Origin of the sequence: Xanthobacter autotrophicus, from assembly GCF_005871085.1 — a bacterium.
Lineage (GTDB): Bacteria > Pseudomonadota > Alphaproteobacteria > Rhizobiales > Xanthobacteraceae > Xanthobacter > Xanthobacter autotrophicus.
In genome coordinates, this window is sequence record NZ_VAUP01000042.1 from 57,672 (window position 1) to 114,235 (window position 56,564).

Annotated in this window: 51 protein-coding genes, 1 tRNA gene and 1 pseudogene (1 of these 53 only partly in view); 25 read left to right on the forward strand and 28 right to left on the reverse strand. The window is 69.0% G+C overall.

Translation table 11 applies throughout. The features are described 5' to 3' along the window. The 4 genes in view from FBQ73_RS21950 to FBQ73_RS21965 are tightly spaced (at most 29 nt apart) and all read right to left on the reverse strand, a layout consistent with a single transcriptional unit that may run on beyond the window. A protein-coding gene (locus tag FBQ73_RS21950; protein WP_138401627.1) for a vWA domain-containing protein crosses the window boundary here: on the reverse strand, positions 1-460 show its beginning. The gene continues 572 nt to the left of window position 1, outside the view; 460 of the gene's 1,032 nt are visible here — the first part of the coding sequence; the start codon lies at positions 458-460; the stop codon falls past the left edge of the window. After that, positions 457-1,047, reverse strand: a complete 591-nt coding sequence (locus FBQ73_RS21955) for a DUF4381 domain-containing protein (RefSeq protein WP_138401628.1) — start codon at positions 1,045-1,047, stop codon at positions 457-459. The genes FBQ73_RS21950 and FBQ73_RS21955 overlap by 4 nt, the downstream gene beginning before the upstream one ends. Beyond that, positions 1,044-2,003, reverse strand: a complete 960-nt coding sequence (locus tag FBQ73_RS21960) for a DUF58 domain-containing protein (RefSeq protein ID WP_170219018.1) — start codon at positions 2,001-2,003, stop codon at positions 1,044-1,046. Before FBQ73_RS21960 ends, FBQ73_RS21955 begins: the two co-directional genes overlap by 4 nt. A 29-nt stretch (positions 2,004-2,032) precedes the next feature. After that, positions 2,033-2,953 carry an AAA family ATPase gene (locus FBQ73_RS21965; RefSeq protein ID WP_138401747.1) on the reverse strand — a complete coding sequence of 307 codons (921 nt, stop codon included), beginning with the start codon at positions 2,951-2,953 and terminating at the stop codon, positions 2,033-2,035. A 450-nt stretch (positions 2,954-3,403) separates the two neighbouring features. Here FBQ73_RS21965 and FBQ73_RS21970 point away from each other — a divergent pair, with 450 nt between their 5' ends. From FBQ73_RS21970 to FBQ73_RS21985, 4 genes are all read left to right on the forward strand, one after another. Then, positions 3,404-4,051 (forward strand): DUF938 domain-containing protein, encoded by a 648-nt coding sequence (locus tag FBQ73_RS21970; protein WP_246089902.1) that lies wholly within the window; start codon positions 3,404-3,406, stop codon positions 4,049-4,051. 111 nt (positions 4,052-4,162) lie between these two features. Next, a complete protein-coding gene (locus FBQ73_RS21975; RefSeq protein WP_138401631.1) occupies positions 4,163-5,242 on the forward strand; it encodes a flagellar motor protein MotA in 1,080 nt (359 codons plus the stop codon). A gap of 68 nt (positions 5,243-5,310) precedes the next feature. Next, a complete protein-coding gene (locus FBQ73_RS21980; RefSeq protein ID WP_138401632.1) occupies positions 5,311-6,333 on the forward strand; it encodes a peptidoglycan -binding protein in 1,023 nt (340 codons plus the stop codon). Between the two features lie 129 nt (positions 6,334-6,462). After that, a complete protein-coding gene (locus FBQ73_RS21985; protein ID WP_138401633.1) occupies positions 6,463-6,942 on the forward strand; it encodes a GNAT family N-acetyltransferase in 480 nt (159 codons plus the stop codon). Between the two features lie 101 nt (positions 6,943-7,043). On the opposite strand, the gene FBQ73_RS21990 is transcribed toward FBQ73_RS21985, so the two are convergent. Further along, positions 7,044-8,870, reverse strand: coding sequence for an ABC transporter transmembrane domain-containing protein (locus FBQ73_RS21990; RefSeq protein WP_392567249.1), 1,827 nt, complete (start codon positions 8,868-8,870; stop codon positions 7,044-7,046). A gap of 99 nt (positions 8,871-8,969) precedes the next feature. On the opposite strand from FBQ73_RS21990, the gene rpmE reads away from it, so the two are divergent. Further along, positions 8,970-9,194 carry a 50S ribosomal protein L31 gene (gene rpmE, locus FBQ73_RS21995; protein ID WP_012112862.1) on the forward strand — a complete coding sequence of 75 codons (225 nt, stop codon included), beginning with the start codon at positions 8,970-8,972 and terminating at the stop codon, positions 9,192-9,194. Between the two features lie 111 nt (positions 9,195-9,305). Here rpmE and FBQ73_RS22000 read toward each other — a convergent pair whose 3' ends face one another. Continuing rightward, a complete protein-coding gene (locus FBQ73_RS22000; RefSeq protein ID WP_170219019.1) occupies positions 9,306-9,668 on the reverse strand; it encodes a hypothetical protein in 363 nt (120 codons plus the stop codon). Positions 9,669-10,007: 339 nt separating this feature from the next. Beyond that, on the reverse strand, positions 10,008-10,190 hold the full coding sequence (locus FBQ73_RS22005) for a DUF1192 domain-containing protein (protein ID WP_246089904.1): 183 nt from the start codon (positions 10,188-10,190) through the stop codon (positions 10,008-10,010). 261 nt (positions 10,191-10,451) lie between these two features. Here FBQ73_RS22005 and FBQ73_RS22010 point away from each other — a divergent pair, with 261 nt between their 5' ends. After that, positions 10,452-11,477, forward strand: coding sequence for an NAD(P)H-quinone oxidoreductase (locus FBQ73_RS22010; protein ID WP_138401637.1), 1,026 nt, complete (start codon positions 10,452-10,454; stop codon positions 11,475-11,477). A gap of 69 nt (positions 11,478-11,546) precedes the next feature. On the opposite strand, the gene FBQ73_RS22015 is transcribed toward FBQ73_RS22010, so the two are convergent. After that, positions 11,547-11,798 carry a hypothetical protein gene (locus tag FBQ73_RS22015; protein WP_138401638.1) on the reverse strand — a complete coding sequence of 84 codons (252 nt, stop codon included), beginning with the start codon at positions 11,796-11,798 and terminating at the stop codon, positions 11,547-11,549. 264 nt (positions 11,799-12,062) lie between these two features. On the opposite strand from FBQ73_RS22015, the gene FBQ73_RS22020 reads away from it, so the two are divergent. Then, a complete protein-coding gene (locus FBQ73_RS22020; protein WP_210236864.1) occupies positions 12,063-13,502 on the forward strand; it encodes an MFS transporter in 1,440 nt (479 codons plus the stop codon). Here the strand turns inward: FBQ73_RS22020 and FBQ73_RS22025 are convergent. The 3 genes from FBQ73_RS22025 to FBQ73_RS22035 form a co-directional block, all read right to left on the reverse strand. After that, positions 13,496-14,260: an RlmE family RNA methyltransferase gene (locus FBQ73_RS22025; protein ID WP_138401639.1), complete on the reverse strand. Its 765-nt coding sequence runs from the start codon at positions 14,258-14,260 to the stop codon at positions 13,496-13,498. The two genes, FBQ73_RS22020 and FBQ73_RS22025, sit on opposite strands and share 7 nt — an antisense overlap. Continuing rightward, positions 14,257-15,561 (reverse strand): Ppx/GppA phosphatase family protein, encoded by a 1,305-nt coding sequence (locus FBQ73_RS22030; RefSeq protein WP_246089906.1) that lies wholly within the window; start codon positions 15,559-15,561, stop codon positions 14,257-14,259. Before FBQ73_RS22030 ends, FBQ73_RS22025 begins: the two co-directional genes overlap by 4 nt. Positions 15,562-15,708: 147 nt before the next feature. Then, positions 15,709-16,458 carry a transaldolase family protein gene (locus FBQ73_RS22035; protein WP_138401641.1) on the reverse strand — a complete coding sequence of 250 codons (750 nt, stop codon included), beginning with the start codon at positions 16,456-16,458 and terminating at the stop codon, positions 15,709-15,711. Positions 16,459-16,718: 260 nt separating this feature from the next. Between FBQ73_RS22035 and FBQ73_RS22040 the strand changes: the two genes are divergently transcribed. Further along, positions 16,719-17,084, forward strand: coding sequence for a hypothetical protein (locus FBQ73_RS22040; RefSeq protein WP_138401642.1), 366 nt, complete (start codon positions 16,719-16,721; stop codon positions 17,082-17,084). 7 nt (positions 17,085-17,091) lie between these two features. Here FBQ73_RS22040 and FBQ73_RS22045 read toward each other — a convergent pair whose 3' ends face one another. The 8 genes from FBQ73_RS22045 to FBQ73_RS22080 form a co-directional block, all read right to left on the reverse strand. Then, on the reverse strand, positions 17,092-17,565 hold the full coding sequence (locus tag FBQ73_RS22045) for a DUF2023 family protein (protein WP_246089909.1): 474 nt from the start codon (positions 17,563-17,565) through the stop codon (positions 17,092-17,094). After that, positions 17,544-18,026: a flavodoxin FldA gene (fldA, locus tag FBQ73_RS22050; protein ID WP_138401643.1), complete on the reverse strand. Its 483-nt coding sequence runs from the start codon at positions 18,024-18,026 to the stop codon at positions 17,544-17,546. Before fldA ends, FBQ73_RS22045 begins: the two co-directional genes overlap by 22 nt. A 495-nt stretch (positions 18,027-18,521) precedes the next feature. Further along, a complete protein-coding gene (gene gltS / locus FBQ73_RS22055) occupies positions 18,522-19,730 on the reverse strand; it encodes a sodium/glutamate symporter (RefSeq protein WP_138401644.1) in 1,209 nt (402 codons plus the stop codon). Positions 19,731-19,896: 166 nt separating this feature from the next. Then, the gene (locus FBQ73_RS22060; protein WP_138401645.1) at positions 19,897-21,360 is read right to left on the reverse strand and encodes a GntP family permease; all 1,464 of its coding nucleotides are present in this window, start codon (positions 21,358-21,360) and stop codon (positions 19,897-19,899) included. Positions 21,361-21,363: 3 nt separating this feature from the next. Beyond that, positions 21,364-22,389 (reverse strand): patatin-like phospholipase family protein, encoded by a 1,026-nt coding sequence (locus FBQ73_RS22065; RefSeq protein ID WP_138401646.1) that lies wholly within the window; start codon positions 22,387-22,389, stop codon positions 21,364-21,366. A 199-nt stretch (positions 22,390-22,588) separates the two neighbouring features. Then, on the reverse strand, positions 22,589-25,684 hold the full coding sequence (locus FBQ73_RS22070) for an efflux RND transporter permease subunit (protein ID WP_138401647.1): 3,096 nt from the start codon (positions 25,682-25,684) through the stop codon (positions 22,589-22,591). Beyond that, positions 25,681-26,805 carry an efflux RND transporter periplasmic adaptor subunit gene (locus FBQ73_RS22075; RefSeq protein WP_138401648.1) on the reverse strand — a complete coding sequence of 375 codons (1,125 nt, stop codon included), beginning with the start codon at positions 26,803-26,805 and terminating at the stop codon, positions 25,681-25,683. The genes FBQ73_RS22070 and FBQ73_RS22075 overlap by 4 nt, the downstream gene beginning before the upstream one ends. Positions 26,806-26,922: 117 nt before the next feature. Then, entirely contained in the window at positions 26,923-28,257 is a 1,335-nt protein-coding gene (locus FBQ73_RS22080; RefSeq protein ID WP_138401649.1) for a sugar porter family MFS transporter, read from the reverse strand. A gap of 158 nt (positions 28,258-28,415) precedes the next feature. Here FBQ73_RS22080 and FBQ73_RS22085 point away from each other — a divergent pair, with 158 nt between their 5' ends. The 4 genes from FBQ73_RS22085 (at position 28,416) to FBQ73_RS22100 (ending at position 33,216) form a co-directional block, all read left to right on the forward strand. After that, entirely contained in the window at positions 28,416-29,738 is a 1,323-nt protein-coding gene (locus FBQ73_RS22085; protein ID WP_138401650.1) for a DegT/DnrJ/EryC1/StrS family aminotransferase, read from the forward strand. Positions 29,739-29,860: 122 nt separating this feature from the next. Continuing rightward, positions 29,861-31,231 carry a sugar porter family MFS transporter gene (locus FBQ73_RS22090; protein ID WP_138401651.1) on the forward strand — a complete coding sequence of 457 codons (1,371 nt, stop codon included), beginning with the start codon at positions 29,861-29,863 and terminating at the stop codon, positions 31,229-31,231. Between the two features lie 13 nt (positions 31,232-31,244). Next, positions 31,245-31,577, forward strand: coding sequence for a hypothetical protein (locus FBQ73_RS22095; protein WP_138401652.1), 333 nt, complete (start codon positions 31,245-31,247; stop codon positions 31,575-31,577). After that, on the forward strand, positions 31,570-33,216 hold the full coding sequence (locus tag FBQ73_RS22100) for a GMC oxidoreductase (RefSeq protein WP_138401653.1): 1,647 nt from the start codon (positions 31,570-31,572) through the stop codon (positions 33,214-33,216). The genes FBQ73_RS22095 and FBQ73_RS22100 overlap by 8 nt, the downstream gene beginning before the upstream one ends. Before the next feature lie 36 nt (positions 33,217-33,252). Here the strand turns inward: FBQ73_RS22100 and FBQ73_RS22105 are convergent, their stop codons facing one another. From FBQ73_RS22105 to FBQ73_RS22115, 3 genes are all read right to left on the reverse strand, one after another. Beyond that, the gene (locus FBQ73_RS22105; RefSeq protein ID WP_138401654.1) at positions 33,253-34,080 is read right to left on the reverse strand and encodes a sulfite exporter TauE/SafE family protein; all 828 of its coding nucleotides are present in this window, start codon (positions 34,078-34,080) and stop codon (positions 33,253-33,255) included. Positions 34,081-34,134: 54 nt separating this feature from the next. After that, entirely contained in the window at positions 34,135-34,467 is a 333-nt protein-coding gene (locus FBQ73_RS22110) for a hypothetical protein (RefSeq protein WP_138401655.1), read from the reverse strand. Positions 34,468-34,621: 154 nt separating this feature from the next. Continuing rightward, positions 34,622-35,110: a VOC family protein gene (locus tag FBQ73_RS22115; protein ID WP_138401656.1), complete on the reverse strand. Its 489-nt coding sequence runs from the start codon at positions 35,108-35,110 to the stop codon at positions 34,622-34,624. 241 nt (positions 35,111-35,351) lie between these two features. Between FBQ73_RS22115 and FBQ73_RS22120 the strand changes: the two genes are divergently transcribed. Both FBQ73_RS22120 and FBQ73_RS22125 read left to right on the forward strand, forming a co-directional pair. Beyond that, on the forward strand, positions 35,352-36,476 hold the full coding sequence (locus FBQ73_RS22120) for an NAD(P)-dependent alcohol dehydrogenase (RefSeq protein WP_138401657.1): 1,125 nt from the start codon (positions 35,352-35,354) through the stop codon (positions 36,474-36,476). A 69-nt stretch (positions 36,477-36,545) separates the two neighbouring features. Beyond that, positions 36,546-38,180: a bifunctional aminoglycoside phosphotransferase/ATP-binding protein gene (locus FBQ73_RS22125; RefSeq protein WP_138401658.1), complete on the forward strand. Its 1,635-nt coding sequence runs from the start codon at positions 36,546-36,548 to the stop codon at positions 38,178-38,180. Here FBQ73_RS22125 and FBQ73_RS22130 read toward each other — a convergent pair. The 4 genes from FBQ73_RS22130 to FBQ73_RS22145 form a co-directional block, all read right to left on the reverse strand. Then, complete coding sequence (locus FBQ73_RS22130) at positions 38,134-38,535, reverse strand: hypothetical protein (protein ID WP_138401659.1); 402 nt, start codon at positions 38,533-38,535, stop codon at positions 38,134-38,136. The two genes, FBQ73_RS22125 and FBQ73_RS22130, sit on opposite strands and share 47 nt — an antisense overlap. A gap of 98 nt (positions 38,536-38,633) precedes the next feature. Then, entirely contained in the window at positions 38,634-39,686 is a 1,053-nt protein-coding gene (gene selD, locus FBQ73_RS22135; protein ID WP_138401660.1) for a selenide, water dikinase SelD, read from the reverse strand. 228 nt (positions 39,687-39,914) lie between these two features. Continuing rightward, the gene (locus tag FBQ73_RS22140; RefSeq protein ID WP_138401661.1) at positions 39,915-41,030 is read right to left on the reverse strand and encodes a transglutaminase-like domain-containing protein; all 1,116 of its coding nucleotides are present in this window, start codon (positions 41,028-41,030) and stop codon (positions 39,915-39,917) included. A 1-nt stretch (position 41,031) separates the two neighbouring features. Continuing rightward, the gene (locus FBQ73_RS22145; protein ID WP_138401662.1) at positions 41,032-41,958 is read right to left on the reverse strand and encodes a TlpA family protein disulfide reductase; all 927 of its coding nucleotides are present in this window, start codon (positions 41,956-41,958) and stop codon (positions 41,032-41,034) included. Positions 41,959-42,136: 178 nt separating this feature from the next. Here FBQ73_RS22145 and fdnG point away from each other — a divergent pair, with 178 nt between their 5' ends. The 10 genes and pseudogenes from fdnG (at position 42,137) to FBQ73_RS22195 (ending at position 53,827) form a co-directional block, all read left to right on the forward strand. Then, positions 42,137-45,223 (forward strand): formate dehydrogenase-N subunit alpha, encoded by a 3,087-nt coding sequence (fdnG, locus tag FBQ73_RS22150; RefSeq protein ID WP_138401663.1) that lies wholly within the window; start codon positions 42,137-42,139, stop codon positions 45,221-45,223. A gap of 17 nt (positions 45,224-45,240) precedes the next feature. Then, positions 45,241-46,212 (forward strand): formate dehydrogenase subunit beta, encoded by a 972-nt coding sequence (fdxH, locus tag FBQ73_RS22155; protein WP_138401664.1) that lies wholly within the window; start codon positions 45,241-45,243, stop codon positions 46,210-46,212. Further along, positions 46,209-46,916 carry a formate dehydrogenase subunit gamma gene (locus FBQ73_RS22160; protein ID WP_170219020.1) on the forward strand — a complete coding sequence of 236 codons (708 nt, stop codon included), beginning with the start codon at positions 46,209-46,211 and terminating at the stop codon, positions 46,914-46,916. The genes fdxH and FBQ73_RS22160 overlap by 4 nt, the downstream gene beginning before the upstream one ends. Positions 46,917-46,999: 83 nt before the next feature. Continuing rightward, positions 47,000-47,941: a formate dehydrogenase accessory protein FdhE gene (fdhE, locus tag FBQ73_RS22165; RefSeq protein WP_138401665.1), complete on the forward strand. Its 942-nt coding sequence runs from the start codon at positions 47,000-47,002 to the stop codon at positions 47,939-47,941. A gap of 10 nt (positions 47,942-47,951) precedes the next feature. After that, positions 47,952-49,394, forward strand: coding sequence for an L-seryl-tRNA(Sec) selenium transferase (gene selA, locus FBQ73_RS22170; RefSeq protein WP_138401666.1), 1,443 nt, complete (start codon positions 47,952-47,954; stop codon positions 49,392-49,394). A 640-nt stretch (positions 49,395-50,034) separates the two neighbouring features. After that, complete coding sequence (locus tag FBQ73_RS22175; RefSeq protein ID WP_138401751.1) at positions 50,035-50,763, forward strand: tetratricopeptide repeat protein; 729 nt, start codon at positions 50,035-50,037, stop codon at positions 50,761-50,763. A 1-nt stretch (position 50,764) separates the two neighbouring features. Further along, positions 50,765-52,675, forward strand: a pseudogene (gene selB, locus FBQ73_RS22180) (selenocysteine-specific translation elongation factor); the annotation flags it as partial. 93 nt (positions 52,676-52,768) lie between these two features. Next, positions 52,769-52,864, forward strand: a tRNA-Sec gene (locus FBQ73_RS22185). 29 nt (positions 52,865-52,893) lie between these two features. After that, complete coding sequence (locus tag FBQ73_RS22190; RefSeq protein WP_138401667.1) at positions 52,894-53,409, forward strand: hypothetical protein; 516 nt, start codon at positions 52,894-52,896, stop codon at positions 53,407-53,409. A gap of 34 nt (positions 53,410-53,443) precedes the next feature. Further along, a complete protein-coding gene (locus FBQ73_RS22195) occupies positions 53,444-53,827 on the forward strand; it encodes a hypothetical protein (RefSeq protein WP_246089911.1) in 384 nt (127 codons plus the stop codon). A gap of 55 nt (positions 53,828-53,882) precedes the next feature. On the opposite strand, the gene FBQ73_RS22200 is transcribed toward FBQ73_RS22195, so the two are convergent. After that, the gene (locus tag FBQ73_RS22200) at positions 53,883-54,584 is read right to left on the reverse strand and encodes a M15 family metallopeptidase (protein WP_246089913.1); all 702 of its coding nucleotides are present in this window, start codon (positions 54,582-54,584) and stop codon (positions 53,883-53,885) included. Positions 54,585-55,261: 677 nt separating this feature from the next. On the opposite strand from FBQ73_RS22200, the gene FBQ73_RS22205 reads away from it, so the two are divergent. Further along, complete coding sequence (locus FBQ73_RS22205; protein WP_138401668.1) at positions 55,262-56,014, forward strand: sulfite exporter TauE/SafE family protein; 753 nt, start codon at positions 55,262-55,264, stop codon at positions 56,012-56,014. A 72-nt stretch (positions 56,015-56,086) separates the two neighbouring features. On the opposite strand, the gene FBQ73_RS22210 is transcribed toward FBQ73_RS22205, so the two are convergent. Next, positions 56,087-56,557: a MarR family winged helix-turn-helix transcriptional regulator gene (locus FBQ73_RS22210; protein WP_246089915.1), complete on the reverse strand. Its 471-nt coding sequence runs from the start codon at positions 56,555-56,557 to the stop codon at positions 56,087-56,089. Positions 56,558-56,564: the final 7 nt, after the last annotated feature.

Here is a 56,564-nt window from a genome sequence, read left to right on the forward strand (position 1 = left end):
GCGTCAGCGGCGCCTGCACATAGGCCCGCGTGCTGAACAGGATGAGGCCGATGCGGTCGCCAGTGCGGCGGGCGATGAAGTCGTCCGCCACCCTTTTCACCACCTGGAGCCGGTTCGCCGGCACACCGGACTGGACCAGGTCCGGCGACGACATGGAGGCGGAGAGATCCACCGCCAGCATCATCTCGCGGCCTTCCACGGGGATGGCGATGGGTGTGCCCACATAGACCGGCCGCGCGGCGGCAATGACCAGAAGGGTCCAGATGAAGGCGAGCGCCGCCAGCCGCAGGCGGCTGAAGCGGGGACGGCCGTTGGCGACGAGGCCGGCGTGGGCCAGTTCCGCGAAGAACGGCAGGCGCAGGGCACCGGTCCGCCGCTCCGGCGCGCGCGGCAGCAGCAGGCGGACCAGGAACGGCAGCGGCAGCAGTGCCAGCACGAAGGGCCATTGCAGCGTAATCATGCGCGCGCCCTGATCCAGCGCCGCACGGCGGCGACAAAGGCCTTGGGCGCGATCCCGGCATCGGGGGCGGCGGCCGGCGGGTAATAGGGCGCGCGGGCGAGGAACGCGGCCTCGGCAACGCCGAAGCCGGCCTTGCCGGCCACCAGCACCCGCGCCCACGCTTCCCCGGTGAGGGCCGTGGCCTCATCCCCCGACTGGGCGCGCACGAGCCGGCGAAGCACGCCGGAGGCCGCGACGGCGATGGTCTGGGGATCGGGCAGGCCATCGCGGCCGCCGTCTTGGGCGCCCACCTGCGCCAGCGTCGCCTCGAACTCCTTCAAAGCCTTGTAGGCGAGGGTCTGCCGCCAGCGCCATTCGCGGATGGCGAGCACCACCCCCACCAGCAGGACCAGGCCGGCCAGCGCGTACCAACCGGGCGCGGGCGGCCAGAACGGCACGTCCGGAGGCAGATGGATATCCCGCAGAGTGGCCAGTGATTCCTCGAGGGACGGGGCGGGAGGGGCGTCGGGGATTTTCCCCCCCGGCGTCAGGAAATCCGGGGTCGAGAAATCCGGCACGGAGGGAGCGGTCGTGGTGGGAGAGGTCATGCCGAGGCACGCCCCAATACCCGCCGCCCCGCCGACTGGAACGGTCGCAGCCGTTCAGGATGCAGCACGTCCGCCGGATCGGTGCCGGTCTCAAGATCGAGGAAGGTCATGCCGCGTTCGCGGCAGATCCGCTCGACGCCGTCGTGGCGCGCGGCGAAGCGCTGGGCATAGGCGGCCCGAAGCGCCGCCCGCTCCGCATCGAGCCGCGCCACCGCCACCCCGTCAGTAACGGGATAGAGGCCGGGGTCGGGCATATGCGCCTCCAGCCGGTCGAACACGAACAGGCAGGTGACGTGGTTGTCCACCGCGAGCCGCTCCATCTCGCGCACCCCATGAGCGTCTAGATCGGCAAAGTCGGTGACGAGGAAAACGAGCGTGCCGGGCCGCGCCAGCGCACGGGTCCGCGCCAGGGCCTCCGCCAGCGCAGGGCCGGTCGCCTCGGGCCGCGCCGGCTCGGCGGTGGCATCTGCCACGGCGCGGACGAAGTTCAGGATGCGCCTGCGGCTGCGTTCCGGCTGGAAGGCGCCGACGCCGGAGGGCGCCAGCACGACGCCCCCGACCCGGTCACTGCCAGCGATGCCCACCCAGGCCAGAAGCGCCGCCGCCTTGGCCGCCAGCACCGATTTGAAGCTGCCGCGCGTGCCGAAGCGCATGGCGGCGCGCGCATCGACGAGGATCAGGACGGGGCGCTCGCGCTCCTCCTGGAACAGCTTGGTGTGGGTCCGCCCGGTGCGGGCGGTGACGCGCCAGTCGATGGTGCGCACGTCATCGCCGGGATGATAGGCACGCACCTCGTCGAATTCCATGCCGCGGCCGCGGAAGGACGAGCGGTGGCCGCCGAACTGGTGGGTCCGCACCTTGCCGCCGGGCGCAAAGCCGCCGCCCCCGCGCGGGCGCACCGCCAAGAGGTCCGGCAGGCGGGCAACGATGCCCTTCAACGGATCCTTTTCCGACATCTCCCGTTTCGACATGGCGGTCCGCGACCTCAGCCCACCGGCACCCGGGAGATGAGGAGGTCGATGAAATCGTCGCTCGTCACCCCGTCCGCCTCGGCCTCGAAGGTCATGAGCACCCGGTGGCGCAGCACCGGCTTCAGCACCGCCTGCACATCCTCCGGCACCACATAGTCGCGCTTGCGCCGCCAGGCATGGGCGCGGGCGCAGCGGTCGAGGGAGATGGTACCGCGCGGGCTCGCCCCGAAACTCACCAGCCCTTCCAGATCGGCACCGTAAAGCTCGGGATGACGGGTCGCCTGCACCATTTGAAGCAGGTATTCCTCCACCGGCTCAGCCATATGCACGGCCGCCACCGCGCGCCGGGCGGCGAACACCACCTCCTGCGGCAGGGGCGGGCCGAAGTCCGGTGCCACGCCCCGCGCCTCCCCGCGCACCAGGCGCAGGATCTCGCGCTCGGCGGCGATATCGGGGAAATCGATGCGCACGTGCAGCAGGAAGCGGTCGAGCTGGGCTTCGGGCAGCGGATAGGTGCCCTCCTGCTCGATGGGGTTCTGGGTGGCCATCACCATGAACAGGTCGTCGAGGCGGTAGGTCTTGCCGCCCACCGTCACCTGACGCTCGGCCATGGCCTCCAGCAGGGCCGACTGGACCTTGGCCGGGGCGCGGTTGATCTCGTCGGCGAGGATGAAATTGTGGAACAGCGGGCCCTTCTGGAACCGGAAGGTGCCGTCCTCGGGCCGATAGATGTCGGTGCCGGTGAGGTCGGAGGGCAGAAGGTCCGGCGTGAACTGGATGCGCTGGTCGCTGAGGTCGATGGCGCGGGCCAGAGCCTTGATGGCCTTGGTCTTGGCAAGGCCCGGCGCGCCCTCCACCAGAAGGTGGCCATCGGCCAGCACGGCGATGAGCAGCAATTCCACGAAGGCCGGCTGGCCAAGGATGCAGGCGTTCATGTAGGTGGCGAGATCATCGAACGCCCGGTCGAGCCCGGCACTCTCGTGAGCCCCGCCCCCAAGAGCACCGCCCCCAAGAGCCCCGGCCCCATGAGCACCGCCCGCCTGAGCGGCCCGCTCATGCGCAACCCGTTCTGGCCCGGCGCGATCCGACACGGGGGTCCGCGCCCGGCCAAAGGCGCCTTCCAGGAAACTGGCGTCACGGCTTGTCGTCATGAAAGAAGGGTTCCGGTCTCGCGCGAGGTTGCGTTCCTTATATCGCCGCGAACGCGTGATCGCACATTATCTCGCATTCATTTTTCGGCCAGCGGGGGCGCCCTGCGACGGATGGAGCCATGACGCACGGTTGAGCCCGGGGACCGCTCCCGCCAAGATGACGCCAACCCAGCTCCTATGGTCCAACCTTTGCCCTGGCGACCCGGGCCCCTGACACAGCGGAGAATTCCCCCCTTGCCCGATCCGTCCCCCGACGCGCGCCGCTCCGCCCCGGCGGTCGCGCGCAACCGCGAGCCCATCGCCGCCCAGCTTTTGCAACTTCTGCCGGCAACCGGGCTGGTGCTGGAAATCGCCAGCGGCACCGGCGAGCACGCGGTGTATTTCGCCCGCAGGATGCCCCACCTCACCTGGCAACCCTCCGACCCCTCCCCCGAGGCGCGGGCCTCCATCGCCGCCTGGACCGCGGCGGAAGGCCTTGCCAACGTGCGCCCGCCCCTCGCCCTGGATGCCGCTGCCACAAACTGGCCGGTGGACAAGGTGGACGCGGTGGTATGCGTCAACATGATCCACATCAGCCCGTGGGAGGCGACGGAAGGGCTCATGCGCGGCGCCGGTGCCCGCCTGCCGCCGGACGGCGTGCTGTTCGCCTATGGTGCGTTCCTGCAGGACGGCGTGCCCACCGCCCCCAGCAACGTGGCCTTCGACGCCGACCTTAAACGGCAGGACCCGCGCTTCGGACTGCGCCACCTTCGCGACGTGGCCGCCTGCGCGGCCAAGAACGGCCTCGCCCTCGCGCGGGTGGTCGAGATGCCGTCCAACAACCTGTCGCTGGTGTTCCGCAAGGTGATGGCGGTTTCACCGGGTACCGGCGCTGTGCCATAGTCGGGCACCGCGCGGCCTTGGGTGGATTGGGGTGAGCCAGACTCACCGCAATCTGCTATCAGGACCGGGCTGGATCTTCCGCTCGATGCCCCTTCCGCTCGAGGACCCTTCATGGCGCGCGTCGTCGATCCCTACATCAAGGTATCGTCCCCCCAGATCTTCCTGGTGCGGATGATCGTGTTCCTGGCCCTGTGCGCGGCGCTCGCCGCCGTGCTGCACCGGCAGATCGTCGCCGCCTTCCTCAACAATCCGGGCCTCAACGGCGTGATCTTCGGGGTGCTCGCCGTGGGCATCATCCTCGCCATCCGGCAGGTGGCGCGGCTTTTCCCCGAGGTGGAATGGGTGAATTCCTTCCGCCTCTCCGATCCGGGGCTGGCGGTGGCGCGCCCGCCCACCCTGCTGGCGCCCATGGCGGCGCTACTGGGCGACCGGGTGGGGCGCATGTCCATTTCCCAGGCCACCATGCGCTCGATCCTGGATTCCATCGGCACCCGCCTCGACGAAAGCCGGGACATGGGGCGCTATCTGACCGGCCTTCTGGTGTTCCTCGGCCTGCTCGGCACCTTCTGGGGCCTTCTGGAAACCGTCTCCTCCATCGGTACGGTCATCAGCTCGCTCCAGGTGGGGCCTGATGCCGGCTCCATCTTCGAGGACATGAAGACCGGCCTTGCCGCCCCCCTCGGCGGTATGGGCACGGCGTTCTCGTCCTCCCTGTTCGGCCTGTCGGGCTCGCTGGTGCTGGGCTTCCTCGATCTTCAGGCCGGCCAGGCGCAGACGCGCTTCTACACCGATCTGGAGGACTGGCTCTCCACCACCGTGCGCGACCTCGACGATGCGCCACGCGAGCCGCCCCGCGGCTTCGGTGCCGAGCGCGACCCGGCGCGCCTGTCCGCTTCGGCGCAGCCCGCGACCCCGCCCCTCGCCCTGCCGCCGCCGCAGCCGGCCTTCGACACCGCTCCGCTGGTCTCTGCCATGGGCCGGCTGGAGAAGACCATGACCGAGGCGGGGTCCCAGCGGGTCACCACCGCCATGTCCCAGCTCGCGGAAAGCCTTCAGGGCCTCGTCACCCACATGCGCTCGGAACAGGCGTTACTGAAGCAGATGATCGAGGCGCAGGGCGCCCAGCAGGAGGAGCTGAAGCGCCTCGTCCGCCGGCTGGAGGACGAGACCTCGGGCCGGAGCAGGCCATGAGCGGATACGGGGATCAGGGCATGAGCGGACGCGGCGATCGGGGCATGAGCGGAAACGGGAGCTGAGCCATGGCCCTGGGCAGACGCGGTCGCGACCGCCACATCGACTACTGGCCCGGCTTCGTGGACGCCTTGTCCACGCTGCTGCTGGTGTTCATCTTCCTGCTGTCGGTGTTCATGCTCACCCAGTTCTTCCTGACCCAGGAGATGTCGGGCAAGGACAATGTGATGCAGCGGCTGCAGGCGCAGATCCGCCAGCTCACCGAGCTGCTCTCGCTGGAGCGCGCCACCGGCCAGACCACGGACGGCGAGCTTGCCACCCTGCGCGCCTCGCTCGAGGCCACCGAAACCGAGCGCGACCGCCTCAAGGGCCAGCTTTCCGCCGCCCCGGTCCCCACCTCCGACGAAGGCCGCACCCGGGCGCTCGCCCGCGAGGTGGACCTCCAGAAGGACGTGGCAGCCCGCGCCATCGCCCAGATCGAGCTGCTCAACCAGCAGATTTCCGCCCTGCGCCGGCAGATGGCGGCGCTGGAAGAGGCCCTCAACGTCGCCGAGAAGCGCGACGCCGAAAGCCAGACCAAGATTACCGACCTCGGCCGCCGGCTCAACGTGGCGCTGGCCCAAAGGGTGCAGGAGCTGACCCGCTTCCGCTCGGAATTCTTCGGCCGCCTGCGCGACATCCTCGGCAACCGGCCGGACGTGCGCGTGGTGGGCGACCGCTTCGTGTTCCAGTCGGAAGTGTTTTTCGACCGCGGCTCCGCCACCCCCCGCCCCGAGGCGCTGGCCGAGCTGGACAAGCTGGCGGGTGCCATCCTCGAGCTGGAGAAATCCATTCCCCCCGACATCTCCTGGGCCCTGCGCATCGACGGGCATACCGACAACCGGCCCATCGCCACGCCCCAGTTCCCCTCCAACTGGGAACTGTCGGCAGCGCGGGCCATCGCGGTGGTTCAGTACCTCATCTCCAAGGGGGTGAGCCCGCAGCACCTGATCGCCGCCGGCTTCGGCGAATACCAGCCCATCGACACATCCGCCTCCGAGGACGCCCGCGCCCGCAACCGCCGCATTGAACTGAAGCTGACGGAACGGTGACCGACCTGCGCCATGGACGTTAAGCGCCCGGCAACCCGTCTGGCTCAGGCTGGATGCCCGGATTTGACGACGAAGAAGGTGGATCGGCACGAGCCGCCTCGTCGTCATGAGCCAAGGCGTGACATTCCCATGCCCTATACTCTCGCCCCCGCTTTGCCCGCCCATCGTCCCGCCATGGCGCAGCTGTGGGTGGAAAGCTGGGTGAAGACCCTGCCGGAGATCGATTTCGAGGCCCGCCGGCCATGGCTCGAAAGCCATCTCGATGACCTCGCCGCAGGCGGCGCGCTGATTCGGGTGGCGCTCGATGGGGAGGGTGCGGTGGCCGGGTTCGTGGTCATCCATCCCGGCACCGGGTATCTTGACCAGCTGGCCGTCGCCCCGCGCGTGTGGGGACAGGGCGCGGCCGAGGCGCTGATGGATGAGGCGCGGCGGATCTCCCCGGCCCTCGTCGCCCTCGACGTGAACCAGGACAATCCCCGCGCGGTGCGCTTCTACGAGAAGATGGGGCTCACCATCGTCGCCGAGGGCGAGAACCCCATGTCCGGCCGCCGCACCTTCCGCATGGAATGGCGCGGTGGCGATGCCGCTCAGGCGCCGCGCGGGCCTTAGACCAACGGCCTCGGTCTTTGACCGATGCCGAGAGGGTCACACTCATACGCCGCGCGGGCTTAGACCAACGGCCATTGAGTCAAGCTCAACAGCCGTTGGAATCAAGCCGCGTTGAACTGGAGCTGGGCGAGGCGGGCGTAGAGGCCACCCTTGGCCACCAGCTCGGCATGGGTGCCCTCGTCCACCACGCGGCCGGCCTCCATCACGAGGATGCGGTCGGCTTCCAGCACGGTGGCCAGGCGGTGGGCGATGACGAGCGTCGTGCGCCCCTCCATGGAGCGCTCCAGCGCGGTCTGCACCAGGGTCTCGCTTTCCGCATCCAGTGCGCTTGTCGCCTCATCCAGCAGCAGGATGGGCGCGGCGCGCAGGATGGCGCGGGCGATGACGATGCGCTGACGCTGGCCGCCGGAGAGCGTCACCCCCCGCTCGCCCACCAGGGTATCCCAGCCCTGCGGCAGGCGCGCCACGAACTCGTCCACCGCCGCGGCCTGGCCGGCGGCCTCCACCTCGGCATCGGTGGCGTCGGGCCGGCCCAGGCGGATGTTGGCGCGCACGGTGTCGGCGAAGATGGCAACCTCCTGCGGCACCAGCGCGATCTGCCGGCGCACATCCACCGGATCGGCGTAGCCGATGTCGATATCGTCCAGCAAGATGCGCCCCGCCTGCGGATCATAGAACCGCTCCAGCAGCTGGAACACCGTGCTCTTGCCGGCCCCCGATGGCCCCACCAGCGCCACCCGCTCGCCGGGCCGCACGGTGAAGGAGACGGCATGGAGGGCATTGTCGTCAGCTCGGGTCGGATAGGCGAAGGACACCTCGTCGAACCGGATCGCGCCGGACAGGCGCGCGGGCAGCGCCACCGGGCGGGCCGGGGTGCGCACCTGCGGCTCCACCCGCAGCAGCTCGCCGATGCGCTCGGCGGCGCCGGCGGCGGCGGAGACCTCGCCCCAGGTCTCGGACAGATTGCCCAGCGAGGCGGCGGCCAGCACCGCATAGAGCACGAACTGGCTGAGCGCCCCCGAACTCATGGTACCGCCGAGCACCGATTGGGCGCCCGCCCACAGCACCGCCACGATGCTGGCGGTGATGAGGAAGATGGCGACGCCGGTGAGCCAGGCCCGCGCCCGCGTCGCGTCCTGCGCGGCGGTGAAGGCCTCTTCCACCGCCCCGTCGAAGCGCGCCCGCGCGGCGCCCTCCGCGCTGGAGGATTGCAGCGCCCGCATGCCGTTGAGCGCCTCGGCGGCATAGGCCGAGGCGTCGGCCAGCGTATCTTGAGCGTGGCGGGTGCGCCGGCGCACCTTGCGGCCGGAGGCCACCAGCGGCAGCACGATGATAGGGATGGCCACCAGCACTAGCGCCGACAGGCGCGGGCTGGTCACCACCATCATGGCGATGCCGCCCACGCACAGCACCAGATTGCGCAAGGCGGTGGAGGCGGAGGCGCCCACCGCCGATTTCAGCTGGGTGGTATCCGCCGTGAGGCGCGAGGTCAGTTCACCGGACCGGGCGGTGTCGTAGAAGGCGCCGTCCAGCGTCACCAGACGGGCGAAGACTGCCGTGCGCAGGTCCGACACCACGCGCTCGCCGAGCGTGGTCACGAGGTAATAGCGAGCGGCGGAAGCGGCGGCGAGCACCGCCGCGACCGCCACCAGCACGGCGAAATAGCGATCCACCAGGGCGGCATGGTCGGCGGCGAAGCCGAAATCGATCATGCGCCGCACCGCCAGCGGCAGCGCCAGCGTCGCCAGCGCCGCCACCAGAATGGCGACCAGCGCCGCCGCCACCCGGCCGCGATAGCGCGACAGGTAGGGGGCAAGGCCCCTCAGCGGCTTCAGGTTGGCCTTCCGACGCCGCGAGGCTTCGCCGTTCGGCGCCTCGGGCTTAAGCGCGTCGTTGTTGGGGGCAGTTGAGGTGTCGGCTTGTGTCAAAGCATGCACTCGGTTATAGACCCGCCACTTCCGTCAGGAACCGAAATTGACGCTGCCGGACCCGGGAGGGCGTCGGCGTGGCGATAAAGGATTGAACCAATGAAGAGCGACATCCACCCCGATTACCACTTCATCAAGGTGGTGATGACGGACGGTTCCGAGTACACGACCCGGTCGACCTACGGCAAGGAGGGTGACACCCTTCAGCTCGACATCGACCCGCGCACCCATCCCGCGTGGACCGGCGGCACCCAGCAGCTGATGGACCGCGGCGGCCGCGTTTCCCGCTTCAAGAGCAAGTTCGGCGCCCTGCTCAAGGGCTGATCGGCACCCGCCGCCATATCCGGCCCTGCGTATTTGCGTCGCAGGGCCAGATGGTGCGGCTTTGCCGTTCTGGCGCAGGGGAAGCCTTTCGCCGTTCAGCTTATCGCATCATCAGTTGAAGCCGCGGGCGGTCGTGCCGCCGTCGCGGCTTTTTGCGTTGCGCGATGCGCTGGCGGTCGTCAGGGCCGCAGCGGCCTGAAGGCGCGCTGCGAGTGCGCCGCACAAGGTCGCGAGTTCCAGCGCCCCGATCCGGGCCGCCGCCGGCAGCCGTTCGACGAGCCCAGCCGGAAGGGCCAGATGAAGCCGCGCGGTTTCGCGACCGAAGGCCTCGGGCGCCATGTCGCCGTCGCCCAGCATGTCGAGCATCAGCAGCGCCGAAGACGCATCCAGCACGAGCCGGCGCAAGGCGTCGGCAGCAGATGGGTCGAGTTGGGTCGAGGACAGGCGCGCCTGCGCGGACGCTAGCGTCTCCATACCTCCGCTGAAGATGACGGCAGCAGCCGCCCCGTCCCGGTCCCGCACGTCGGCGCTCCTCACACAAGGGCGTGCATCAAGCGGAACGCGGGCACGCCCGTAAAGGGGCCGGGCGCCAAAAGCGCTGGGGATATCGGGCACCCCGCGCAAAGAAGAGCCGCCTTGCGGCGGCTCCGAAGTCTGACAGGGAGAGTTGCCAGGTACTTGGTCCAGGTACTCGGTCACATGTCCGGTCAGGTGTTGGGAGGAACGCTGCGGACAAGTGGAGTTTGGCAGGCAGGGATTAAGGCCGCCTTAACGCGTGGCCGCTAAAAACCCTGCCCCCTCCGGTCAGCATCCCTACAATTTGAAAGCGGCGTCAGCCGCGGCGCGGGAGGCGAGCTTGGCGGTGAGCGCCGTCTCCAGGCGCGCGATCTCCGCCTTGAGGTCGGCGATGCGCTGCTCGATCTCGTCCACCGACAGGCGTGAGATGTCCGCCGCAACCAGCGGCGCGCGCGGCGGGGGCAAAGCTTCGTCGTCCATTGGCATCTTGCGCGCCCCTCCCTATTGTCGCCTCGCGTGGCGGTGCGGACTTCAGGTCCGAACCGCCTTCTCCTATTTTGCCCGTCCCCGCTTCGGTTAAAAGGGGGTGCTCGCAAGAGCTGCCAACTCTTTGACGAAGGCGGATTTCACCAGCCGGATTGAGTCGGACCGGCCGGTTTCCCCTCTCGCGCCGTCGCCTCAAGACACTGCGCCTCAGGCGCCGCGCCGCAAGTCCTTTCGGAAGTCCTTTCGGAGCCGTTCATGTCGTCCGCTGCCCCCGTGTCCCCTCCCCCCTTGCCTGAAACCATGACCGCCATCCTCATCTCCGCGCCCGGCGGGCCGGAGGTGCTGGTGCCCGGCACGCGCCCGGTGCCCGCTCCCGCCCCCGGCGAACTGCTGGTGAAGGTGGAGGCGGCCGGCATCAACCGACCGGACGTGATGCAGCGCAAGGGCCTCTATCCGCCGCCCCCCGGCGCGTCCGACATTCCGGGCCTGGAGATCGCCGGCACGGTGGTGGCCCTCGGCGAAGGCGCGAGCCGCTTCAAGGTGGGCGACCGGGTGTGCGCCCTCGTCACCGGCGGCGGCTATGCGCAATATTGCACCACCCACGAGGCCACCGCCCTGCCCATCCCCGAGGGCCTGAGCGCCGCCGAGGCGGCGGCTCTGCCGGAAACCGCCTTCACCGTGTGGAGCAACATCTTCGAGCGCGGCCAGCTGAAGGCGGGCGAGACCCTGCTGCTGCATGGCGGGTCCAGCGGCATCGGCACCACGGCCATCCAGCTCGCCAAGGCCTTCGGCGCGCGGGTGGTGGTGACGGCGGGATCGGACGAGAAATGCGCCGCCTGTGTGACGCTGGGCGCGGATCTGGCGGTGAACTACCGCACCCAGGATTTTGTCGCCGAGGTGAAGAGCTTCACCGCCGGCAAGGGCGCCAACGTGATCCTGGACATGATCGGCGGCCCCTACATCCAGAAGAATTACGAGGCGGCAGCCATGGACGGCCGCATCGTGCAGATCGCCTTCCAGCAGGGCGCCAAGGCCGAGGTGGACTTCATGCGGCTCATGCTGAAGCGCCTCACCCACACCGGCTCCACCCTGCGCTCGCGCCCGGTGGATGAGAAGGCGGCGCTGGCCGCCGCCATCGTGGAAAAGGTGTTTCCGCTGATCGCCGCCGGCAAGTACCGACCAGTGATGGACGAGACCTTCCCGCTGGCCAATGCGGCCGACGCCCACGCCCGCATGGATGCGAGCGCGCATGTGGGCAAGATCGTGCTGACGGTGGACTGAAGGGGAGCCGCTTACGCACGGCACGCGAGTCGCCCTCCGGCTGGGCCGGAGGGGACACCGTTGCGCCGCTCAGGGCCGCCAATCGGCGGGCGGCACGCCGCTGCGCTGGATGGCTTCCAGCACCTGGCGCTGGCGACGATCCGTGCGCTTCATGTGCACGGCGATGACCGCATGGGCCGAGGGCACGAGGAACAGAAGCGGGAAGATCAGGCCGAGCAGGATGCACGGCACGATCATGATCAGGTTGATGAGGGCCGAAATCGGCTGTCCGTTCACCAGCAGGCCGAGCGGCGGAAGCAGAGCGGCGAGAATGTAGATCATGGTCGCGTCAGGCCCTCCTTAAAGGCCTCGGCATCCATATGGTGCGGCTCAGCGCCCCCGCAAGGCATCGTGATAAGACTGTCGGCATCGGTCGTTGACCGATGCCAGGTGAGTGACGCTCAGGCGCCGCGCGGGCTTGACCCAAGGTGCCTTGGGCCGAACGCTGGCCCTGCGGATGGTTGATCACGACCGACGAAGCCCCTATTCGGAACGCTGGACCCGACGCGCCGCCCAGCTCCGAGGCGCGACCCTACGGAAACACACATGCCGCGCCACGCGCTGCCGCCGCAGGTTCTCATCCCCCTCATCGTCGCCTGTGCCCTGTTCATGGAACAGGTGGACGCGACCGTCATCGCCACCTCCCTGCCCGCCATCGCCGCTGATCTCAAGGAAGACCCGGTGGCGCTCAAGCTGGCGCTCACCTCCTATCTGCTTTCGCTGGCCGTCTTCATTCCGGCGAGCGGCTGGGCGGCGGACCGCTATGGCGCGCGCACAGTGTTCCGTTCCGCCATCGTCATCTTCACCATCGGCTCGATCCTGTGCGGGCTCTCCACCTCGCTCACCGATTTCGTGCTCTACCGCATCGTCCAGGGCATGGGCGGGGCCATGATGGTGCCGGTGGGGCGCCTCGTCATCCTGCGGTCGGTGCCGAAGACGGAGCTGGTGTCGGCGCTGGCCTGGCTCACCATTCCCGCCCTACTCGGGCCAGTGTTCGGCCCGCCCCTGGGCGGCTTCATCACCACCTATTTCGACTGGCGGCTGATCTTCTTCATCAACGTGCCCATCGGGGTGCTGGGGGTATTCCTGGCCACCCGCTTCATCGAGAATGTGCGCGAAGAGGACGTACCGCCGCTGGACCTGAAGGGCCTCGTCCTGTCCGGCATCGGGCTTGCCGGCCTCGTCTTCGGCTTCGCCGTGCTGGGGCAGGAACTGGTACCGGTGTGGGCCGCCCTCGCCGTGGCCGGAATCGGCGCCGGCGCCCTGTGGCTCTATGTGCGCCATGCGCGGGTCACGCCCCATGCGGTGCTGGACCTGAACCTGCTGCGGCATTCCTCGTTCCGCGCCGGCGTGGTGGGCGGCTCGCTGTTCCGGGTGGGCATCGGCGCCCTGCCCTTCCTGCTGCCGCTGATGCTGCAGCTGTCGTTCGGCCTGTCGCCCTTCGCCTCAGGCATGCTTACCTTCGCCGCCTCGGCGGGGGCCCTCATCATGAAATTCACCGCCGCACCTTTGCTGCGGCGGCTCGGCTACAAGCGGGTGCTGCTTGCCAATGCCGTGCTTTCGGCCGGCTTCATCGCGGTGAACGCGGCCTTCACGCCGTTCACGCCCCATTGGATCATCGTGATGCTGCTGCTGGTGGGCGGCTTCCTGCGCTCGCTCCAGTTCACCGCGCTCAATGCGCTGAGCTACGCGGAAGTGGAGCCGCAGGAGATGAGCCGGGCCACCTCCTTCGCCAGCGTGGCGCAGCAGGTGTCGCTATCCTGCGGCGTGGCGCTGGCCGGTTTCGTGCTGGAGACCATGCGCGCCGACCGGGGCGAGATGGCGGTGACCCAGGGCGACTTCGCCGCCGCCTTCCTGGTGGTGGCGGTGGTGAGCCTCACGAGCCTCGCCTTTTTCGTCGGCCTGCCCCGGAATGCCGGTGCGGAACTCACCGGCCGCAAGCCGGACCTCGCCGACCCGCGCAGCGAGGTGGGGCCGGATCACTGATCGCGGGGCGCCTGCGCCTCGGGGGTCTCAGCCGCATCCGTCCCGGCGTCATCGGTCGCGGCCCGGTCCGCCTCGCCCCGGAAGCCGGTGGCCAGCACATACAGCTCGGCAGAATCGGCACGGCTGGCGGCCGGCTTCACATGGCGCACCTGAGTGAAGTCGCGCTTAAGGTCGGCCAGAAGGGTCGCTTCCATGCCGCCCTGGATCACCTTGGCGAGGAAGGTCCCGCCCGGCGCCAGCACCTGGCGGGCGAAATCCACCGCCAGTTCCACCAGGCCGACGATGCGCAGATGGTCGGTCTTCTTGTGGCCGGTGGCGTTGGCCGCCATGTCGGACATGACGAGGTCGGCCTGCCCGCCCAGCATGGCGATCAGCCGTTCCGGCGCGTCGGGGGTCAGAAAGTCCATCTGGGCGAATTCGACGCCGGGAATGGGCTCGATCTCCAGCAGGTCGATGGCGACGATCTTGCCGAGGCCTTCCTCAAGGCCGATCTTCTTGGCCGCCACCTGGCTCCAGCCGCCGGGGGCGGCGCCGAGGTCCACGATGCGCATGCCGCGCTTCAGCAGCCGGGCCTTCTCGTCCATCTCGATGAGCTTGAACGCGGCGCGCGAGCGCCAGCCCTCGCGCTTGGCGCGGGCGACGTAGGGATCGTTGAGCTGGCGCTGCAGCCATTTCTGGGAGGACGTGGTGCGGCCGCGCGATTTTTTCACGCGCACTTTCAAAGGCCGGCCGTCCGGCCCGCGGGGTGGGGTGGTCACGCGCGTGCGTCTCCGGAGGGGGTGCCGGCGGGGCGGTTGCGCCGCCAGGCGCCGTCAGCCCGCATCAACTGCACCAACATGCCCTCGCGCAAGCCCCGGTCCGCCACCCGCAGGCGATCGGCGGGGAAAACCCGGCGCACCGCCTCCATGATGGCGCAGCCAGCCAGCACCAGGTCGGCCCGCTGGGCACCGATGCAGGGATTGGCCACCCGCTCCTCGAAGGACATGCACATGAGGCGCTCCACCACCTCCTCGATGTGGCTGGCGCCGAGCCACGCACCGTCCACCCGGGTGCGGTCGTAGCGGTCGAGACCCAGATGAATGCCGGCCACCGTGGTCACGGTGCCGGAGGTGCCGAGCAGGTGCAGCCGGCCGGGCGCGCGCACGCCCCAGCTCTGGCGCACGCCGTCCAGCATGCCGCAGACCTCGTTGACCATGGCATGGAACACATCGGGCGAGACACGGACACCGCCATGCCGCTCGGACAGGGAGACCACGCCCACTGGCAGCGACACCCACGAGCGGATGCGGGCGCGCGGCGGCCCGTCATCCCCCGCCGAGCGCCGACCCAGCCACACCACCTCGGTGGAGCCGCCGCCGATGTCGAACAGCACGGCGCCGTCACAGCTGGGGTCCACCAGCGGCGCGCAGCCGGTGGCGGCGAGCCCCGCCTCGGTGCGACGGTCCACCACTTCCAGCTGGAGGCCGGTGCGCTCTTCCACCCGGGCGCAGAATTCGGCGCCGTTGTCGGCGGCGCGGCAGGCTTCGGTGGCGACGATGCGGGCCCGGGTGACGCCGCGCAGGTCCATCTTGGCGGCGCAGACCTCAAGGGCCGCCACGGCCCGGCTCATGGCCTCGTCGCACAAGCGGCCGGTGGCGGTCAGCCCCTCGCCGAGGCGGACGATGCGCGAAAATGCATCCACCACCCGGAAGCTGCGGGCCGTGGGACGCGCCACCAGAAGGCGGCAATTGTTGGTGCCGAGATCGATGGCGGCATAGACCGCGCTGGCATGGGCGGCAGCATAATACGGCGCGTGATTCGCGAACACCGGAGGGGCGAGGTCAGGGCTCGTCGACGCGGCGCAGGGCGGTGCCTGATCGGAAGAAGCAGATTGGCCGACGGTGGCCACCACGTCGGGAGCGGGAAACGGGCGGGACGAATCGCAGCCAGCAGCCGGATCAATGGCCGCAGCCGCAGGCCCCGTCGTCCCGCTACGTGCATCCGTTACGCCTTCCGTAACGGCACGCTCGCGGCAAGACTGCCCCGGACCCGCTACGGGCCCGTGCGTCTCGTCCCTCATGTCCATCCCCTCGCCGCAAGGCGGAAACATGCGCTCAGGCCTGCCGCTGGGTCAGCGGCCGGCTGCGCCTTGTTGCCAGTGTAACAGCGCGGGCGATGTGTGCAATGCCGGGGCCTGCCTCCAACGAAGGCAGTGCCCCGAAAAAGGTCACTCGGCGGCGGCGCGACCCTTCAGGTCCAGGGTGAGGCCGGCGGCCAGTGCATCGGCGCGGAAGGCTTTCACCGCGTCGAGGGACAGCTCGGCGGCGGTGCGCGAGCCCAGCGCCGGCAGCTTCTTCAGCACGTCGGCGGGGGCGGTGATGATGTGGCAGCCCAGTTCGTCCGCCTCGATCACGTTCCACACTTCGCGGGTGGAGGCCCAGATGACCTCCACATTGTTGGTGGCGTTGGCCAGAGCCACCGCCCGCGAGATGGCGGGCTTGTAGTCGATGCCGAGGTCGGCGAGGCGGCCGGCGAACACCGAGATGATGGACGGGGCGCCGCCGGCCAGCGCCTTCACGCCCTCTTCCACCTGGGGAACGTCGAAGATGGCGGTGAGGTTCACCTTCACCCCGTCATTCACCAGGTCCCGCACCAGGTCGTACAGCGTCTCGCCGCGGGTGGTGGAGACCGGGAGCTTGACGTGGACATGCTCGCCCCAGGTGGCGATGACGCGGGCCTGGGCGCGCATTTCCGGGATATCGTCGGAGAACACCTCGAACGAGATGTGGCGATCCGGCACGGCGGCGACGAGATCACGGGCATAGGCCTCGTAATCGGTCACGCCGGCCTTGCGCAGCAGGGACGGATTGGTGGTGAAGCCGGCGATGTGGGGCTGCTTGGCCATTTCCACGATCTGCGCCTTGTCGGCCCCGTCGGTGAACAGCTTCACCTTCAGGTCGCTGAGCTTCACGGACATGCTTTTACTCCCTTGATCCCGTTTCGGCCCGCATCCTAGTGCAGCGGCCGACGCCGCCGCAATGCAAGGCGGGCCGATAATCGCCGGCCCGTGCGGCAGCGCGATGACGCAGGCGCCGCCCCAACGGCCATGGGCATTAACCTTCCATTGACCATGTCGGAAGGTTGGCCCGCCCGGCAACTTCCGGGAAAGGGGCGTCTGGCATGCTGCCTTCCATCCGGGGTCCCGGGCTTCAGTTTGTCAGGCGTTGAGAGGCGGGGATGGTGGCAACCGACATGGTGGAGCGCATGGCGCGCGCGATGCACGCTTTCTCCCGGCAGCGCTATCCCCTGCTGGAGCCGTGGGACGAGCTTTCGCCCGAGCGGCGCGCCTATCAGCGCCAGCTTGCCACCCACGCCCTCCAGGCGCTCACCCCCCACGACGTGATCGAGATCACCTCGCGCGCCGCGCCCGAGATCGTCGCCATCCCGGTGGAACCCACCCCCTGGGCGCTCGCCGAACTGCAGGAAGCCGCCATCGCCGACAACGGCACCGCCATGGATGCCAGGCGCCGCTACCGCTCCTTCCTCGCCACCGCCTCCCTGCCGCTGGCCACCCGCTACGCCGAGAGCGAAGGCGCCCGCTGAGCCCGCCCTATTCCGCCGCGAGGGCGACCTCTTCCGGCTGGGCGCGCCCGGACCGGCCGAGGTAGCGCCGGCACTGCTGCTCCTTGTCGTAGCCGAGCAGGGTGCCGAGCATGAAATCCTCTTCCGCCGTCAGCGTGTTGAGCGGCCGGGTGACCACCGCCCGCGCCACCGCCACGAAGGCCGGGCGGCCGAAGAAGAGGTTCACCTTCACCGGGCTCACCTCCTGCACGAAATGGTCGATGCCGTGGCGCCCGAGCCGCGCCAGCACCAGCGGCAGCTCGGCGCGGCAGAGCGTCATCAGGAACAGGGCGCGCACGCCCCGCCCGTATTCGTAGACATGATGCTGGAACAGTCGCATCACCGGAGCGGCGCAGCCCTCCGCGACGGCGGCAGCCGGGGACGGAGGCCACAGGGCCTCCTCCGCGAGGGACGCATCCACCGGCACGTCCATGCCGGGGCCTAGAGCAGCTTGCTGAGCCATGCCGTCACCCGTTTGTCCGTCAGGCCGGATTGCGTATCGAGATCGAGGGCGAGGCCGACGAACTGGCCGTCCCGCTCCGCCGTGGAGCCCACATAGTCGTAGCCGGCGGTGTCGGTGAACCCGACCACTACCGCGCCGAGGTCCGTCACCTCGTCGTAGAGGATGCCGATGGCATCGACGAAGGAGGTGGGATAGCTCTCCTGGTCCCCGGTGCCGAACAGCGCCACCTTCCTGCCCTTCAGGTTGGCGCTGCGCAGCTTGTCGATGTTCTCTTCCCAGTCGGTCTGCAATGTTCCGTCGCCATAGGTGGGCGAGCCGAGGATGAGGAGATCGCTATTCTCGAAATCGGCCTTGGTCGCGGTCTTGATGTCCACCGAACGGCCCTGGCATTTCTTTGAAATCTTGGACGCGACCCCTTTCGTGGCTCCGCCATCGGAGCCGAAGATCACCGTGACAATCATGGACTTGTCTCTTTATGGAGTGATTCAAATCTGAAAACGGAATGCTGACTGGCATCGGCACCCCAACTTGCAAACAAATGCTAGCCATACGAATTTAGCTCAACAACAGAGGATATTCACGGATTGAATAATCGAAAAATTCAGCGTACCCATATGTTGTATTGAAAACGAACGATCGAGAATTATTACAAATCGATCTTCAGTTTCGATTTATTCTGATGTGAATGAGCGCAGTCTTTGAAGACCGCCCGGATCGGCGCCTGCAGCCCTCTTCGGCGCTGCATGCGCCGTCATGGCCGGGCTTGTCCCGGCCATCCACGCGGGAAGGCCAGGAGGGGCTTTCGGATGCCTTCCCAAGCGGTTCTGCGCGGATGCCCGGGAGCGGATGCCCGGGACAAGCCCGGGCATGACAGGCGCGAGCGCGGGTATGCCCTTCCGAATGTCCAAACGGCTATGAGGCGCGCGCTACCCCACCGCGTCCGGACGCGACCGCCCTCAGCGCAGCATGAAGCCGATGGCGAGGGCGTTGGCGATGTCGATGAAGAAGGCCGACACCAGCGGCAGGATGATGAAGGCGATGGGCGCCGGCCCGTGGGTGCGCGTCACCGCCGTCATATTGGCGATGGCGGTGGGCGTCGCCCCCAGGCTGATGCCGGTGAAGCCGGCCGCCAGCACCGCCGCCTGATAGTCGCGCCCCATGGCCGGGAACACCACGAAAAGGATGTAGAGCACCGCCACCAGCGTCTGCAGGCCGAGCACCACCGCCAGCGCCGGCCCGAGCCCGCCCAGCGTCCACAGCTGCATGCTCATGAGCGACATGGCGAGGAAGATCTTCAGCGACAGGTCGGAGATGAGCGCCAGCGCCGGGGTGCGCGCCGGCCACGCCATGCGCGGCATGGCATGGGGCAGCGTGTTGGTGAGGACGATGGCCACCAGCAGGCACACCACGAACAGGGGCAGCTTGATGCCGGTCTTCTCCACCAGCCCTTCCAGCGAATAGGCGGTGAGGATCACCACGTTGAGCACCAGCAGCGCGCTCAGGATGTTGCGGTAGGTCACCTTGCCGGCGTCCGGCCCCACGTCGTCGTCGGGCAGGCCCACCATGGGGGCCAGGATCTCGTCGCTGCGCAGCTTGAAGCGGCTGATGAGAATGCCCGCCACCGGCCCGCCCACGAGGCTGGCGATGACGAGGCCCAGGGTGGCGCTGGCGATGCCCACTTCCAGGGCGTTGGGCAGGCCGAAGCGCTCGGAGATCGCCGGCGCCCAGGCGATGGTGGTGCCGTGCCCGCCGATGAGCGACACCGAGCCGAGCAGCGGTGCGAGGCCGTCCGGCAGCCCCAGCGCCTTGGTGCCGCCGATGGCCACGGCGTTCTGGAGCCCGAGATAGACCACGGTGAGCCCCAGCAGGATGAGCAGCGGCCGCCCGCCGAGCGCCAGGTCCGACACCCGCGCGTTGAGGCCGATGCCGGTGAAGAAATACAGCAGCAGCATGTCGCGCGCGGCGAGATCAAACGAGATGGCAAGGCCGAGCACGCGATAGCACAACAGTGTCACCACGGCGGCGAGCAGGCCGCCGGTCACCGCCTCTGGAATGTTCCAGCGGCGCAGCGGGGCGATCACGCCGTTGAGGCCGGCGCCGATGAAATACACCACGATGGCGAGGGTGAAGGTGAGGAAGCCCGAGACCTCAAAGGTGGCTGGCATGTCTTCCCCCGCAGTTCCGGCTGGTGTGATGGTTTCATTGGGCGGCGGCCCGACCGCCGCCGATATGCTCTAGCCGCGCGGGGCGGAAAGCACAAAGCCTTCCACCCCGGCAGATGTGGTGGTGAGAATGGCACCGCTACCCATGGCCAGCGGCCGCTTCATCGCCTCAGAAACTGCCGACAAGGGTGCCGAGCCCGATCACCACGGCAAGGGCGATGAGCGCGCCCACCACCGCCGCCATGACGATGTCGAGATAGCCCTCCTTGTGGGTGATGCCGCACACCGACAACAGCGTCACCACCGCGCCGTTGTGGGGCAGGCTGTCGAGGGTGCCGGAGCCGATGACGGCGACGCGGTGCATCAGCGCCGGGTCCATGCCGATCTCGGCTGCGATCTTCATGTAGGTGGGACCGAGCGCATCGAGGGCGATGGTGAGGCCGCCGGAGGCCGAGCCGGTGAGCGCGGCAAGGATGTTGGTGGCCACCGCCAGCGACACCAGCGGCCCGCCCTGGATGGACAACACCCAGTTGCGCACCTCCATGAAGGCCGGCAGCGAGGCGACGATGGCGCCGAAGCCCACGAGGCTCGCCACCGACATGATGGGCAGCACCGAGGCGTTGGCGCCGGCCGTCATGGTGGCGCGCAGTTCCGGCACGCTGCGGAAGTTGATGACGATCACCGTGATGATGGCGGCGGTGAGCGCCACGATCACCGACCACACCCCGCCCACCGCCGAGAGGCTGGTGTTGCCCCACTGGTCGGTGGCGAGGAAGGCGGTGTCCATGCGCGGCAGGATGGCGAAGGACATCAGAAGGTTGACCACGATCACCACGATGATCGGCAGGGCCGCGAGCAGGATGGGCGGCTGCCGGGCCGCCTCGTCGCTCGAATGGATCTCGGAGGGGTCGAACGCGCCGGCGGTGGTCGCCCGCTCGCGCACCAGCGGATCATCGGCGGCCAGCTCGGCGGATTCGTCGGGCGCCGCGATCAGCGCGCCGAAGCCCTCGCCCTTGGCCCGCGCCGCGTTCTCCCGCAGCTTCAGCCACCACATGCCGAAGCCCAGCATGACCAGCGAGGCGATGATGCCGAGGCCCGGCGCCGCGAACGGCGTGGTGCCGAAGAACGGCATGGGAATGGCGTTCTGGATGGAGGGCGTGCCGGGCATGGCCGACATGGTGAAGGTGGAGGTGCCGAGCGCGATGGCCGCCGGCATCAGCCGCCGCGGCACGCCGGACGAGCGGAACAGGGCGACGCCCATGGGCGCGAGCACGAAGAAGGCGACGAACAGGCTGACGCCGCCATAGGTGACGATGGCGCCCGCCAGCACCACGGCGAGGATGGCCCGCTGCGGCCCGAGCTTCTGTGTCATGGTATTGGCAATGGAGGTGACCGAGCCGGAATCCTCCATCAGCTTGCCGAACAGCGCCCCGAGCAGGAACAGCGGGAAGAACTGCGCGACGAAATCCGCAGCGTTGCGCATGAAGGTCTGGGTCCAGCTCGCCAGCAGCGGCTCACCGGAGAAGGCGGCCGCGATCAGCCCCGCGATGGGCGCGAGGATGAGGATGCTGGAGCCCCGGAAGGCCAGGAAGATGAGGACGGCAAGGCCGACCAGGATGCCGATGAGACCCATGGTTCACAGCTCCTGCAGCAGTTCTTCGAAGCGGACGGTGGACGCCTTGCCGATGTCGTGGCCATGGTCGTCGAGGAAGACCTGGGCCGCCTTGCGCCCCTCCTCCTTGAGCATGGTCAGGAAGTCCCACTCGGCGTTGAGCTTCGAGGAGAAGCCCAGCTCCGCCATGATCGGGTTGCGCACGATGTGCACCCGCATGCGCGCCCAGTTGCAGGCTTCCGTGTCGCCCGAAAGCTCGCTGACGTGCCGCTGCAGCATCGCCATCATGTACAGCTCCTTCACCGCCACCGAATTGAAGGACACTTCATTGAGGCGGTTGAGGATCTCCGACGGCGTCTTGGGCGTGCCGGGCCGCTCCAGCGGGTTGATGGGGACGAGGATGGTGTCGTCCGACGTCAGCTCGCTCACCAGCGGCGCCAGGGTGGGATTGCCCGAATAGCCGCCGTCCCAATAGGCCTCGCCGTCGATCTCCACCGCCTGGAACAGGGTGGGCAGGCAGGCCGAGGCCATCAGCACCTCGGGGGTGATGTCGGCGTTGCGGAACACCCGCGGGCGGCCGGTGCGCACATTGGTGGCGGTGATGAACACCTTGATGGGCGAAGAGCGCAGGCGCTCGAAGTTGATCTCCTTGGCCAGGATCGGCGCCAGCGCATTCCCGCCCATGGGATTGTACTGATACGGCGAGAACATGCGCGTCATGATGTCCATGAACAGGAAGCCCGGCGCGCTGTCGAGCGACCAGCGGCCGAACATCTTGTCGATGGGCGAGCGCTTGAACGGGCTGAAGCGCGCCGCTTCGGACACGTGGCGCCAGTAGCTTTCCAGCGCCTGCTGCGCGCCCTGCCGGCCGCCGGCGGCATAGCCGTCCGCGAGCACCGCCGCATTCATGGCGCCGGCGGAGGTACCGGACACGCCCTCGATGTCGAGCCAGGTTTCCTCCAGCAGGCGGTCGAGGACCCCCCAGGTGAAGGCACCGTGGGAGCCACCGCCCTGAAGCGCAAAATCAACAAGTACCGGTTCCCGTTCCATCTTCGACACCTCTGTGAACGCGCCGCGTCGCCGTCGTCGCCGCCTCTTGCAGCCCCCGGTCGTGCCCTCCCCGATGTCGTGGAGCAGATGCCGGCCCGACGGAAGGTCGCCCGGCCGGCAAAGCACCTTCTTGTCTTGGGGGCCCGGCCTTGCGACCCGGCCCCGGTTGAGTGCGGCCCCGGACGGGACCCTTGCCGCCTCAGGCCGCCTGCGTCCGCTCCGCCTTGGGCGCGGCCACCGGCTCGGGACCGGTATCGGGGCCGAACCAGGCCACATAGAGCGCCGGCAGGAAGATGAGGGTGAGCAGAGTGCCCACCAGAAGGCCGCCCATGATGGCGAAGGCCATGGGCCCCCAGAACACCGTGGGCGCGATGGGGATCATGCCCAGCACCGTGGACACGGCGGTGAGCATGATGGGCCGGAAGCGGGTGGAGGAGGCATGCACCACCGCATCCCAGACGGTCTTGCCCGCCGCGCGGTCCGCCTCGATCTGGCCGATGAGGATGACCGCGTTCTTGGTGATCATGCCGATCAGCGCCAGCACGCCGAGGATCGCGACGAAGCCCAGGGGCCGCCCCGAGGCCAGGAGCGCCGCCACCACGCCGATGAGGCCCAGCGGCGCCACCGACAGCACGATGACGAGGCGCTGGAAGCTCTTCAGCTCGAACATGAGCACCGAGAACATGAGCAGAAGCATCACCGGCACCACGGCCACCACGGAGGCGAGCGAGGCCGCGCTCTCCTCCACGGTGCCGCCCACGGTGATGGCGTAGCCCGCCGGCAGGGTCTTGCGCAGGGCGTCGATCTTCGGACCGAGCTGCGCCACCACCCCTTCCGGCAGGATGCCGCGCCGCACGTCCGCCTGCACCGTCAGGGTGGGCACCCGGTCGCGGCGCCAGATGGCGGGATAGTCCTGGGTGTAGTCGAAGGTGGCGATCTGGCTCAGCGGCACGGTCCGCCCGCTGGGCAGCGGCACCTGGAGGGTGCCGAGGGTGGCCAGCGAGACGCGCTCCTCGTCGGTGGCGCGGGCCACCACGTTGACGAGATAGATGTCGTCGCGCACCTGCGTCACCGCCTGTCCCGACAGCACGGTGTTGAGCACGCCGGCGAGCTGCGCCGTGGACAGGCCGAGCAGGCGCGCCTCGTCCTGGTCCACCTTGATGCGCACCTGACGGGCCGGCTCGATCCAGTTGTAGTTGACCGTCTCCACCTTGGGGTTGGAGGCCATCACGGCGGCAAGGTCGAAGGCGATGGCCCGCACCTTCTCGATGTCCGGTCCCGAAACGCGATACTGCACCGGCCAGCCCACCGGCGGGCCCAGCTCCAGCGGCGAGACGCGGGCGACGAGCTGGGGGAAGTCCTCCGCCAGCACCTTCTCCAGCTTGACCCTCAGGCGATCACGCCCGGCCACGTCCTTCGCCACGATCACGGTCTGGGCGAAGAAGTCGTTGGGCAGTTGCACGTCGAGGGGCAGATAGAAGCGGATGGCGCCACGGCCCACATAGGTGGACCAGCGGGCCACGTCCGGATCCTTGGCCAGCACCGCGTCGAACGCCTCGGCCACCTTCTCGCTCTGGTAGATGGAGGCGTTCTGCGGCGAGGCGAGGTCCACCAGCAGCTCGGGCCGGTCCGAGGAGGGGAAGAACTGCGACGGGATCAGCGGCAGCGCCAGCACCGACAGCGCGAACAGGCCGAGGGTGACGGCGATGGTCGCCCAACGCAGCCGCAGGCACAGGATCAGGAAGGACCGGTAAATCCCCATGACACCCGTGGGCGGGGCGTCCGGATCGGGGATCTTGTCCTTGGGCGGGGCTTTGAGGATCAGCACCTGCATGAGCGGGGCGAACAGCACCGCCACGATCCACGACACCAGAAGCGCGATGGCCACCACGGCGAACAGGGTGAAGGTGTATTCGCCCGCCGACGAGGCCGCGAAGCCCACCGGCACGAAGCCCGCCACCGTCACCAGCGTTCCCGCCAGCATGGCCGCCGCATAGGCCTTGAAGGCGTAGGACGCCGCCGTCACCTTGTCGTCGCCGGCGGCGAGGCGCGTGAGCGTCGCGTCGGTGGTGGTCATGGCGTCGTCCACCATGAGCGCCAGCGCGATGATGAGCGCACCCAGCGAGATGCGCTGCATGTCGATGTGCACCAGCTGCATCAGCGCGAACACGATGGCCAGCGTCAGCGGGATGGCGAGGGCCACGATGGCGCCGGCCCGCACCCCGAGCGCGATGAACGACACCACGAGGATGATGGCCACCGCCTGCCACAGGCTTTCCATGAACTCGGCGATGGCGCTGTTCACCGTCACCGCCTGGTCCGCCACCAGATGCGCCTCGATGCCCACGGGCAGGTTGGCGATGAGGCGGTTCATGGTCTTGTCGATGGACTTGCCCATGGCGAGGATGTCGCCGCCGTCGCGCATGGCGATGGCGAGGCCGATGGCCGGCTGGCCGTTCACCCGGAACATGGGCTGGGGCGGGTCGGCATAGCCGCGCCGGATGGTGGCGATGTCGGCGAGGCGGATGAGCCGGCCGTTCACCACGAAGTTCACGTTGGCAACATCCGCCTCCGAGGTGAAGGCGCCGGACACGCGGATGGAGATGTTCTCCGCCCCGGTCTGCACCTCGCCCGAGGGGCGCACGATGTTCTGGCTCTGGAGCGCCGACAGCACAGCCGCGCGGTCGATGCCCAGGCTGGCCAGCTCCTGCATGGAGAATTCGATGAAGATGCGCTCGTCCTGCGCGCCGAGGATCTCGATCTTGGAGACATCCGGCACGTGCAGCAGCTCGGAGCGCACGTCCTCCACATGGTCGCGCAGCTCGCGATGGGTGAAGCCGTCGGCGGTGAAGCCGTAGATGATGCCGAAGGTGTCGCCGAACTCGTCGTTGAAGAACGGCCCCACGATGCCCTGCGGCAGGGTGTGGCGGATATCGCCCACGCTCTTGCGCACATGGTACCAGATGTCCGGCACCTCGGCCGCCGTGGCGGAGCCCTTCAGGTGCACGAAGATGGTGGTGGTGCCGGGCTTGGTGTAGCTCTCCAGATAGTCGAGCTTGGGCACCTCCTGGAGCTTGCGCTCCAGCCGCTCGCTCACCTGCCGGAAGGTCTCCTCCAGGGTGGCGCCGGGCCAGTTGGCCTGCACCACCATGGTCTTGATGACGAAGGTCGGGTCTTCCGCCCGGCCCAGGTTCCGGAAGGCCATGATGCCGGCCACCACTGAGATGGCCATGAGATAGATGATGACCGAGCGGTGCTTCAGCGCCCAGGCGGAGAGGTTGAAGCCGCCGCTCACAGCTGGGTCCCCAGAAGGCGCACCTTCTGCCCCGGATGCAGCGCCTGCACGCCCGCCGTCACCACGATCTCGGAGGGCTTGAGCCCCTCGGCCACACTCACGGTGGCGGGGCTGAAGCGCAGCACCTCCACGTTGCGCAGGGAGACGGTCTGCGCCTTGGGGTCCACCACCCACACCGCCGGCTTGTCATTGAAGCGGGTGAGCGCGCTGGCCGGGATCTCGATCACCGGGCCGCTGTCCACCACCACCCGGCCGATGACCGTGGTGCCGAGCCGCAGCCCCTCCGGCGGCTCGATGAGGCCGACGCGCACGCGGAAGGTGCGGGTGACGGGATCGGCCTGCGGCGCCACCTCGCGCACCCGGCCGATGGCCCTGACGGCGGGATCGCCGGACAGGGTCACTTCCACCTCGGGATCGCCCGGCAGGGAGGTGAGCAGGGCGGCCGGCACCTCGAACACGGCGTCGCGGCCGTCGCGGCGCGCCACCTCGACCACCGGCTGGCCGGCCTGCACCACCTCGCCGGGCTCGGCCCGGCGCTGGGTGACGACGCCGGCGGAATCCGCCTTCAGCTCGGTGAAGCCGAGCCGGTCCTCGGCCATCCGCAGGCGGGCCTCGGTGTCCTCCACCTGGGACCGGGCGTTCAGGAAGGCCTGCTCGGCCTGCTCATACTGGGCGCGGGGGGTGAAGCCACGGGCCAGCAGCTGGCGCTGGCGCTCATACTGGTTGCGGGTCTGGCTGAGATTGGCGTTGGCTGCCGAAAGCGCCGCCTGGGCCGAGCGCAGGGCGTTCTGCTCGTCCTGGGGATCGAGCCGCGCCAGCACCTGGCCGGGCTTCACCTGGTCGCCCACATTGACGAGGCGCTCGATGATGCGCCCGCCGATGCGGAAGCCGTAGGTGGCCTCGTTCTGCGCCTCCACCTGGCCGGTGAGGGTCACGGCATCGCTGGCCGCGCGGCTGGTGGCGAGAACCGTGCGCACCGGGCGCGGCTCGGGGGCCTTCGCCTCCGGGGCCTCGCCGCATCCCGCCAACAGCAGGGCACCGCCGAGCAGCACCGCCGACGCTCCCAGCCGAAGGACTGCGGAAACGACGGCTTCGGGCGCGCGATGAATCACGTCGGCCACGGGACAACTCCTCTTAGCGCACTGCAACCGCGTACCCCTATAGCGGAGGTCGCGGTGGGCGACCAGAGCGCGCGCGATCGACTTGACGCAGCGTGATCACCCCTTTGGCAGCCCCGTTCAGCCGCCGGCGCCGAGCTGCCTCAGCGGCCGTCCATCCAGCACGTCAGCCTCAATCTCCTCCAGCCCCACGCGGCGCGTTTCCGGCACGAACAGCACCGAGACCACCAGCGACAGCACGCAGACCACGAAGAAGATGCCGATGGTGCCCGCAAGGCCGATACCCTGCACCACCGACAGGAAGGTGCCGGCGACGATGCCGTTGAAGAGCCAGCTGGTGGCCGAGGCCACCGCGATGCCCCGCTCGCGGATGGCGGAGGGGAACAGCTCCGACATGAGCACATAGGGCAAGGGCCCGAGGCTGAGCGCGAAGGCGACGATGTAGGCGCACAGCCCCGCCAGCGCCACCCACGGCCAGTCGGCCAGCGCCGCGACGATCACGGCGCCGAGGCTCACGGCCATGGCCGCCGATCCCGCGATCAGCAGCGGCCGGCGGCCGAGCCGGTCCACCAGCGCCATGGCGGCAATGGTGGCGATGACATTGAACAGGCCGAGGCCGAAGGTGGCGGCCAGCGCCGCTGTCCCCGCCGGAAAGCCCAGCTCGGTGAAGATGTGCGGCGCGTAATAGAGAATGCCGTCGATGCCGGAGAAATTCTGGAGCACGAACAGCACGCTGCACAGCACCAGCACCGCCCCGGTGGCGCCGCGGCCGAGCACGGCGCGCCAGTTGGCCCCGTCCGGTGCGCGCTCCTCCCCCATCTCGGCGGAGATGCCCAGCGCCCGGGCCGCCGCGTCCGCGCGGGCGCTCATGCCCCTCGACCGGAGCCAGCGCGGGCTTTCCGGAAGCAGCAGCACGATGGCGCCGCAAGCCGCCGCGATCAGCACGCCGGCGCCGAGCATCTGCTGCCACGAGGCGCGGCCGATCAGGGCCAGCGGCACCGCATAGCCAGCAAGGATGCCGACGGTGATGGCGAGCTGGAACAGGGAGACCACCGCCCCCCGGTGTCGCGCCGGCGTGACCTCGGCCGCATACATGGGCACCACCATGGAGGACAGGCCGACCCCGAGCCCGATGAGGATGCGGGCGGCCACCAGCATGCCGGGGCCGGGTGCAACGCCTTGTCCCAGCGGAATGAGAATATAGCCGGCAATGGCCAGCAAAGCGGCGAGCAGGCAGGCGGGACGCCGGCCGATTCGCGCCGACACCGGCGCGGCGGCGGCGGCACCGATGAAGCAGCCGACCAGCAGGGAGGTCACCACCATCTCGGTGGCACGGGTGGACAGGGCGAACGCCTGGGCGATGGCCTCGACGACACCGGCGATGGACGCTGTGCTGAAACCGAAAAGAATGCCGAACAGCAGCACCAGACTGGCGGTGAGCAGCAGCGTCTTCATGGGGTCGCTCCGGAGGGTCCGTAGCCGCGGTGAGGTATCCTTTAGCCGTCAAACGGAAAGGACTTGTAAGCTGTGGCGAGGCGGGAGCATAAGTACAGGAAAAATCCCGGCCTGACAGGTTTCAATCGACAAATCCGGTATTCAGGGGAGAGCGTCACGTGACTGCCTCGGCCACTGCGCATGAGCACGCCAATCGTCTCGCCATCGAGGGAGGGGAGCCGGTGCGCAAGGCTCCGCTGCCGTGGGAATTGCCCGGCGCCCACTGGATCGGCGACGAGGAGCTGGAGCTGGTCTCCCGCGTGGTGCGCGCCAAGAGCCCCTTCCGCTTCTATGGGCCCGACCTCCAGCACATGGTGGACACCCTCGAGAAGGAATGGTGCGCCGCCTTCGGCCACAAGCACGCGCTGGGCGTTTCCTCCGGCACCGCGGCCCTCTCCATTGCCATGTCCGCTCTTGAGATCGGCCCCGGCGACGAAGTATTGGTGCCCGGCTATCTTTGGGTGAGCTGCGTGAGCGCCGTGGTGCGCGCCGGCGCCATCCCGCGCCTCGTGGACGTGGACGACTGCTTCACCCTCGACCCCGCCGACGTGGAGCGCAAGATCGGCCCCAACACCCGCGCCGCGCTGATGGTGCACATGAGCGGGGCACCGGGGCGTGTGGCGGAGGTCGCCCGCATCTGCCGCGAGCGCGGCATCGGCCTCATCGAGGATTGCGCCCAGACCGCAGGCTCCAGCCAGAACGGCAAGGCCGTGGGCACCTTCGGCGATGTCGGCATCTTCTCCTTCCAGCTCAACAAGAACATGACCTCCGGCGACGGCGGCATGGTGGTGACCGAGCGCGACGACCTGTATCGCCGCATCGTGGCGCTGCACGACCTCGGCTATCCGCGCAACGCCCAGGGCCGGCTCGACACCTCGGACGAGACCTGCCAGCTGTGGGGCGTCGGCGCCCGCATGTCGGAGCTGACCGGCGCCATGTGCCTCGCCCAGATGCGCAAGCTGCCGCTGATCACCGGCGCCATGCGCACCGCCAAGTGGCGCATCCGCGACGCGCTTGAGGGCACCCCCGGCCTCGGCTTCCGCACCATTCCCGACCGGGACGGCGACACCGGCCCCTTCCTCATCATGACGCTGAAGGACGAGGCCACCGCCCGCCGCTTCGTCGACGCCCTGCGCGCCGAAGGCATCGCCGGGCCGCCCGGCTCGCTGGCCTGCCTCACCATGCGGGAATGGGGCATGCACTGGTACTCGAACATTCCGAGCCTGGTGAACAAGAGGTCCGACAGCCGCGACGGCTTCCCCTGGACCCACCCCTCCAACGCGTTCGGCGCCGACTACAGCTATGCCGCCGGCGCCCTGCCCCATTGCGACGAGCTGAACGCCCGGGGCGCGCTGCTCACCATCGCCTCGACGCTGACGACGCAGGACGTGGACGACATCATCACCGCCATGCGCAAGGTCGCGAAAGTGGTGCTCGCCTAGAGCACGCGCCGATCGGCCTGCGTCGCAAGCTGGTCTTACACCGCGCTCTGCGTCCTGGATTGAGAGCGCGGCCAAGGTTCCGCATAACAGACACCAGAAACCGCACTCCGGGAGGGGCGCCCATGATGTACCTCATCGCCGCCATAGCCGGCATCGCCGGGGCGTTGTTCGGCTTCGACGAAGGCGTCATCGCCGGCGCCCTCGCGCCGCTGCGCCGGGACCTCGGTATCGATCCCGTCGCCGAAGGCATGATGACGGCGGCAGTGCCGTTCGGCGCCTTCCTTGGTGCCATCGTCGCCGGCCGCCTCGCCTTGGCCTACGGCCGGCGCCGGCTGCTGCTGGCCGCCGCCGTCCTGTTCGTTGTGGGCGCACTGCTGAGCGCCTTCGCTTTTGGGTTGTGGTCTCTCACCATCGCCCGGCTCATCATCGGCCTCGGCGTCGGCGTTGCCGCCATGATGGCGCCGCTCTACATCTCCGAATGCGCGCCGGCGGCGCAGCGCGGCATGTTGGTCTCCATCTACCAGCTCGCCATCACGCTCGGCATCCTCGGCGCCTATGTGGTGGGCTACGCCTTCCACGAATCCTGGCGCTGGATGTTCGCGGTGGGCGCGGTGCCCGCCATCGCCCTGTTCGTGGGCATCTTCGGCCTGTCGGACACGCCGCGCTGGCTCGCCGTTCGCGGCCGGGAGGCTGAGGCCCGCGCGGCGCTCGCCCGCATGCGCGAGAAGTCGGAAAGCGATCCGGCGGTGAAGGCCGAGTTCGCCGAGATCCTCACCGGGGCCGTCCAGGACGAGAACCGCAAGGCGCGCCTCTCCGACCTCATCGCCCCGCGGGTGCGGCCGGCGCTCATTGTCGCCATGGGCCTGTTCCTGCTGCAGCAGCTCTCCGGCATCAACGCGGTGATCTATTACGCCCCCACCGTGTTCGAGCTGTCGGGCTTCAGCTCCACCACCACCCAGATCCTGGCCACCGCCGGCATCGGTGTGGTCAACGTGCTCATGACCATCGTCGGCATGGCGCTCATCGACCGGCTGGGCCGCCGGCTGCTGCTGCTGATCGGCTTCGCCGGCACGGCGGTGGCGCTGGGCGTCATCGCCATCGGCGCCGCCACCGGCAGCGAGATGATGGGCAAGCTCGCCCTCGGCGGGCTGGTGCTCTACATCGCCTCCTTCGCCATCGCCATCGGCCCCCTGCCGTGGGTGATGATGTCGGAAGTGTTCCCGCTCGACGTGCGGGCGCTGGGCATGAGCGTCGCCTCGCTGGTCAACTGGGGCTTCAACTTCCTGGTGGTGTTCAGCTTCCCGGTGCTGGTGGCCGAGTTCGGCCTCGCCGGTGTGTTCGGCCTCTATGCGGTCGTGTGCGTCGTCGGCCTCGCCTTCACCCAATGGCTGGTGCCCGAAACCTCCGGCGTGAGCCTGGAAGAGATCGAGCGCCACCTCGACAGCGGCCGCCCCCTGCGCGACCTCGGCCGCTTCACGCCCCGTGCCGCCTGAGGAGCGCCCAGCCATGGCCACCCCTCCCGAACCCGCGAGCCCTGCCGCGGCGCCGCTCGATTTCGCGCCGCTGGTGGCGGCGGTGCTGCCGCTCGACCACTACCACCGCGAGCTTGAGCCGCTTTTGCCCGACCTCGTCCGCATCGTTCAGCTCAACGACCAGCTCAACGGCGCCTTCCGGCGCATCGCCCAGCGTTCCGGCTTCGCCGAGGGCGGGGAAGTGGAGCGCAAGCACCTGGGCCACGACGCAGAGGCCGTGCACACCTTCTTCGAATACGTTTATTTCGCCTCGCCGGCGTTCCTGAGCACGGTGGGCGAGTGGCCTTTGGGAGGCGTGCGTGGCTGAAGCGGCCCATTGCGATGTGATCGTCGTCGGCACCGGCGCCGGTGGCGGCATCCTCGCCTACGAACTCGCCAAGGCCGGGCTCAACGTGGTCTCGCTGGAGCAGGGCGGCCAGCTGGCGGACGACCACTTCAAGCGCGTCGACCCGCCGGGCACGGCGCTCGACTTCGGCATCCGCTCCAACACCGTGTGGCCCGCCGAGCCCCACGACAGCCTGTTCGTCCATCCCCTGTTCGAGAAGGGCGAGGACGGCTCCACCGGCTGGCCGGAGGGCGGCTTCCGCCACTACCAGATCATCCAGGTGAACGGCCTGCAGAACCTGTGGAACGGCGTGAGCGTGCGCTTCTCCGAGAAGGATTTCGCCGACTGGCCGTTCCGCTACGCCGAGCTTGCGCCCCACTATGACGCGGTGGAGCGCCGCATCGTGGTATGCGGCACGACGGAGGACATCCCCGAGCTGCCCGACGGCATCTATGTGCCGCCCAAGCCCCTGCGGCCCGCCGACCAGATGATCGTCGACGCGGTGAACGGCCTCGAGGAGCCCCATTCCCGCGCCATTCCCAACCGCAAGGCCATCGACACCCGGCCCGACAGCCCCAACGCCTGCGCCTCCACCGGCATCTGCACCTCCGGCTGCCCCACCGGCGCGGTCTACAAGTTCACGGCGCGCCTGCTGCCGGAGATCGCCAAGCTGCCGAACTACGAGTTGCGCACCGGCGCCAAGGTGGTGCGGCTTTTGCGCGAGCCCGGCTCGCGGCGCGTCCTGGGCGTGGAATACCGCGACATGGCCACCGGCGAATCCCGCCTGCTCACCGCCGACAAGGTGGTGCTGGCCACCGGCGCCATCGAGAGCCCGCGCATCCTGTTCAACTCGGCCGACGATGTCGCCCCGCACGGCATGGGCAACGCCTTCGGCCAGCTCGGCCTGCGGCTGCAGGACAATCCCAAGTCGGTGCTCTCCACCTCCCTTTGGAAGCTGTGGGGCAGCGGGCGGGATTTCGACATCGGCTATGGCGACCTGCTCATCCTGCTGTCGCGCGGCACCCTGCCGGACGGGGAGGAATTCCCCTTCATCGGCCATGCCATCCACGGCGTGCCGGACGTGCCCCATTATCTGGTGGGCATGAAGCGCTTCCCGCCCTTCATGAAGGAGCGGCTCTCCCGCTTCATGTTCCACAGCTACGTGACGCTGGGCCTGTTCTGCGCCGGCGATCCCAACCCCGCCAACCGGGTGCGGCCGGCGGGCAGCTACGACCGCTTCGGCGTGCGCCATGTGACAGTGGATTTCTCGTCCTCCGCCAAGGCGGACAGGATGATGGACGCCATGGAAGCCTGGGGCCGCACGGTGCTGCGCCATGCCGGGGCCACCTCCATCTATCCGTCGCGGGACAATAGCGGCACCGGCATCCACTATGCCGGCACCACCGCCATCTCGGCGGACCCGGCCAGGGGCGTGGTGGACGCGAACCTGAAGTGCCACGACCTCGACAATGTCTATGTCTGCGACGGCGGGGTGATTCCGGTGCTGCCCGACAAGCACCTCACCCTCACCATCATGGCCATGGCCCACCGCCTCGCCGGCCATCTGGTGGAAAAGGTCCGCACCGGCGCGCAAACCACCGCCCAGCCGGCCCACGCCTGAGACCTGAGACCGGCGCCCGCCTGAACCCCTGCGGCTTCAGGCGGGCGCATCTTCTTCATGCCGCCAGATCTTGTAGGCCGACACCAGCAGGATGGCGGCGAGCAGCGGCAGCAGCACCGCATTCGGCACCAGACCCAGCAACTGGCCGCCGATGAGGGTTCCGGCCACCGAGCCCACGGACATGACGAGGACGAAGCGCCGGTTGCGACCCAGCACGGCGAAGCTGCGGTCCTGGCTGTAGCGGGCAAATCCCACGATCATGGTGGGCAGGCTGATGGCCAGCGACAGGCTGCCGGCCAGCTTGATGTCGAGCCCGAACAACACCACCAGCGTGGGAATGAGCAGTTCCCCGCCCGCCACCCCCAGCAGCGACGCGAAGATGCCGATGGCGAAGCCGCCGACGGCCCCCGCCAGCATCTGCACCCAGCCGTGAAGCAGCGGCTCATGGGCGGCGGTGTCGTGCCACAGCGCAAGCACGACGGCGATAGCGACGAGCAGCACCGCGATCACCCGGTGCAGCGTCCCTGATTTCAGGCGCACCGCCCAGCCGGCCCCGATCCACGCACCGGCAAGGCTTCCGGCCAAAAGGTCGAGGATGATCGGCCACTGCGCCGCCACCTCCGCCAGCGGCACCGTGCGGGCGCGGAACGGGAGGGCGGTGGCCACCACCACCAGGCTCACGGCCTTGTTGAGGATCACCGCCTCCAGCCCAGCAAAGCCGAACGCCCCCATCAGCAAGGGCAGGCGGAACTCCGCGCCGCCGAGCCCGATCAGCCCGCCCAGCGTGCCGATGAGCGCCCCGCCGCCGAACACGCGCGGCACCGTGCGGCGGGCATCACCCGCCGGCAGGTCGTCTTTGGACATGGCGTGCTCCGGATCGCCGGCGTCGAAGGGAGGCGTCGTCAAGGGATGGCGGCTTCAGCGCCCACCGCCGGGCGCGGGCGCGGCCGCGCCCATGATCGCGCCGATCAGCGCATTGATGCGCCCGAACGCCATGCGCGCCACCTCATTGGCCCGCACCATGGCATCCACGGAGCCCTCCTGGTCCTGATTGGTATGGGCGGCAAGGGCGGCCACCAGCTCGCTCTGGCCGATGGCAAGATTGCGCAGGGCCAAAAGCAGATTGTCGAGGTCGCCCTTGGTGAGGGTGAGCTGCAGCGGCGTGTCGTCGGCAAAGGTCTGCCAGCGCTCCAGAGCAGCGGGGGGAATCTGGGGCGCGTCGCTCTCGCCGGCCGCATTCTCCTGAACCATGAAATCCTCGCTTGAAAAAATGACGACGCTTCCGCGTCCTGAAAAGAAAGACCGGCCCTTCCGGGCCGGCCTCAATCTACACCCGAACGCCCGGGCGCACACCGCGCCCGCATCCCCGCCCCGCGGCCCGGGATCCTCTTCGGGTTCAGGCGCGCTATCCTGCCGCCGCCTTCTCCAGCGCGGCGAAGTCCAGCTTCACCATCTGGAACAGGGCCTCCATCACCCGCCGCGCCTTCGCGGGGTCCGGCCCGGACAGAAGCTGGGGGAGAACACGCGGCACGATCTGCCAGGCGACGCCCCAGCGATCGCGCAGCCAGCCGCACTGCTCCTCCCGCCCCTCGGCGGTGAAGGCCGCCCACAGGCGGTCCACCTCCGCCTGGTCCTCGCAATCCACCTGGAAGGAGATGGCGTGGGTGTATTCCATCTTCTGCCCGCCATTGAGCGCGAGGAAGCGCTGGCCCGCGAGCGTGAACACCACCAGCAGCACCGAGCCCTCCGGCCCGGACGGCCCCTCGGCGGCGTTGCGGTGCACGCTGTTAATGGCGCTGTCCGGGAACAGCGAGACGTAGAAGCGGGCGGCATCCTCCGCGTCGCCGTCGAACCACAGGCAAGGCGAGATCTTCGGGGTGGAAATGGTGGCCATGGCAGCATCCTCGCGGTGTCCTGCCTGAAAGACGCGCGGCATCTCACCCAGCCGACAGCCCGCCGGCCTTTTTCGCCCATCCCGGCCGCGAGGCCGCGAAAGCGCCCCATGGCGCGCCGACACTCTGCACGCGCCGGTTGACCCGCATCAATGCCGGGCCGGCCCTGTTATCCTAACCAGTTACCACGGCACCGAAGCGTCCCCACGTTTCCCCACCGGGGACGGATCAGGAAGGAACGCCATGACCGAAACCATCGAACGCTCCGGCTTCGTCGAGCGCACCCGCCCCGGCAGGGCGAAGATGAAGGCGGCCATCTTCGTGGAGAAGAACCGCATCGTCCTGGACGAGAAGCCGATCCCGGACGTGGGTCCGCTCGATGCCCTCATCCGCATCACCACCACCACCATCTGCGGCACGGATGTCCATATCCTGAAGGGTGAATATCCGGTCGAGAAGGGCCTCACCATCGGCCACGAGCCGGTGGGCATCATCGAGAAGCTGGGCTCGGCGGTGGAAGGCTTCGCCGAGGGCCAGCGCGTCATTGCCGGCGCCATCACCCCGTCCGGCTATTCCAATGCGTGCCTGTGCGGCTGCGCCTCGCAGGACGGCCCGCGCATGAAGCACGGCTTCAAGCCCATGGGCGGCTGGCGCTTCGGCAATACCATCGACGGCGCCCAGGCCGAATATCTCGTGGTGCCCGACGCCATGACCAACCTCGCCCCGGTGCCCGAAGCCCTCGGCGACGAGCAGGTGCTCATGTGCCCGGACATCATGTCCACCGGCTTTGCCGGCGCCGAGAGCGGCAAGGTGCGCATCGGCGACACCGTGGCGGTGTTCGCGCAGGGGCCCATCGGCCTGTGCGCCACGGCGGGCGCCCGGCTGATGGGCGCCACCCGCATCATCGCCGTGGACCGGGTGGGCGAGCGCCTCAACGTCTCCCGCGCCATGGGGGCGGACGAGGTGGTGGACTTCTCCAAGGTGGATCCGGTGGAGGAGATCCTGCGCCTCACCGACGGGCGCGGCGTGGACGTGGCCATCGAGGCCCTCGGCCGGCAGGAGACCTTCGAGGCCGCCCTGCGCGTGCTGCGGCCCGGCGGCACCCTCTCCTCGTTGGGGGTGTATTCCACCGACATCAAGATCCCGCTCGATGCCTTCGCGGCTGGCCTCGGCGACAACAAGATCGTCACCTCGCTCTGCCCCGGCGGCAAGGAACGCATGCGCCGGCTGATGGATGTGGTGGCCTCGGGCCGGGTGGATGCCCGCGCCCTCGTCACCCACCGCTTCAAGCTGGACGACATCGAAAAGGCCTATGACCTGTTCTCGCACCAGCGCGACGGCGTTCTCAAGGTGGCCATCACGCCTTAATCTTCGGCCTTGATCTCGAACCGCCCCGGCCCTGCGCCGGGGCGGCTTCCTCCCATGACGGATCGATCCATGACGGCGCCGACGGACCCGCCCGCACCGCCCGCCGCGCCCGACCATGTGGTGGGCGACCAGAGCGCCGTCTTCGCCCTTCTGGAAGATCCCGCCACCCACGGCATCGCTGAAAAGGTGGTGCGCATCGACACCCACGGGGCGGCGGTCTTCCTCGCCGGCCCGTTCGCCTACAAGGTGAAGCGGGCGGTGTTCTTCCCCTTCATGGATTTCTCCACGCTTCAGAAGCGCCACGCCGCCTGCGAGGCGGAAGTGGCGATCAGCGGCGCGGGGGCGCCGGGGCTGTATCTCGGCGTGGTGCCCATCGTGCGCACGGCCCGTGGCCTTGCGCTGGGCGGCGCGGGCGAGGCGGTGGAGCATGCGGTGAAGATGCGCCGCTTCGACACCGGCCTTACACTCGACAAGGTGGCCGAGCGGGGCGAACTTTCGCCCGATCTCGTCAAGGCGCTGGCGGCGGCGGTGGTTGCGGCCCATGCGGCCGCGCCGGTGCGGCGCGGGTTCGACACCGCCTCCCGGCTCGCCTCCTACCTCGCCGATAACACGAGCGAATTCTCCGCCCGGCCCGAGCTCTTCCCGCCGGAGGAGGTCGCCCGGCTGGCACGGCTGTCGGAAGACGCCCTGGCGGGCATCGTGCCGCTTCTGAACGCCCGCAGCGAAGCAGGCTTCGTGCGCCGCTGTCACGGCGACATGCACCTGCGCAACATCGTGCTTCTGGACGGCAAGCCGGTGCTGTTCGATGCCATCGAGTTCAACGACGACATCGCCACCTGCGACGTGCTCTACGACCTTGCCTTCCTCATCATGGACCTGTGGCAGCGGGGGCTTCGGGACGCGGCCAACGCCATCCTCAACCGCTGCCTGTGGGCAAGCGCGGATGACGAGGTCGACGGGCTCGCAGCCCTGCCTTTCTTCCTCAGCCTGCGCGCCGGCATCCGCGCCAAGGTGGAAGCCGCCGGGCTCGGGCATCTGGCGGGGGAGCGGAAGGCGGAGGGGGAGACGCGGGTGCGCGCCGCGTTCGCGCAGGCCCTCGCTTTTCTCGATTCCAGCCGCGCGGAGACGAGCGCACCGCCACTCCTGAACGATGCGACCATGCCCGAGGCTCGGCCCGGCCGCCCCTGCCTGTGGGCGGTGGGGGGCCTGTCCGGCAGCGGCAAGAGCACGTGGGCGGCGAGGATGGCGCCGGCGCTCGGCCGCGCGCCGGGCGCGGTGATCCTGCGCAGCGACATTGAGCGCAAGCGCCTGTCCGGCGTGGCGGAGACGCAGAAGCTGCCGCCCGAGGCCTATACCCCGGAAGCGACGCAGCAGGTCTATGCCCGCCTGCGGACGCTTGCGGCCCGCGTGCTCGCCACCGGCCACAGCGTGATCGTGGATGCCGTGCATGCCCGGCCGGACGAGCGTGACGCCATCGCTCAGGTGGCGCGGGTGGCAGGCGCGGATTTCCAAGGCTGGTGGCTGGAAGATTCCGAAGGCGAACTGATCCGGCGCGTGGAAGCCCGCACGGGCGATGCCTCCGATGCCGACGCGGCGGTGGTGCGCCGGCAATTGGCCTACGATCTTGGCGACATCAGCTGGACCCGCGCGCGGGCCTTCAGCACGGCGCCTTTGGCGGCTCAGCCTTCGGATCCACACCCGTGACGACTTCCGGCTGGCGGTCGGGTGAGGCCGGCGTGGAAGCCTGCGGCGTGGTGCCGATATAGGACCCGCCGGTCCCGCCCGACCAGCCGGTGGAGCCTGCCCCGCCCGGCTCGGTGCCGGAACCGGCGCCCTGCGATGGCGGGGTCTCGGCCACATGGGCCGGCTGTTCGCAAACGCCCTTCGCGGGCGCTGCGGTCGCCTCCGCCGCCGCGGGGGATGGCACCGCCGAGGCCATAACGAACATCACCGCCCCGACGATGCCGGTGGCGAAGATCCGCGCGCTGGTGACGGTGCCCTTGGGAATGATCAGGGGAGAGGCGCGCCGGAGCGCCGTCGGAAGTGCGTTCGAGGCCATGGCCGTTCTCCTTTCATCCAAGAGAACGTCCCGAAAAACCGCGTGGTTCCCGTCTCGTCAGAGCAAACGCGGCGGCGGCGAAGCCCCGGTCGGCGGCTTCAGCCCTCCACCACCACCCGGCCCGGCCCCGCTTCCACCGTGCCGATGCGGGCGGCGGCGGCATAGCCGGCGGCGTGAATGGCGGCGAGAAGCCGGTCCGCCGCTTCGGGGGCGCAGGCCACCAGCAGGCCGCCGGAGGTCTGGGGATCGGTGAGCAGGTGGCGCTGCCACTCGGCAGCCCCCTCCGGCAAATCCACCTCGTGGCCATAGCTCGCCCAGTTGCGGTGGGACGCGCCAGTGACGAAGCCCTGCTGCACCAGGCTCTCCGCCTCAGACAGCCAAGGCAGCGCCGTCCGCGACAGCCGCAGCGTGGCGCCGGAGCCGCGGGCCATTTCCAGACCATGGCCGAGAATGCCGAAGCCGGTCACGTCGGTGATGGCGTGGACCGCCTCGTCCTGCGCCAGCTCGGTGCCGATGCGGTTCAGCCTCGTGACCGAGGCGAGCATCTCGTCATAGGCGGTCTTTCCAAGCGCCTCCTTCTTGAAGGCGGCGGAATAGACGCCCACCCCCAGCGCCTTGGTGAGGATCAGCGCATCCCCCGGCTGGGCGGTGGAATTGCGGCGGATGCGCCCGCGCGGCGCCGAGCCGATCACCGCGAGGCCGTAGACCGGCTCGGGACAATCGATGGAATGGCCGCCGGCCACCGGGATGCCCGCCTCGGCGCAGATGGCCGCGCCGCCGCCGAGGATGGCGCGCACGGTGGCGATGTCCACCTTGCCCAGCGGCATGCCGAGGATGGCGAGCGCCATCAATGGGGTGCCGCCCATGGCATAGATGTCGGAAATGGCGTTGGTGGCGGCGATGCGGCCGAAATGGTCGGGATCGTCCACCATGGGCATGAAGAAGTCCGTGGTGGCGATGATCGCCGTGCCGCCGTCGAGATCCCACACCGCCGCGTCGTCGCCGGTCTCGGTGCCCACCAGCAGCCGCTCGAACGGCCCGCCCTGGGCCTGTCCGGCCAGCAGGTCCTGCAGCACCGAGGGGGCAAGCTTGCAGCCGCAGCCGCCGCCGTGGGCAAGGCTGGTGAGGCGGACGGTCGGCACGTCGAGCATGGTACGGTTTCCGTTTCCGGGTACACCCTCCGCCGCATCCCGGCGGGCCAGCGCGCCCTCATTCCAGTGATGGCCGGTCCGTTCGGGCTGTCACCTGCCCGGACCTTGCTCTGAACCCGCCGGCGGGTACCCCCGCCGCTTCTGCCACGCCCCCAAGGTCGTGATGTCCCGAAGGCTGTCACGACCTGGCATGGCGACGGGGGCCTTCGCCCCGACCGGCGAGGGTGGTCACACCGCGATTTCGGAGGCGCGGATGACGTACTTGAAATTGTCCGGGTCGAGGCAATCGAGTAGCCCCGCCGCGTTCACCGCCTGCGGATACATGAGGAAGCCGAGGCGCGGGCCGGCAAAGCCCGGCAGCGCCACGTCATGGGCGGTATTGAAGGCGAACCAGTTGCCCTCCCAGGAGCCGAACAGCGCCTTGCGGGCCGCCACCACCTTGGGATCGTCGAGGGCAAGCTTGCCCGGCGGCTCCTCCAGCACCACCTTGCGGACGTCGGCCGGGTCCATGGGCACCCAGCCGAAATCGGAGAGGAACACCTCGGCGCGGCAATGCTGCGCCTTGGTGACGATCTCGGAATTGGCGCCGAGGCTCTTGTAGCCGAAGCGCGAGGGCACCACCCGAAGGCCATAGACATCGCGGGCCGGAATGTCCTGCGCCCGTACCAGGCCCACGAACAGGGCGTTGAGATCGGCGCACTTGCCGCCGAGATCGCCGCTCTTGAGCAGCGCCGCGATGTCGCCGATGCCGCAGCCGCGCGTGGTCGGGTTGCGATAGGTGTTCTCGACGATCCACTCGAAGATGGCGCGCACCTTCTCCAGCTCGCCGCTCTTGCCGGCGACGATCTTGTCGGACGTCGCCTTCACGATACCGTCGGTGGGGATGAGATCGGTGGACGCGATATTGCGCGCGCGCGCGGCGGCGGCGAGCGGGGCCGGCTTGCCGGGCTTGGTCAGGTCCACCGCCCAGTCGCGGCTGGTGGCGCGGCTGGTGAGCTCCACCCGCGGCGCCTTCTCGCCGTCCGCGAAGACGAGATGCAGCATGTCCGCCCCCGAATGGGGATCACGCACCAGCTGGGCGGAGCGGGCATTGGTGGTCCAGCTGTTCTCGCCGGGCTTGAACCAGTCCGGATTGGAGAAGGAGGCCACCGGCAGCCACGCCTGAACCTGGCCCTCCGGCTTCAGGATCTCCACCGTGGTGACAATCTGGTAGCTGCGCCATTTGCCGACGGCGGGCGCGAAGGTCTGCGGGGCGGCGGCCTGTTGCGCGAAGGCCGCGCGGGGCAGGACCGCCGCCGCGGTGGCGAGGGCTCCGGCCTTCAGCAGGTCTCGTCTCGTGGTCATGTCACTGCTCCTCCTGGCTTTTATTGTCGTTTTCCGCAGGACTGGAAGGGTCGCGCGGCGGGGCGCCGGACCCGTGCAGTCTGGCGATGGCGATGGCGGTGTCGGGACTGTCCCACGCTGCCTCGCCATCCACCGCGAGCGCAATGCGCCCTTCGGCGACCACGAAACTGGCGGGCAGGAGGCTGACGCCGAAGGCGCGCGCGGCGGCGCGGTCGAGATCCATCAGCACCGGCCCTGGCGCGGGCTGATCGGCGAAGAAGCGGCGCACCCGCGCCGGCACCTCGGCCACATCCACCAGCACGACCTTCACTTGCGGTGTGCGGGCGGCGAAACGGCCGAGCGCCGGCAGCTCGGTGCGGCACGGCGCGCACCAGGTGGCGAAGAAATGCACCACCGTGACACCGTGCGAATCCGCAAGATTGAACACCGGCCCGTCGAGGGCCTCGAGGCGCAGCGGCGGGGCGGCCGGGTGACCCGCCACGGCGCCAAAGAGCCGCGGCACCGGTTGCGGATCCGTCGCGGGGCCATCCGGGGCGGCATCCGAGGACGCATGGGCCGGCGTGGCCGCGAACGGCATGGCAGGACTGGTAGCAGCCAAGGTTCCGGTTGCGAGGGCGCCGATGGCGAGGGCTCCGGTGGCTCGGAGCGCGCGCCAAGCCCCGTCCACGGCCGGGCGCGCGCATGCACCGAAGCCATGCACCGAACCGGCCGTGCCCTGATCTTTCGACGGGAAAGATGAAACAGGCTGTGAGCCCCGACCCGCGGGAGCGAACATGATTTTCACCCGACCAATCTGGAACACCCGGCGCGGAGGGTCAACGCTCAAGTCCGTGAAGCCTCGCCCCATGCCGCGCCGCATTGGGACGAGGACGGGAAGAATTTCGAGATCGCACGACGTTTCTATCCAAAGCTTGTAGCTGGATTGCATTGCAGCATGGCGGCGGCGGGAATTCTCGTGGAAACACGGGAAGTTGTCCCTCCGTTAATTGACATCATTCCAGTTCCAAAATACCGTCTACCAGGCGGAATTCCGGTATGAGTCCGGTCTCGGCGACCGCCTGAAATCGTCCCCGGTACGGGGCACAAAAGGTCGGAGGTTTCCTTCGATGAACATGGAGCTTTCGCGCCGCCAGTTTCTGAAAACGGCGGGCGCGGGCGTGGCGGGAACAACCCTTGGAGCGATGGGCTTCGGCGCCATCGAGGAGGCCTACGCCTCCACCATCAAGCCGTTCCGCCTCGTCGACACCACGGAAGTGCGCAACACCTGCACCTATTGCTCGGTGGCGTGCGGCATTCTCATCTTCGCCAAGGGCAACCTCGCCAAGGGCGAGAAGGCCGACATCACCCATATCGAAGGTGACAGCGACCATCCCACCAATCGCGGCACGCTCTGCCCCAAGGGCGCGGCCCTGCTCGACATCGTCAAGTCCGAGACGCGCCTGCAATATCCCATGATCCGGCGCGCGGGATCCGACAAGTTCGAGCGCATTTCCTGGGACGCGGCGCTCGACAAGATCGCGCGCGCGTTCAAGGACGATCGCGACGCCAACTTCATTGCCAGGAACAAGGACGGCGTGACCGTGAACCGGTGGACCACCACCGGCTTCCTCGCCGCCTCGGCAACCACCAACGAAACCGCCTGGTGCACGTACAAGACCGTACGTTCGCTTGGCATGCTGGTGTTCGACAACCAGGCGCGGGTTTGACACGGCCCCACGGTGTCCAGTTTGGGCCCAACTTTTGGCCGTGGCGCGATGACCAATTCGTGGACCGACATCCGGAACACGGACCTCGTCATCATCATGGGCGGCAATGCCGCTGAAGCGCACCCGTGCGGATTCAAATGGGTTACGGAGGCGAAAGCCAACCGTGGCGCCAAGCTCATCGTCGTGGACCCGCGCTTCACGCGCTCGGCCGCGGTGGCGGACTATTACGCCCCGATCCGGCAGGGCTCGGACATCGCGTTCCTCAACGGCGTCATCAATTATTGCATCGCCAACGACAAGGTGCAGTGGGACTACGTGAAGGCGTTCACCAACGCCAGCTACATCGTCAAGGAAGGCTTCGCCTACAAGGACGGGCTGTTCACCGGCTACGACGAGGAAAAGCGCGACTACAACCGCTCCACCTGGGACTATGAGATCGGTCCCGACGGTTATGCGGTGGTGGACGACACCCTCCAGCATCCGCGCTGCGTGTGGAATCTGCTGAAAGCCCACGTCGCCCAGTACACGCCTGAACTCGTGGAGCGCATCACCGGCACGCCGAAGGACAAGTTCCTGAAGGTGGCGTCGATGATCTCGGAGTGCTCGTCCAAGACCAAGACGATGACCTCCATGTACGCCCTCGGCTGGACCCAGCATTCCAAGGGATCGCAGAACATCCGCACCATGGCGATGCTTCAGCTGATCCTCGGGAATATCGGCGTGCGCGGCGGCGGCATGAATGCGCTGCGCGGGCATTCCAACATCCAGGGGCTGACCGACGTCGGGCTCATGTCCAACATGATCCCCGGTTATCTCACCCTGCCCACGGAGCGGGAACCGGACTTCAACGCCTACATGTCCACCCGCGGCTTCAAGCCGCTGCGTCCCAACCAGATGAGCTACTGGCAGAACTACAAGAAGTTCTTCGTCAGTTTCCAGAAGGCCATGTGGGGCGACGCCGCGACCGCGGAGAACAATTGGGCGTTCGACTACCTGCCGAAGCTCGACGTGCCGGCCTACGACATCCTGCGCGCCTTCGAGCTGATGAAGCAGGGCAAGATGAACGTCTATGTCTGCCAGGGCTTCAACCCCATGCAGGCCTTCCCCAACCGGGGCAAGCTCGCCGAGGCGCTCGCCAAGCTCAAGCTGCTCGTGGTCATGGACCCGCTCCAGACCGAGACGGCCCGCTTCTGGGAGAACCACGGCGTCTACAATCCGGCGGACACGGCCAAGATCCAGACCGAAGTGATCCAGCTGCCCACCACCTGCTTCGCGGAGGACGAGGGCTCCCTGGTCAATTCCGGGCGGTGGATCCAATGGCACTGGCCGGCCGGCTCGCCTCCGGGCGAGGCGCGGACGGACGCCGCCATCATGTCCGGCATCCACCTGCGGATGAAGGAGCTGTATCGCAAGGAAGGCGGCGCCTTCCCCGATCCCATCCTCAACCTGACGTGGACCTACAAGGACCCGCACGAGCCCACCGCCGTCGAGCTCACCAAGGAGCTGAACGGCTCGGTGCTCAAGGACGTGCTCGACCCGAACGATCCCACCAAGAAGGTCCTTGAGGCCGGCAAGCAGGTGGCGACGTTCGGCGTGCTGCGCGACGACGGCTCCACGGCGGCAGGCTGCTGGATCTATTCCGGCAGCTACACCGAGGCCGGCAACATGATGGCTCGCCGGGACAATTCCGATCCCGACGCCACCGGCGCCTACCTGAAATGGTCGTTCGCCTGGCCGGCGAACCGGCGCATCCTGTATAATCGCGCCTCCTGCGACATCGACGGCAAGCCGTGGGATCCCACGCGCAAGCTCATCGAGTGGGACGGGTCGAAATGGACCGGCTACGACGTGCCCGACATCGCCCCCACCGCCAAGCCGCAGGATGTGGGACCCTTCATCATGAACCCGGAAGGCGTCTCGCGCCTGTTCGCCCGGGGCATGATGCGGGAAGGCCCGTTCCCGGTGCACTACGAGCCGTTCGAGAGCCCGGTCGCCAACCTCATCGCCCCCAAGATCCGGGGCAATCCGGTGGCGCGCGTGTTCAAGGACGATTTCGCCCAGTTCGCCGACACGGCGTCCAAGGAGTTCCCCTATGCGGCGACCTCCTACCGCCTGACCGAGCATTTCCACTACTGGACCAAGAACAACCACGTGAATGCGGTGCTACAGCCCGAATTCTTCGTGGAAATCTCCGAGGAACTGGCAAAGGAGAAAAGCATCAAGAATGCCGGATGGGTCCGGGTGTGGTCGAAGCGGGGTTCCGTCTTCGCCAAGGCCTATGTCACCAAGCGCATCCGCCCGCTGATCGTGGACGGCAAGCCGGTGCACATCGTGGGCATCCCGATCCACTGGGGCTTCGTGGGCGCTGCGAAGAAGGGCTTCCCGGCCAACGTGCTCACCCCGTTCGTGGGTGACGCGAACATCGAGACGCCCGAGTTCAAGGCCTTCCTCGTCAACATCGAGCCCTCCACCGGGCCGGTGGCGTAAGGAGAAGGAGAACCAGCATGTTTCCTCCGATCCCCAACCCTCCGGTCACCCCCACCCCGGCGAAGTTCGGCGACAATGACCTCATCCGGCGCTCGGCCTCCAACCTGCGCGTGCCGGTGGAGTTCAAGGAGCCGGTGGCCAAGCTCATCGACGTGTCCAAGTGCATCGGCTGCAAGGCCTGCCAGGCGGCGTGCCTTGAATGGAACGAGCTCCACGAGGAGATCGGCACCTTCAACGGCAGCTATACCAACCCGCCGGACCTGACCGAGAACTCATTCACGCTCATGCGCTTCACCGAGTGGGTGAACCCCGAGACCGACAATCTCGAGTGGCTCATCCGCAAGGACGGCTGCATGCATTGCGCCGATCCGGGCTGCCTGAAGGCCTGCCCGGCGCCCGGCGCCATCGTGCAGTATTCCAACGGCATCGTGGACTTCGACCACGACAAGTGCATCGGCTGCGGCTATTGCGTGAAGGGCTGCCCCTTCAACATTCCCCGCATCTCCAAGACCGACCACAAGGCCTACAAGTGCACCTTGTGCTCCGACCGCGTGGCCGTGGGCCAGGGGCCGGCCTGCCAGAAGGCGTGTCCCACCCAGGCCATCGTGTTCGGCACCAAGACGCAGATGAAGGAATGGGCCGAAGGGCGCATCAAGGACCTGAAGTCCCGTGGCTACAACAACGCGGGGCTTTATGATCCGCCCGGCGTCGGCGGCACCCATGTGATGTATGTGCTGCAGCACGCCGACCAGCCCTCCATCTATGCCGGCCTGCCGGACAATCCGCGCATCAGCCGCATCGTCGAGGCCTGGAAGGGCGTCACCAAATATGTGGGCCTGGGGGTGATGGGCTTCGCCGCCGTCGCCGGGGCCCTGCACTATCTGGTGGCGGGCGCCAACAAGGTGACGGCGGAAGACGAGGCCAACGCCGAGATGCTGACGCAAGGCAAGAATCCCGGCGGCGAACCCGCCCATGGAGGCCAGTCATGAGCCAGCCTTATGACGTCGAATCCGGCGATGCTGTCCATCCCGGCCGCCCGGTGCAGGTGGACCGCTACACGGTGGGGGCCCGTATCAACCACTGGATCACGGCCATCAGCCTGATCCTGCTGGCGATCTCGGGCCTCGCGCTGTTCCACCCCAGCCTGTTCTTCCTCACCGGCCTGTTCGGTGGGGGACAGATGACGCGCACCATCCATCCGTGGATCGGGGTGGTGCTGTTCTTCTCCTTCACCGGCATGTTCTTCCGCTTCTGGAAGGCCAACCTGTGGAAGAGCGAGGACGGCACCTGGATGCGGCGCATCCGCGATGTCATCGCCGGCCACGAGGAGAAGCTGCCGGAGCTGGGCAAGTATAATGCCGGCCAGAAGATGGTCTTCTGGGGCATGTCGTTTCTGATCGTGGTGCTGATCGCCTCCGGCGTCGTGATCTGGAACGCCTATTTCTCCACCTTCACCAGCATCGAGCAGCAGCGGGTCGCCCTGCTGGTGCATGCGGTGGCGGCGGTGGCGATCATCTGCGTGTGGATCGTCCACGTCTATGCCGCCATCTGGGTGAAGGGCACCATCAGCGCCATGACGCGCGGGCAGGTCACCGGCGGCTGGGCGTGGCGGCACCACCGCAAATGGCTCCGCGAACTGGTCTCCCGCAAGCCGTCGCGGCCCACCGGCACGCGGGGGACTCCCGCAGAGTAATCGCAGGCGTATAATGCAAGCCCGGCTGCGGCCTCGCGCGGCCGGGCTTCTTGCACGTGACCCGTGAGGTTCGTGAGGTTCAAATGGTGCGTTCGTCAGGTCCGTTATCGAGCCCTCCCGGCTCCGTCTTTCCCGACCCCTCGGTGCTGGAAGGGGTCACCGCGCCCGCCTTCGCCCATCTGCCGGACCCGGCCAACCTGTTCGCGCGCCGCGCCGAGCGCTTCGCCCGGCTGGCGCAAGGCCATCCGCTCGGCCCCTACCTCTCCTTCCTGGCCCACATCGCCCGCGCCCAGCATGTGGCGGCGGAACGCGCCCCCGCGCCCGAGCCGGCCGATGCGGAAGCGGTGGAGCGCGCCCGCGCCCACGAGATGCCGCCGCTGGACCGCAGCCACTTCACCTCGGACGCGGCGTTCGAAGCCATTTTCGACCGGCTGTTGTCCCAGGCCCGCGCCATCGAGAAGCCGGAGCCGGCCGAGGCCGCGCTCGCCCACGTGCTGGCCGCCTCGGACGCCGAGCGCGGCGAGATGATCCGCAACGTGCTGGCCGATTCCATTCCGGTGGAGGCGCTGGCCGAGCATCTTTATATGGCAGCGGCGCTTCAGGTGCATTTCGCCCGCCGCGCCGCCCAGCTGGACGCCAAAGCCCTGGTGCCGGTGGGCGACGGCATCTGCCCGGCCTGCGGCGGCCCTCCTGTCGCGAGCGTGGTGGTGGATTGGCCGTCGGCCGCCGGCGCGCGCTATTGCGCCTGCGCCCTGTGCGGCACGTGGTGGAACTTCGTGCGGGTGCGCTGCACCGCCTGCGGCTCCACCGGCGGCATCGCCTATCAGGAGATGGAAGGCGGAAACGGCGCCATCAAGGCCGAGACCTGCGACGCCTGCCATTCCTACGCCAAGGTGCTCTATCTTTCGAAAGACCCCGATCTCGATCCCGTGGCCGACGACGTGGCCAGCCTCGGCCTCGACCTCAAGCAGAAGGAGGGGCCCTACCGGCGCTCCACCTTCAATCCCTTCCTGCTGGGCTATTGAGGGGGGCGCCATGTCCGCACACATTGCGTCATCCCACGCCGCCGCACCCCCCGCCGCACCCCTGCGCGTGCTGCCCTCCGTCGATGCCGTATTGAAGGCCGAGCTGGCCCGCGCCGCCACCGACCGCCACGGCCGGCAGGCCACCACCGCCGCGGTGCGCACCGCCCTCGACGAGCGCCGCGCCGCCCTGCGCGCCGGCGCCGGCGGCCCGGCGACACCTGATGAGATCGCCGCCAGCGCCCTCGCCCGGCTGGACGCTGCGGCGGCCCCCAGCCTCCGGCCGGTGTTCAACCTCACGGGCACGGTGCTGCACACCAATCTCGGCCGCGCCATCTTCGCGGAAGAAGCGGTGGAGGCGGCGGTGCGGGCCATGCGCAGCGCGGTCACCCTGGAATACGACCTCGACGGCGGCAAGCGCGGCGAGCGCGACGACCATGTGCGCGGCCTCGTCTGCGAGCTGACTGGGGCGGAAGACGCCACCCTCGTCAACAACAACGCCGCCGCCGTACTGCTGGTGCTGAACACCCTGTCGCAGGGCAAGCCGGCCATCGTCTCGCGCGGCGAGCTGATCGAGATCGGCGGCGCCTTCCGCATGCCGGAGATTATGCGCCGGGCCGGCGCGGAGCTGGACGAGGTGGGCACCACCAACCGCACCCACGCCCGCGACTATCGCGACGCCATCCGCCCCGAGACCGGGGTGATCCTGAAGGTGCACACCTCCAATTACCGCATCGAGGGCTTCACTAAGGAGGTGTCGCCCCGCGAGCTGGCTGAGATCGCACAGGCCGGCGGGGTGCCGCTCGTGAATGATCTGGGCTCCGGCACGCTGGCGGACCTCACCCGCTACGGCCTCGTCCACGAACCCACGGTGCGCGAGGCGGTGGCTGAGGGGGCGGACATCGTCACCTTCTCCGGCGACAAGCTGCTGGGCGGCCCGCAGGCGGGCTTCATCGTGGGCCGGCGCGACCTCATCGCGCGGATCAACAAGAATCCCATGAAGCGGGCGCTGCGGCTGGACAAGGTGCGACTCGCGGCCATCGAGGCGACGCTACGCCTCTACCGCGACCCCGATCGCCTGGCCGAGCGTCTGCCCACCCTGCGATACCTCACTCGCCATCCAGAGGACATGGCCGCCCAGGCCGCGCGACTCGCGCCCGTCCTCGCCACCCTTCTCGGCCCTGCCTTCACGGTTGACGAAACGTCATGTCGCAGCCAGATCGGTTCCGGTGCCCTGCCGCTGGAGACGCTGGAGGGGGTGGGTCTTGCCATTGCCAGCCGCGATGGCAGCGGCGGCGCGCTGAACCGGCTCGCCGATCGGTTGCGCCGACTGCCGGTTCCGGTGATCGGACGGATTGACGATAACGCTCTTGTGCTCGATTTGAGATGCCTTGAAGACGAAGCGGCGTTTCTTGCGTCCGTGACCGCTTTGGAGGGGGCTCATGAGCTGGCTTGACCGATTGAAGGGCAAGGGGGGACCGGGCGAGACGCCGGAGGCCGGCGATCCGCCGCGCGAGCGCCCCTTCCCGCAACGCCCCCAGCGCCCGCCCGAGGAGACCGACCCGCCGGCGGAGGCGGACCTCGACGCCCTTCTGAGCGACATCGCCTCCGGCCTGTCGGGTAGCCGCGCCGCAAGCCCTGCCGCCGAGCCGGAGAGCCCGCTCCACCGCCGCCCCCGGCTCGACGAGCGCCCGCGCCAGGAGCCCGCGCCGGTGCCGCCGCAGTCTCCCCCCCGAGAGATGGCCTCCCGCGAGTTCTCTTCTCGAGAGTTCCCGACCCGCGAGGCGCCGCCCCGGCTTGCACCGACGCGCGAAGCCCATTCCCGCGACATCCCGGCCCGCGAGACGCCCGTCGTCGCCCCGCCGGCGGCGCGGGAACCCGAAGGGCCCGCACGGGCCGAAGCCACCTTCGACGAAGCCACCTTCGACGAGGTGGAATTCGAGCGGCTGCTGGTGGCGGAGAACTTCGGCGACGAGCCGCCGTTCGATTCGCCCGTCCCCCCGACCGCGGACGCCGAGCCCCTGCCGGTCGAGGCCCTGCCCGAATCGGAGCCGGAGCCTGAGGTCCCCGAGGACACCCGCACGCCGGAGGCGCAGATGGCGGCCGCCCTCGCCGCCGCCACCGCCGGGGAATACGAAACCGCCCTGTCCATCTGGGAGCCGCTGGCGCGCACCGGCAATGCGCGGGCGCAGAACAATATCGGCGCCTGCTTCATCGACGGGCTGGGCGTGGACAAGGACCTGGACCTCGCCCGCCGCTGGCTGGAGCTGTCCGCCGAGGGTGGCGACCCGGTGGGCCGGCGCAACCTCGCCACCCTCTACTTCAAGGGCGAAGGCGTCGCCCAGGACTATGCCAGGGCCGCCGCGCTCTATCTCGCCGCCGCCGAGGATGGCGACGGCCCGGCCCAGGACATGCTGAGCTGGATGCTGCTGGAAGGCGAGGTCATCCCCGCCGATCCGGTGGAGGCGCGGCGCTGGGCGATGGCTGCGGCGGACCAGGGCATCGCCTCGTCCATGACGCGGCTGGGCATGATCGCCCACAATGCCCTCGGCATGGAGCGCGATGCGGTGGAGGCCGCCCGCTGGTGGCGCAAGGGTGCCGAGGCCGGCGACGCGGACGGGCAGGCCATGCTGGGCGCGGCCTGCCACATGGGTGTCGGGGTGCCGCGCGACCATATCGCCGCCTTCGCCTGGCTGCTGCGCGCCCGCGCCGGCAAGAGCGCGCTGGCGGAACGTTTCTTCGATGCCGTGCGCGCCAGCCTGACGCCGGAGGAGGAAGCCGCCGCCCAGCGTCGCGCCGCCATTCCGCTGGGGGAGCTGCCCTGACGTGATCATCGGCACGGCCGGACATATCGACCATGGCAAGACCACGCTGGTGCGTGCGCTCACCGGTGTCGATACCGACCGGCTGAAGGAGGAGAAGGCGCGGGGCATCTCCATCGACCTCGGCTTCGCCTACCTGCCTCTGGAGGGCGAGGAGGCGGGCGAAGCCCAAGCGCATGGCGATGAAGCCCGCCCTCCGGTGCTGGGCTTCGTGGACGTGCCGGGGCACGAAAAATTCGTGCACACCATGCTGTCGGGGGCCAGCGGCATCGATTTCGCTTTGCTGGTGGTGGCCGCCGACGACGGGGTGATGCCCCAGACCCGCGAACATCTCGCCATTCTCGACCTCCTCGGCATCCGCCAAGGCATCGTCGCCCTCACCAAGGCCGACCTCGTGGACGCCGGGCGCCGCGCCGCGGTGGAGGCGGAGATCGCGGCCCTTCTCGCCCCAACCGCCCTTGCCGGCGCGCCCATCCACCCCGTTTCCGCCACCACCGGCGAAGGCATCGCCGCCTTGCGCGACGCCCTCGCGGCGGCGGCGCGGCAGCTCGGTCAGCGGGCCGGCGGCGGGCGCTTCCGCCTCGCGGTGGACCGCAGCTTCACCCTCGCCGGGGCGGGAACGGTGGTGACGGGAACGGTGCTGTCGGGAACCGTCCGCGTGGGCGACCGGGTCGTCGTCAGCCCATCCGGCCTTGCCGCCCGCGTGCGCTCCATCCGGGCGCAGGACCGGGTGGCGGAGGAAGGCGTCGCCGGCGACCGCTGCGGGCTCAACCTGGCCGGCGAAGACATCAGCAAGAGCGCCATCGCCCGCGGCGACGTGGTGCTCGATCCGGCGCTGCACGCCCCCTGTGACCATATCGACGCCGAACTCACCGTGCTGGCGGGCGAGAAGCGCTCCATCGCCCAATGGCTGCCGGTGCGCCTGCACCATGCGGCGCGGGAGGTGGGGGCGCGGCTGGTGCTGCTGGGCGATCCCATCGCCCCCGGCGCGTCGGCCAAGGTGCAACTGGTGCTGGAAGAGCCCATCGCGGCGGCGGTGGGCGACCGCTTCGTCATCCGCGACACCTCGGCTCAGCGCACCATCGGCGGCGGGCGCTTCCTTGACCTGCGTGGGCCCAAACGCAAGCGGCGCACCCCCGAGCGGCTGGCGCAGCTCTCCGCCCTCGCCGAGCGCGATCCCGCAACAGCTCTGGCGGCCTTGCTGGCCATCGACCCCTATTTCACGGACCTTACCGCCTTCGCCCGCGACCACACCCTCACCGCCGAGGAGACTGAGGCGCTGGCCGACCGCCTCGGCATCGTGAAGCTTGCGGCCGGCACGTCGACACTTGCCATCACCGCCAGCCGCTTCGCCGATTTCACCGGCCAGCTGCTGGCGGCGCTGCAGGCCTTCCACGCCGAGAATCCCGACCTGCCGGGCATGGGCCGCGAGCGGCTGCGCCTGCTGCTGGTGCCGCGCCTGCCCGCGCCGGCCTTCCTGTCCGCCCTGGAGAGCCTCGGCGACACGGTGAAGCGCGAGGGCGCCTGGGTGCGGCTGGCCGGCTTCGAGGTGCGCCTGTCCGCCGCCGACGAGGCCCTGTGGAGCCGCATCGCCCCGCTCATCGGCGGCACCGAGCGCTTCCGTCCGCCGCGGGTGCGCGACCTCGCCAGCCTCCTCGGCGTTGCCGAGCCGGAGGTACGGCGCCTCATGAAGCTCGCCAGCCGCACCGGGCGGGCGGACGAGGTGGCTCACGACCATTTCTTCCTGCGCCCGGTGGTGGCCGAAATGGTGGAGATCCTGACACGCCTGTCCGGCCCGCGCATCAAGGACGAGTTCACCGCCGCCCAGTTCCGCGACGAGGTCTCCAATGGGCGCAAGGTGGCGATCCAGATCCTCGATTTCTTCGACCGCCACGGCGTCACCCTGCGCCGGGGCGATCTGCGCCGCATCAACCCGTTCCGGCTGGACCTGTTCGCCGGCTCGGGAAATGATGCGACTTCCAGCGATTCGCCGGCGCCGTCGGCGCGGGGAAGAGAAGCGTCCCTGGTGGGGCGTCCGGACTTCAAATCCGGGAGGGGCCGCGAGCCGGTCCTTGGTGGGTTCGACTCCCACTCTCTTCCGCCAGATCCCCGAAAAGCCCTTGGAAAAGCCAAATGACGCCGGAGCTTGAACAGGGCACCCAAGACGTCGCGCCCGAGGCCGCGCCCGCCGCGCCAGCGCCCGGCGTTTCATCACCCGCGCGCGTGGCCTTCCTCGCCCGCCTCGATGCGGCCAAGCACGACGCCGGCGTGGCCGAGACCGATTTTCGGCGCGAGGCTGCCGCGCGCATCGAACAGCTCGCCGCCGCCCGCGCCCATGCGTGGCGGCGCGCCGACCTCATGGCGGCGCTGGTCGCCGCCGTGGACGCAACCGAAGATGCCGAGATGGCGGTGGCCGCCGGTCAGGCGTTGCTGCGCACCCGGCTCGGCTGGACCTCCGACAGCGACGCGCGCACCGAGGTGCTCGCCCGCTTCGCCGCCGTCGCCCTGGCCCTCAGCGAGGCGGATGCCGGCGGCGATCCGCAGGCCGCTCTCGCCGCCTTCGAGGACTGGTACCTTGAAACCCGGCAGAGCCCATTCTGGTACCTGTTCGAGCACTATCTGAGCGACACGCCCCTGGTGGATTATTGAGCGTGCGGGCATGCCCAAGATGAAGACCGGTAAGATGAAGACCCGCAAAACCACGGATTTCGACCGCTGGCTGTCCGCCACCTATGGCGAGAACGGCAGCTTCACCGCGCTCGTGGTACTGGTGCGCATCGAGGAGCCGCAGGTGCTGCCGCTTGCCTCCACTTTCCTCAACATCGTGGGCGACGAGGTGAGCTGGGCCGAGGTCGCCGCCCTGTTCGCCGGTGCCCGGCAGACCTGGGACGGCGCGGCCTTCTTCGCCCAGCTCGATGCCGATGGCCCGCTGGAAAATGGGGAAGCGCGCGGACGCCTGCGGGCGCTGGAGCAGCGCCTCGACGCCGACCGGCTGGTGATCAACCAGGGCGACTTCTTCGACACCCAGGGCCGCCGGCTGAAGGTGGAGGAAATCTCCCCGAATTAAGACCATCAGCATCAGTCGTTGACCGATGCCGAGTGGGTACGCTCAAGCGACGCGCCTATTCGATGGGGAAATCGAAATAGGTGTCGGGGAAGGGCTCGGCCTTCAGGGTGAAGTGCCACCATTCCTTGTCGAATGGCTGGAAGCCGTGCCGCGCCATGAGGCCGGAGAGCCTGTCGCGGTTCGCCTTCTGCGCCCTGGTCACCGCATCCGAGCCGGGCCACGAGCGCGGGCTGAACAGGTCGAACGGCGTGCCCATGTCGAGATCGGCGCCGGTGGCGCGGTCGAACAGGGTCAGATCCAGCGTCGAGCCGCGCGAATGGCCGGAGCGGGCGGCGATATAGCCTTCGGCGAACAGGTCCTTCTTGTCCACGTCGGGATAGAAGGTGGCCTTGGTGCGGGTGTCGGCGAGATCGCTCGCCCATCGGGCGAAGTGCGCCACCGCGCGGGCGGGACGGTAGCAATCGAACAGGCGCAGGCCGAGGCCGCTCGCCTTCGCTTCCGCCGCCACGGCGGCCAACGCCTCGGCGGCCGGGCGGGTGAGGAAGCAGCGCACGGCGCCATAGCCGTCCACCCGCGTGCCGACGAAATTGTCCGAGCCGAAATAGCGCACGTCGAACACGGCGTCCGGCACCAGCGTGGCCACATCCACGAACAGGGCCGGACGGTCGGTGCGGGCATCGGCCGCCAGCGGCAGGCCGGCGATGCTCAGGGCAAGGGCAGCGGGCTTCACCAGTCGGTCCATCAGGAAAGAGGGCATGGCGGGGTTCGCGGGAGACGGTGCGCGATCATATGAGCGTCCCGCGCCGATGAAAACCGGCGCGAGGGCGGTGGTGTCGGAGCTTATGCACAGCACCGGCCCACTCCCTCTCCCGCTTGCGGGGGAGGGGTGGGGTGGGGGCAGAGGCGGCAGGGACGGAATACAAGCGGCGGGCCCTGGCGGAGAAAGCCTGCCCCCTCCCTGCCCTCCCCCGCACGCGGGAGAGGGTTCGCATCGCTCTCAGTCCCAAACCCTCCCGCCATCCCGCGCCGGCCAGCTCCTTCTCCCGCGTGCCGGGGAGGGTCGGGGTGGGGGCAGAGGCGGCAGGGACGGAATACAAGCGGCGGGCCTGGCGGAGAAAGCCTGCCCCCTCCCTGCCCTCTCCCGCATGCGGGGGAGGGTTCGCATCGCTCTCAATCACCAACCCTCCCGCCATCCCAAGTCGGCCAGCACACTCCCCCGCCTGAACTCGGCTTTTGCCGAGTTCAGCTCCTAAGGACCGAAGCCGGAAACATCCGGCTTCGGTCGGGAGAGGGTTCGCACCGTGCCCGGTCGAAGCAGCAGAGCTTCAGGCTGATCCAACGTCGGCCCGGCACACCCCATCCCTTGCGCCGCCACGCTCTGGCGGAAACGGCCGGGCGGGGGTATCCCTGCCCGCCTCGGTGGGAGAGCGGTGCGTGATCGTCGATCCGGTGTTCTATGCGGCGGCGGTGCCGGCGACGATCCTGGTGGGCATGTCGAAGGGCGGGTTCACCGGCCTGTCGGTCCTTGCCCAGCCCATCCTGGCGCTGGCCATGTCCCCCATCCAGGCCGCCGCCATCCTTCTGCCGGTGCTCATCGTGCAGGACGTGGTGAGCCTTTATGCCTATTGGCGGCGCTGGAGCGTGGCCGAGCTGCGCCGCACCCTGCCGGCCGCGGTGGTGGGCATCGTCATCGGCTACCTGCTGGCGGCGTCCGTCTCCGACCAGGCGGTGGCCCTGGGCATCGGGCTTCTCTCCATCGCCGAGGCCGCCCGCCATGCCCTGTCGAAGGGGCTCAAGCGACCGGCGGGCGAGGCCGGGCGGGGGTCGGCGGCGCTGTGGAGCGCGGTGGCGGGCTTCGTCAGCATGATCGCCAATGCCGGCGGCCCGCCCATGATGATCTACCTGCTGCGCCGGCCCCGCCTCTCGCCCGAGCAGTTCGCAGCAACCACCGCCGCCTTCTTCTCGGTGGTCAACTGGGTGAAGGTGCCGTTCTTCCTCGCCCTCGGCCAGATCACGGGGGCGAACCTTGCCACCTCGGCGGTGCTGCTTCCGGTGGCGATCATCGCCACCTTCGCCGGCGTGCAGCTGGTGCGGCGGGTGCCGGCCGACCGCTTCTTCGGCATCATCTACCTCATCCTCGCCGCGGTGGGTGCGAAGCTGGTCCATGACGGCCTGCCGGGCTTCTGAACGGAGCCTAAGGCCTGCCGCCGACTGCCCGCTCGTTGGGCGCCTGTTCCTTGGACCCTGGTCTGCTCATAATTAGAGCAGATCGAAAGGGGTCTGCCGCCCGCCGTGCGTGGCGACGATTTTTTTCATGATCTCAATGAACTGGCCCTGCTCTTCAGGGCTCAGCATCTCCACCGTCGCGGCATGGGCCTTCCGGGCCATGGCTTCCATTTCCTCCAGCAGGCGCCGCCCGTCCTCGGTCAAGGCGCAGCTTTGGGACCGGCGGTCCGTGGCCGAGGTGCCGCGCCGCACCAACCCTCGCGTTTCAAGGCGTTTGAGGGCGCCGGTGGTGGTGGTGCGGTCCAGCGCCACGATGCGCGAGAGGGTGGTCTGGTCCGCAGCCTCCCGCCCCGCCAAAGCCGACAGCAGGCTGTATTGTACCGGCGTCACACCAAATGGGGCGCACAGCTCAGAAAACAGGCTGACATGGATCTGGTGCACCCGCCGGGCGAGGAAGCCGGGCCGGTCGGACAAAGGCCACCCCTCGCCGGCCGCATTCTCCACACTTGCC

Excerpts from the sequence above, each read along its gene's own strand:
- FBQ73_RS22090 (WP_138401651.1), top strand. The coding sequence starts at position 29,861 with ATGATGTACCTCATCGCCGCCATAGCCGGCATCGCCGGGGCGTTGTTC.
- FBQ73_RS22035 (WP_138401641.1), bottom strand. The coding sequence starts at position 16,458 with ATGTCCGTGAAGCTCAGCGACCTGAAGGTGAAGCTGTTCACCGACGGG.
- selD (WP_138401660.1), bottom strand. The coding sequence starts at position 39,686 with ATGCTCGACGTGCCGACCGTCCGCCTCACCAGCCTTGCCCACGGCGGC.
- fldA (WP_138401643.1), bottom strand. The coding sequence starts at position 18,026 with ATGATTGTCACGGTGATCTTCGGCTCCGATGGCGGAGCCACGAAAGGG.
- FBQ73_RS21980 (WP_138401632.1), top strand. The coding sequence starts at position 5,311 with ATGGCCCTGGGCAGACGCGGTCGCGACCGCCACATCGACTACTGGCCC.
- FBQ73_RS22125 (WP_138401658.1), top strand. The coding sequence starts at position 36,546 with ATGACGGCGCCGACGGACCCGCCCGCACCGCCCGCCGCGCCCGACCAT.
- FBQ73_RS22060 (WP_138401645.1), bottom strand. The coding sequence starts at position 21,360 with ATGGGTCTCATCGGCATCCTGGTCGGCCTTGCCGTCCTCATCTTCCTG.
- FBQ73_RS22110 (WP_138401655.1), bottom strand. The coding sequence starts at position 34,467 with ATGGTTCAGGAGAATGCGGCCGGCGAGAGCGACGCGCCCCAGATTCCC.
- FBQ73_RS22095 (WP_138401652.1), top strand. The coding sequence starts at position 31,245 with ATGGCCACCCCTCCCGAACCCGCGAGCCCTGCCGCGGCGCCGCTCGAT.
- selA (WP_138401666.1), top strand. The coding sequence starts at position 47,952 with ATGTCCGCACACATTGCGTCATCCCACGCCGCCGCACCCCCCGCCGCA.
- fdhE (WP_138401665.1), top strand. The coding sequence starts at position 47,000 with ATGGTGCGTTCGTCAGGTCCGTTATCGAGCCCTCCCGGCTCCGTCTTT.
- FBQ73_RS22145 (WP_138401662.1), bottom strand. The coding sequence starts at position 41,958 with ATGCAATCCAGCTACAAGCTTTGGATAGAAACGTCGTGCGATCTCGAA.
- FBQ73_RS22005 (WP_246089904.1), bottom strand. The coding sequence starts at position 10,190 with ATGGACGACGAAGCTTTGCCCCCGCCGCGCGCGCCGCTGGTTGCGGCG.
- FBQ73_RS22030 (WP_246089906.1), bottom strand. The coding sequence starts at position 15,561 with ATGAGGGACGAGACGCACGGGCCCGTAGCGGGTCCGGGGCAGTCTTGC.
- fdxH (WP_138401664.1), top strand. The coding sequence starts at position 45,241 with ATGTTTCCTCCGATCCCCAACCCTCCGGTCACCCCCACCCCGGCGAAG.
- FBQ73_RS22015 (WP_138401638.1), bottom strand. The coding sequence starts at position 11,798 with ATGATCTACATTCTCGCCGCTCTGCTTCCGCCGCTCGGCCTGCTGGTG.
- rpmE (WP_012112862.1), top strand. The coding sequence starts at position 8,970 with ATGAAGAGCGACATCCACCCCGATTACCACTTCATCAAGGTGGTGATG.
- FBQ73_RS22175 (WP_138401751.1), top strand. The coding sequence starts at position 50,035 with ATGGCGGCCGCCCTCGCCGCCGCCACCGCCGGGGAATACGAAACCGCC.
- FBQ73_RS22020 (WP_210236864.1), top strand. The coding sequence starts at position 12,063 with ATGCCGCGCCACGCGCTGCCGCCGCAGGTTCTCATCCCCCTCATCGTC.
- FBQ73_RS21975 (WP_138401631.1), top strand. The coding sequence starts at position 4,163 with ATGGCGCGCGTCGTCGATCCCTACATCAAGGTATCGTCCCCCCAGATC.
- FBQ73_RS21965 (WP_138401747.1), bottom strand. The coding sequence starts at position 2,953 with ATGAACGCCTGCATCCTTGGCCAGCCGGCCTTCGTGGAATTGCTGCTC.
- FBQ73_RS21985 (WP_138401633.1), top strand. The coding sequence starts at position 6,463 with ATGCCCTATACTCTCGCCCCCGCTTTGCCCGCCCATCGTCCCGCCATG.
- FBQ73_RS21955 (WP_138401628.1), bottom strand. The coding sequence starts at position 1,047 with ATGACCTCTCCCACCACGACCGCTCCCTCCGTGCCGGATTTCTCGACC.
- FBQ73_RS22130 (WP_138401659.1), bottom strand. The coding sequence starts at position 38,535 with ATGGCCTCGAACGCACTTCCGACGGCGCTCCGGCGCGCCTCTCCCCTG.
- FBQ73_RS22040 (WP_138401642.1), top strand. The coding sequence starts at position 16,719 with ATGGTGGCAACCGACATGGTGGAGCGCATGGCGCGCGCGATGCACGCT.
- FBQ73_RS22140 (WP_138401661.1), bottom strand. The coding sequence starts at position 41,030 with ATGACCACGAGACGAGACCTGCTGAAGGCCGGAGCCCTCGCCACCGCG.
- FBQ73_RS22105 (WP_138401654.1), bottom strand. The coding sequence starts at position 34,080 with ATGTCCAAAGACGACCTGCCGGCGGGTGATGCCCGCCGCACGGTGCCG.
- FBQ73_RS22000 (WP_170219019.1), bottom strand. The coding sequence starts at position 9,668 with ATGGAGACGCTAGCGTCCGCGCAGGCGCGCCTGTCCTCGACCCAACTC.
- FBQ73_RS22115 (WP_138401656.1), bottom strand. The coding sequence starts at position 35,110 with ATGGCCACCATTTCCACCCCGAAGATCTCGCCTTGCCTGTGGTTCGAC.
- FBQ73_RS22080 (WP_138401649.1), bottom strand. The coding sequence starts at position 28,257 with ATGAAGACGCTGCTGCTCACCGCCAGTCTGGTGCTGCTGTTCGGCATT.
- FBQ73_RS22065 (WP_138401646.1), bottom strand. The coding sequence starts at position 22,389 with ATGGAACGGGAACCGGTACTTGTTGATTTTGCGCTTCAGGGCGGTGGC.
- FBQ73_RS21960 (WP_170219018.1), bottom strand. The coding sequence starts at position 2,003 with ATGTCGGAAAAGGATCCGTTGAAGGGCATCGTTGCCCGCCTGCCGGAC.
- FBQ73_RS22120 (WP_138401657.1), top strand. The coding sequence starts at position 35,352 with ATGACCGAAACCATCGAACGCTCCGGCTTCGTCGAGCGCACCCGCCCC.
- FBQ73_RS22160 (WP_170219020.1), top strand. The coding sequence starts at position 46,209 with ATGAGCCAGCCTTATGACGTCGAATCCGGCGATGCTGTCCATCCCGGC.
- FBQ73_RS22010 (WP_138401637.1), top strand. The coding sequence starts at position 10,452 with ATGTCGTCCGCTGCCCCCGTGTCCCCTCCCCCCTTGCCTGAAACCATG.
- FBQ73_RS22045 (WP_246089909.1), bottom strand. The coding sequence starts at position 17,565 with ATGGCTCAGCAAGCTGCTCTAGGCCCCGGCATGGACGTGCCGGTGGAT.
- FBQ73_RS22200 (WP_246089913.1), bottom strand. The coding sequence starts at position 54,584 with ATGCCCTCTTTCCTGATGGACCGACTGGTGAAGCCCGCTGCCCTTGCC.
- FBQ73_RS22190 (WP_138401667.1), top strand. The coding sequence starts at position 52,894 with ATGACGCCGGAGCTTGAACAGGGCACCCAAGACGTCGCGCCCGAGGCC.
- gltS (WP_138401644.1), bottom strand. The coding sequence starts at position 19,730 with ATGCCAGCCACCTTTGAGGTCTCGGGCTTCCTCACCTTCACCCTCGCC.
- FBQ73_RS22195 (WP_246089911.1), top strand. The coding sequence starts at position 53,444 with ATGAAGACCCGCAAAACCACGGATTTCGACCGCTGGCTGTCCGCCACC.